Annotated in this window: 43 protein-coding genes, 1 tRNA gene and 2 pseudogenes (1 of these 46 only partly in view); 24 read left to right on the top strand and 22 right to left on the bottom strand. The window is 58.6% G+C overall.

From position 1 onward, the window contains the following. The 3 genes from G7Y51_RS02450 to G7Y51_RS02440 form a co-directional block, all read right to left on the bottom strand. A protein-coding gene (locus tag G7Y51_RS02450; RefSeq protein ID WP_165174825.1) for an APC family permease crosses the window boundary here: on the bottom strand, positions 1-827 show its 5' portion. Its footprint begins 694 nt before the window's first position; 827 of the gene's 1,521 nt are visible here — the first part of the coding sequence; the start codon lies at positions 825-827; the stop codon falls past the left edge of the window. A 334-nt stretch (positions 828-1,161) separates the two neighbouring features. Beyond that, entirely contained in the window at positions 1,162-2,259 is a 1,098-nt protein-coding gene (locus G7Y51_RS02445) for a DUF362 domain-containing protein (RefSeq protein WP_165174824.1), read from the bottom strand. A 131-nt stretch (positions 2,260-2,390) separates the two neighbouring features. Further along, on the bottom strand, positions 2,391-3,515 hold the full coding sequence (locus G7Y51_RS02440) for an alanine racemase (RefSeq protein WP_165174823.1): 1,125 nt from the start codon (positions 3,513-3,515) through the stop codon (positions 2,391-2,393). A 302-nt stretch (positions 3,516-3,817) separates the two neighbouring features. On the opposite strand from G7Y51_RS02440, the gene upp reads away from it, so the two are divergent. Together upp and G7Y51_RS02430 are read left to right on the top strand one after the other, a co-directional pair. Continuing rightward, positions 3,818-4,444, top strand: a complete 627-nt coding sequence (gene upp, locus G7Y51_RS02435) for a uracil phosphoribosyltransferase (protein WP_165174822.1) — start codon at positions 3,818-3,820, stop codon at positions 4,442-4,444. A 197-nt stretch (positions 4,445-4,641) separates the two neighbouring features. Next, the gene (locus G7Y51_RS02430) at positions 4,642-4,803 is read left to right on the top strand and encodes a chaperone protein (RefSeq protein ID WP_165174821.1); all 162 of its coding nucleotides are present in this window, start codon (positions 4,642-4,644) and stop codon (positions 4,801-4,803) included. On the opposite strand, the gene G7Y51_RS02425 is transcribed toward G7Y51_RS02430, so the two are convergent. Further along, a complete protein-coding gene (locus G7Y51_RS02425) occupies positions 4,800-5,201 on the bottom strand; it encodes a hypothetical protein (protein ID WP_165174820.1) in 402 nt (133 codons plus the stop codon). The two genes, G7Y51_RS02430 and G7Y51_RS02425, sit on opposite strands and share 4 nt — an antisense overlap. Before the next feature lie 13 nt (positions 5,202-5,214). Between G7Y51_RS02425 and G7Y51_RS02420 the strand changes: the two genes are divergently transcribed. The 4 genes from G7Y51_RS02420 to G7Y51_RS02405 all read left to right on the top strand — a co-directional run bounded on the left by G7Y51_RS02420 (position 5,215) and on the right by G7Y51_RS02405 (position 9,753). Next, positions 5,215-5,610 (top strand): TspO/MBR family protein, encoded by a 396-nt coding sequence (locus G7Y51_RS02420; RefSeq protein ID WP_206214232.1) that lies wholly within the window; start codon positions 5,215-5,217, stop codon positions 5,608-5,610. Positions 5,611-5,945: 335 nt separating this feature from the next. Further along, positions 5,946-7,763 carry a GNAT family N-acetyltransferase gene (locus G7Y51_RS02415; protein ID WP_241160100.1) on the top strand — a complete coding sequence of 606 codons (1,818 nt, stop codon included), beginning with the start codon at positions 5,946-5,948 and terminating at the stop codon, positions 7,761-7,763. Continuing rightward, the gene (locus G7Y51_RS02410; protein ID WP_206214231.1) at positions 7,760-8,665 is read left to right on the top strand and encodes a hypothetical protein; all 906 of its coding nucleotides are present in this window, start codon (positions 7,760-7,762) and stop codon (positions 8,663-8,665) included. Before G7Y51_RS02415 ends, G7Y51_RS02410 begins: the two co-directional genes overlap by 4 nt. Further along, positions 8,662-9,753, top strand: coding sequence for a radical SAM protein (locus G7Y51_RS02405; protein WP_165174818.1), 1,092 nt, complete (start codon positions 8,662-8,664; stop codon positions 9,751-9,753). Before G7Y51_RS02410 ends, G7Y51_RS02405 begins: the two co-directional genes overlap by 4 nt. A gap of 122 nt (positions 9,754-9,875) precedes the next feature. Here G7Y51_RS02405 and G7Y51_RS02400 read toward each other — a convergent pair whose 3' ends face one another. Next, complete coding sequence (locus G7Y51_RS02400; protein ID WP_165174817.1) at positions 9,876-11,450, bottom strand: dephospho-CoA kinase; 1,575 nt, start codon at positions 11,448-11,450, stop codon at positions 9,876-9,878. Then, positions 11,447-12,796 (bottom strand): NlpC/P60 family N-terminal domain-containing protein, encoded by a 1,350-nt coding sequence (locus tag G7Y51_RS02395; RefSeq protein WP_165174816.1) that lies wholly within the window; start codon positions 12,794-12,796, stop codon positions 11,447-11,449. Before G7Y51_RS02395 ends, G7Y51_RS02400 begins: the two co-directional genes overlap by 4 nt. Before the next feature lie 381 nt (positions 12,797-13,177). Here G7Y51_RS02395 and G7Y51_RS02390 point away from each other — a divergent pair. The 10 genes from G7Y51_RS02390 to G7Y51_RS02340 all read left to right on the top strand — a co-directional run bounded on the left by G7Y51_RS02390 (position 13,178) and on the right by G7Y51_RS02340 (position 25,581). After that, a tRNA-Glu gene (locus G7Y51_RS02390) sits at positions 13,178-13,253 on the top strand. A 238-nt stretch (positions 13,254-13,491) separates the two neighbouring features. Continuing rightward, on the top strand, positions 13,492-14,709 hold the full coding sequence (locus G7Y51_RS02385; RefSeq protein WP_165174815.1) for an integrase arm-type DNA-binding domain-containing protein: 1,218 nt from the start codon (positions 13,492-13,494) through the stop codon (positions 14,707-14,709). 334 nt (positions 14,710-15,043) lie between these two features. Next, on the top strand, positions 15,044-15,208 hold the full coding sequence (locus G7Y51_RS13675) for a hypothetical protein (RefSeq protein ID WP_241160099.1): 165 nt from the start codon (positions 15,044-15,046) through the stop codon (positions 15,206-15,208). A gap of 615 nt (positions 15,209-15,823) precedes the next feature. After that, positions 15,824-18,796, top strand: coding sequence for a type I restriction endonuclease subunit R (locus tag G7Y51_RS02375; RefSeq protein WP_165174814.1), 2,973 nt, complete (start codon positions 15,824-15,826; stop codon positions 18,794-18,796). A gap of 124 nt (positions 18,797-18,920) precedes the next feature. Continuing rightward, entirely contained in the window at positions 18,921-19,943 is a 1,023-nt protein-coding gene (locus tag G7Y51_RS02370; RefSeq protein ID WP_206214230.1) for an ImmA/IrrE family metallo-endopeptidase, read from the top strand. Next, the gene (locus tag G7Y51_RS02365; protein ID WP_165174812.1) at positions 19,940-20,437 is read left to right on the top strand and encodes a DUF4411 family protein; all 498 of its coding nucleotides are present in this window, start codon (positions 19,940-19,942) and stop codon (positions 20,435-20,437) included. Before G7Y51_RS02370 ends, G7Y51_RS02365 begins: the two co-directional genes overlap by 4 nt. A gap of 4 nt (positions 20,438-20,441) precedes the next feature. Continuing rightward, positions 20,442-21,710 (top strand): restriction endonuclease subunit S, encoded by a 1,269-nt coding sequence (locus tag G7Y51_RS02360; protein WP_165174811.1) that lies wholly within the window; start codon positions 20,442-20,444, stop codon positions 21,708-21,710. Positions 21,711-21,979: 269 nt separating this feature from the next. Beyond that, a complete protein-coding gene (locus G7Y51_RS02355; RefSeq protein WP_165174810.1) occupies positions 21,980-23,587 on the top strand; it encodes a type I restriction-modification system subunit M in 1,608 nt (535 codons plus the stop codon). 33 nt (positions 23,588-23,620) lie between these two features. Further along, positions 23,621-23,770, top strand: coding sequence for a hypothetical protein (locus tag G7Y51_RS02350; RefSeq protein ID WP_206214229.1), 150 nt, complete (start codon positions 23,621-23,623; stop codon positions 23,768-23,770). A 1,043-nt stretch (positions 23,771-24,813) separates the two neighbouring features. After that, positions 24,814-25,581, top strand: coding sequence for a class I SAM-dependent methyltransferase (locus G7Y51_RS02340; RefSeq protein WP_165174808.1), 768 nt, complete (start codon positions 24,814-24,816; stop codon positions 25,579-25,581). A 9-nt stretch (positions 25,582-25,590) separates the two neighbouring features. On the opposite strand, the pseudogene G7Y51_RS02335 reads toward G7Y51_RS02340, so the two are convergent. From G7Y51_RS02335 to G7Y51_RS02305, 7 genes and pseudogenes are all read right to left on the bottom strand, one after another. After that, positions 25,591-26,352, bottom strand: a pseudogene (locus G7Y51_RS02335) (IS5 family transposase). A gap of 75 nt (positions 26,353-26,427) precedes the next feature. Next, positions 26,428-27,184 (bottom strand): annotated as a pseudogene (locus tag G7Y51_RS02330) (IS5 family transposase). 103 nt (positions 27,185-27,287) lie between these two features. Then, positions 27,288-28,577 (bottom strand): Fic family protein, encoded by a 1,290-nt coding sequence (locus G7Y51_RS02325; RefSeq protein ID WP_206214228.1) that lies wholly within the window; start codon positions 28,575-28,577, stop codon positions 27,288-27,290. Between the two features lie 307 nt (positions 28,578-28,884). Continuing rightward, positions 28,885-29,586: a SprT family zinc-dependent metalloprotease gene (locus G7Y51_RS02320; RefSeq protein ID WP_165174806.1), complete on the bottom strand. Its 702-nt coding sequence runs from the start codon at positions 29,584-29,586 to the stop codon at positions 28,885-28,887. Further along, positions 29,579-32,650: a type I restriction endonuclease subunit R gene (locus tag G7Y51_RS02315; RefSeq protein ID WP_165174805.1), complete on the bottom strand. Its 3,072-nt coding sequence runs from the start codon at positions 32,648-32,650 to the stop codon at positions 29,579-29,581. Before G7Y51_RS02315 ends, G7Y51_RS02320 begins: the two co-directional genes overlap by 8 nt. Further along, positions 32,643-33,857: a restriction endonuclease subunit S gene (locus G7Y51_RS02310; RefSeq protein WP_165174804.1), complete on the bottom strand. Its 1,215-nt coding sequence runs from the start codon at positions 33,855-33,857 to the stop codon at positions 32,643-32,645. Before G7Y51_RS02310 ends, G7Y51_RS02315 begins: the two co-directional genes overlap by 8 nt. Continuing rightward, the gene (locus G7Y51_RS02305) at positions 33,848-36,259 is read right to left on the bottom strand and encodes a class I SAM-dependent DNA methyltransferase (RefSeq protein WP_165174803.1); all 2,412 of its coding nucleotides are present in this window, start codon (positions 36,257-36,259) and stop codon (positions 33,848-33,850) included. The genes G7Y51_RS02310 and G7Y51_RS02305 overlap by 10 nt, the downstream gene beginning before the upstream one ends. A 291-nt stretch (positions 36,260-36,550) precedes the next feature. Here G7Y51_RS02305 and G7Y51_RS02300 point away from each other — a divergent pair, with 291 nt between their 5' ends. The 4 genes from G7Y51_RS02300 (at position 36,551) to proC (ending at position 40,595) form a co-directional block, all read left to right on the top strand. Continuing rightward, complete coding sequence (locus tag G7Y51_RS02300) at positions 36,551-37,882, top strand: S41 family peptidase (protein ID WP_165174802.1); 1,332 nt, start codon at positions 36,551-36,553, stop codon at positions 37,880-37,882. Positions 37,883-37,935: 53 nt separating this feature from the next. Further along, positions 37,936-39,270, top strand: coding sequence for a divergent polysaccharide deacetylase family protein (locus G7Y51_RS02295; protein ID WP_165174801.1), 1,335 nt, complete (start codon positions 37,936-37,938; stop codon positions 39,268-39,270). Between the two features lie 96 nt (positions 39,271-39,366). Beyond that, positions 39,367-39,792, top strand: coding sequence for a nucleoside-diphosphate kinase (gene ndk / locus G7Y51_RS02290; protein WP_165174800.1), 426 nt, complete (start codon positions 39,367-39,369; stop codon positions 39,790-39,792). Next, positions 39,789-40,595: a pyrroline-5-carboxylate reductase gene (proC, locus tag G7Y51_RS02285; RefSeq protein ID WP_165174799.1), complete on the top strand. Its 807-nt coding sequence runs from the start codon at positions 39,789-39,791 to the stop codon at positions 40,593-40,595. The genes ndk and proC overlap by 4 nt, the downstream gene beginning before the upstream one ends. 36 nt (positions 40,596-40,631) lie before the next feature. On the opposite strand, the gene G7Y51_RS02280 is transcribed toward proC, so the two are convergent. Then, on the bottom strand, positions 40,632-42,026 hold the full coding sequence (locus G7Y51_RS02280; RefSeq protein ID WP_165174798.1) for a MiaB/RimO family radical SAM methylthiotransferase: 1,395 nt from the start codon (positions 42,024-42,026) through the stop codon (positions 40,632-40,634). Between the two features lie 59 nt (positions 42,027-42,085). Between G7Y51_RS02280 and G7Y51_RS02275 the strand changes: the two genes are divergently transcribed. Beyond that, entirely contained in the window at positions 42,086-43,036 is a 951-nt protein-coding gene (locus tag G7Y51_RS02275; protein ID WP_165174797.1) for a M15 family metallopeptidase, read from the top strand. 398 nt (positions 43,037-43,434) lie between these two features. Here the strand turns inward: G7Y51_RS02275 and pgl are convergent, their stop codons facing one another. The 6 genes from pgl to G7Y51_RS02245 all read right to left on the bottom strand — a co-directional run bounded on the left by pgl (position 43,435) and on the right by G7Y51_RS02245 (position 49,671). Beyond that, positions 43,435-44,181 (bottom strand): 6-phosphogluconolactonase, encoded by a 747-nt coding sequence (gene pgl / locus G7Y51_RS02270; RefSeq protein ID WP_165174796.1) that lies wholly within the window; start codon positions 44,179-44,181, stop codon positions 43,435-43,437. Positions 44,182-44,699: 518 nt separating this feature from the next. Continuing rightward, entirely contained in the window at positions 44,700-45,821 is a 1,122-nt protein-coding gene (locus tag G7Y51_RS02265) for a translation initiation factor IF-2 (RefSeq protein WP_165174795.1), read from the bottom strand. Continuing rightward, the gene (locus tag G7Y51_RS02260; RefSeq protein WP_165174794.1) at positions 45,818-46,588 is read right to left on the bottom strand and encodes a class I SAM-dependent methyltransferase; all 771 of its coding nucleotides are present in this window, start codon (positions 46,586-46,588) and stop codon (positions 45,818-45,820) included. The genes G7Y51_RS02265 and G7Y51_RS02260 overlap by 4 nt, the downstream gene beginning before the upstream one ends. Positions 46,589-46,820: 232 nt before the next feature. Next, positions 46,821-47,951, bottom strand: coding sequence for a metallophosphoesterase (locus G7Y51_RS02255; protein WP_165174793.1), 1,131 nt, complete (start codon positions 47,949-47,951; stop codon positions 46,821-46,823). A 95-nt stretch (positions 47,952-48,046) separates the two neighbouring features. Then, positions 48,047-48,427: a RidA family protein gene (locus G7Y51_RS02250; RefSeq protein WP_165174792.1), complete on the bottom strand. Its 381-nt coding sequence runs from the start codon at positions 48,425-48,427 to the stop codon at positions 48,047-48,049. Positions 48,428-48,441: 14 nt separating this feature from the next. Next, on the bottom strand, positions 48,442-49,671 hold the full coding sequence (locus tag G7Y51_RS02245; protein WP_165174791.1) for an aromatic amino acid transport family protein: 1,230 nt from the start codon (positions 49,669-49,671) through the stop codon (positions 48,442-48,444). 292 nt (positions 49,672-49,963) lie between these two features. Here G7Y51_RS02245 and ettA point away from each other — a divergent pair, with 292 nt between their 5' ends. Further along, positions 49,964-51,646, top strand: a complete 1,683-nt coding sequence (gene ettA, locus G7Y51_RS02240; RefSeq protein ID WP_165174790.1) for an energy-dependent translational throttle protein EttA — start codon at positions 49,964-49,966, stop codon at positions 51,644-51,646. A 58-nt stretch (positions 51,647-51,704) separates the two neighbouring features. Continuing rightward, positions 51,705-53,282 (top strand): DUF4139 domain-containing protein, encoded by a 1,578-nt coding sequence (locus tag G7Y51_RS02235; RefSeq protein ID WP_165174789.1) that lies wholly within the window; start codon positions 51,705-51,707, stop codon positions 53,280-53,282. A gap of 135 nt (positions 53,283-53,417) precedes the next feature. Here the strand turns inward: G7Y51_RS02235 and G7Y51_RS02230 are convergent, their stop codons facing one another. Continuing rightward, entirely contained in the window at positions 53,418-55,439 is a 2,022-nt protein-coding gene (locus tag G7Y51_RS02230; RefSeq protein ID WP_165174788.1) for a cation:proton antiporter, read from the bottom strand. A 146-nt stretch (positions 55,440-55,585) separates the two neighbouring features. Between G7Y51_RS02230 and G7Y51_RS02225 the strand changes: the two genes are divergently transcribed. Continuing rightward, positions 55,586-56,095 (top strand): nitroreductase family protein, encoded by a 510-nt coding sequence (locus tag G7Y51_RS02225; RefSeq protein ID WP_165174787.1) that lies wholly within the window; start codon positions 55,586-55,588, stop codon positions 56,093-56,095. A gap of 166 nt (positions 56,096-56,261) precedes the next feature. Here G7Y51_RS02225 and gdhA read toward each other — a convergent pair whose 3' ends face one another. Then, positions 56,262-57,614: an NADP-specific glutamate dehydrogenase gene (gene gdhA, locus G7Y51_RS02220; RefSeq protein WP_165174786.1), complete on the bottom strand. Its 1,353-nt coding sequence runs from the start codon at positions 57,612-57,614 to the stop codon at positions 56,262-56,264. Between the last annotated feature and the right edge of the window lie 57 nt (positions 57,615-57,671).

The raw sequence follows: 57,671 nt of genomic DNA, 5'->3' as shown, positions 1-57,671 counted from the left end.
CCGGCCACGCAGAGCGCCACCAGGGTGTAAATGATCGCGCCGCAGATGATTGAGAGCAGCATCAGATCGCGGGCTTTGTGCGGGGAAAAGGTAAATTCCTCGGCCGTCTGGGGAATGGTGTCGAAACCGACGTAAAGCCAGGGCGTCAGGGCCAGGACCACCAGAACGCTGGCCAGGGGCGAGCGGTCTTCCGAGAAGAGCGGCTGCAGATTGCTCCAGGCCGACGTGTCGGCCTGGAGCGTGCCGAACGTCAAAACCAGCACGCCCAGGGTAAGGGCAAAGGCGAGAAAGACCTGAATGGCGCTGGCCGCGCCCATGCCCCGGAAATTCATCCAGCCGAAAAGCACCAGCACAGCGGAAACAAAAGCCAGCTCCCCGGCATTGATGTCCCAACCGGCAATGGAATACAAATAGCCCACGTCAAAAACGCCGGGCAACAGATAGCGGGTCAGGAGAATCATGGCCATGGCATTGGCCGCGATAACGCAGATGTAGCTGAGCACCAGGGCCCAACCGCAGATAAAGGCGCCCCTGGGTCCGAAACCGGCATAGGCATAGGCAAACGCGCCGCCTGCCACCGGATAGGGCTTGATCAGAAAACTGTAGCTCAAAGCCACGATGCATTGAAACAGGGCGCCCACAAAGAACGCAATGACTGTTCCCAGCGGGCCGGCATCAGGCAGAAAGCGTATCCCCGGCAGTACAAAACACCCCCAGCCCACAATGGCGCCCAAGGCCAGGGCCAGCACCTCCAGAGGGCGAAGCGTTTTTTCCAGTTCTTCACGCACTTCGCCCGCATGACTGTGCTTTTCCGGTGTATCCCCCATGCGCGTCCTCCAGCTCATTGTCTGTTTATCGGGCCGGTACAGGCATCCGGGATAGACACCGGCCCCAACGTGCAGGCCGGATACTACCACCGGAAATGCTCAGCCGAACGGCTTGGCGCAACGGCGCAGCCCGGAATTCTGTGCTTCAACCGTAAAAAACGCTCCGTGTTATGGTTCTTGAGGTACCTGATCTGTGTCTTAGGGGGTAGAGACGCTGTTCGTCAAGGGCTTACGCACTATTCAGCAAGGCATTTTTTGGCGAGTTGCCGAATGCCTGTCCCTTGCGCTTTTCGTGGAGGTTGCCGCGGCGCAGAGCGCCGCGGCAGAGCAGGGATTATATTTTTTCCAGCACATACTGACGGCTGCCCAGGCCGATCTCCTGGCCGTAGCTCAGTTGGATGGCGCCGTGCGTCATGGGCCAGCGGGCCGTGAACTTGTCGAGGTCTTTGTTTTCAGCCGACTTGGGGTCCAGGCTGGGAGCCTGATTGACAAGATCGAAACAGGCCTGATCCAGCGCCACGGGATCGCGAGAAGCCAGGATGCCCAAGTCCGGCGCCAGGGGCGCGTCGCTCCAGGCCACGCAATCGCAATCCGGCGTGACGTTGAGCACGAAGTTGAGATAGCAGATCCGTTTCTGCCGTCCTTTGACCACGCCGTAGGCGTATTCGGTCATTCGCTCAATAAAGGGCGCCAGCTCCGTGGCCCAGTCAATGCTGATGGCCTTGACCGGGCAGACCGTGATGCATTCAAAGCAGCCGATGCAGCGGCTGATGTCCACCCGGCTTTTTCCCTCGTGCAGGCTCAGAGCCTGTTGCGGGCAGTGCCTGACGCATTTGCCGCAGCCGATGCAGGTCGCTTTGTCCACATTCACATGCGTGGCGTGCTGATCCCTTTTGCCGCGCACCGAGGCCCCGCCCATAGCCAGATTTTTGATGGCGCCCCCGAAACCGGCCATTTCATGACCTTTAAAGTGCGAGAGCACCACCATGCTGGGCGCGCGCCGGATTTCCGCGGCGATATGCACTTCCTGGAAGTGCTTGCAGTTGATGCGCACCGGCAGATCGTTCTCGCCGTAAAGGCCGTCGGCAATGATCACCGGAGCATGCACCACCGAAGGAGCGAAGCCCTGCAAATAGGCTGTATGAAGGTGATCCACCGCGTTGTGGCGGCTGCCGGAATACAGGGTGGTGCTGTCGGTTAAAAAGGGCTTGCCTCCCGCGGCAATGATCTTGTCCACCACCTGCCGCGCGAAAGAGGGGTTCAGATGCGTATCATTGCCGTACTCGCCGAAATGGAGCTTGACGGCCGTGAGATCGTTCTTTTTGACGATTTTTTTCAGGCCCACGGCGTCGCAGAGCCGGGCAATCTTGGCGATCTTGCTGTCCTCGTGCGAGCGGCTGTGCATGTCCGCGTAATAGACTGTGGCAGGCATGGCGTTTCCTCCCGGGTAATTATGTTTGCGCCATTTTGGCACTATTGAATTCTTCAGGCAAGGGCCGCGGAGCGGGCCGGATCAAGGCCGCGCAGACGAAAAAAGAGGCTGTGCGGCTGTTTTCGCGCCTGCTACCAGCCCCGGCAGCGGGGCCAGAGCGCAATGATCTCCGTGCCGCGGCAGAGGTGGTAGGCGTCGAAGGCTGCGGCCGTGGCGCAGGCATGCACCGGCAGAACGCGCAGCAGCGTTCCTGCGGGGAGGGCAGGGCAGCAGCCCGCCTCTGCCGCCACAATGCCGTGTTCCTGATTGGTTGCGACAACGCGCAGACCCGGCAGCAGGCGGCCCTGCGCGTCGCAGATCAGGCCGTAGCCGTGGCGCTGGAAGTTCCCGGCAAGGCCCGCGTCGCGGGAAAGGGCCATCCAGCCCGCGTCAGTCACCAGGCTGCCGCTGCCTTTCTGGCGGCCGATGACGGCGCAAAGCACGGAAAGGGCAATATCCTTCTTGCGGCAAACGCCCAGCCCGGCCATGACCAGATCCTGAAACATATAGACCCCGGCCCGCACTTCCGTGACGCCCGTGAAATCCTCGCCGAAAAAGGCCGTGGGCGTGGAGCCCACGCTGACCGTGGGGCAGGCGTGCCCGGCGGCGCGCAGATTTTCGGCCGCCCGCACGGCGGCGTGGCGCTCCTTCCCGGCCAGGGCCGCAAAAGCCGCCGGGCCCGGCGCGGGGAGATCATAGGCCGAGCCCGCGTGGGTCAGCACGCCGCGCAGATTCTGCCCGGCAGCGCGCAGCACGGCCGCCGTCTCCAGAAGTTCCGGGTCATCGGGCGCAAGGCCGGAACGGTGGCCGTCGCAATCGATTTCCAGCAGAATATCGAAAACGCAGTGGCGATCCCCGGCGAAACGGGCCAGAAGGCAGGCGCTTTCCACACTGTCCAGCACAAGAGACAAGGCGACGCCCTTTTCGCGCAGGGCCGCGGCGCGCCCCAGCTTGCCGGGCGCGATGCCCACCGCGTAACAGATGTCCGTGATGCCGCGGGCCGCAAAGTATTCGGCTTCGGCCAGGGTGGAAACCGCAATGGGGCCCTGCGGGCCGGACAGGCAGAGCCGGGCCGCGTCAATGCTTTTGCAGGTCTTGCAGTGCGGCCGCAGCGCCACGCCTTTCTTGTGCAAGCGGCCCTTCAGACGCCCGATGTTGGCGCGCAGGCGTTCTTCATCCAGCAGCAGGGCCGGAGTTTGCAGGTCGCGTATATCCATTGTTTTTCCCTTTCCACATGCCGGACCTGCCCGCGTGGCCGAAGCAATGTGTATCTTTCGGGAGTTCATGCGGCAGGCCCACGGGCAGCGCGAACCGCTTGTAATGAATGGGTTTGTGCCTACTCCAAAAGCGTCGCACTGTAAACCGGCGGCTTTTTGCATCCTCCTGCATTGCCTCCGGCAGTGCCAGGGCTTGACACTTTGTTTTCCGGAGCATAGGCTTTATATAATAAATACTGTTAAAACACATTGTTATATGTACTCTGGCTGCCTGAGAGCAGGGCTCCCGGAGAGGAGGGCGCATGGCCGTCTGTGTGGTTGATCATCCCCTTGTGCGGCATAAGCTGGGCATATTGCGCATGCAAGCCACCTCCACCCGCGAATTTCGCGTTGTGGCCAATGAAGTGGCGCGCCTGCTCATTTACGAGGCCACCAAGACCTTTCGCACGGAAAAGCGGATTGCGCAGGGTTGGGCCGGACCTGTGGAAATTGAGGCCATTTCAGGTAAAAACGTAACGGTGGTGCCCATTTTACGCGCCGGTATCGGGCTCATGGACGGCGTGCTGGACATGATCCCAGGCGCGAAAATCAGCGTGGTGGGCCTGTACCGGAATGAGGACACCTTGGAGCCGGTTGAGTATTACGTCAAACTGGCCAGGGATCTGGAACAGCGTCTGGCGATCATTCTGGACCCCATGCTGGCCACGGGCGGCTCCCTGGTCGCAACGATCGATCTGCTGAAAAAGCACGGCTGCCGCCGGATATGCAGCCTCAATCTGGTTTGCGCGCCCGAGGGCATTGCCAGGGTGCAAGCCCAGCACCCGGATGTGGATATTTACACCGCGGCCATTGACGATCATCTCAATGAAAACGGCTACATTATCCCCGGCCTCGGCGACGCCGGGGATCGTATCTTCGGCACCCAATAAAGGGAGCGGCGCATAACCTTGAGCAACAGGCACAGCGGCGGCGCGGCAACCGCCTGTGATCTGCGCCTGCGCGATTGCCTGCCCGGCGCAGGAAAGATGCCTGGGACGCGGCTTGCCGTCACAGCCGCGCTGTAACTTTTTCGCTTTGCATGCTATGGTCAATGCAGTTGAGATTATCGACAACGGAGGTATTGATCATGACCATAACATCTGATGACGGATATACCACCTGCCCGGCCTGTGGCGGCACAGGCCGGAATGAAGACGGCACGGCCTGCTTTGCGTGCAACGGCACAGGCCAGCGGCAGGAAGCCTGCGCCGTGCCGGAAGGCCCGGAACATACCGGCGTGTGCGATTAGCGCGTCCCTGAAAAAGCCACAAAAAAACGGCGGCCCAGGTCGCCGTTTTTTTGTGGCTTTTTCAGGGCGGGCGCGCGACCGTTGCCGCCCGGCATCAGGCGCAGGCAGCAAGGGCCTCGTGGCGCGGGCCGCGTACATTTGCCCTGTGTGACGGCCCGGCAATCAGGGGATTTCTGGTAAAGGCACGAAACGCGCTCTTGTATTTGCCGGAGTTTTGATGGAAACTTGCTTCCAGTGAGCTGTAAAGAGAGAATTCTTGCCTGATATTTTATGTAAATATCCGGCGCAAAGAAGCTTACTGCTCCGTATCCAACATCTTTCTTTGACGCAATCGAGGTTTCCCTGATGAAATATCTGAGATTTTTTTTCTGGCCAGTGCTTTGTCTTGCTGTGGGCATGAGTGCGTCGGCCTTGCAGAGTGATGCGCTGCGCCACTGGTATCCGTTCCTCCACAAATCGCTGCTGACCCCGCCGGGCTGGGTGTTTGCCCTGGTCTGGGTAGTGCTTTACATTCTCATGGGGCTTTCCATGTCCCTGGTGCAAAACAGCGGGCGGCCCGGCCGGGGCGTTGCCACCGGCATTTTTCTGTTGCAACTGGCAGTGAATTTCAGTTGGAGCACTGTCTTTTTTTACCTGCGCAGCCCCACCGCGGGCCTGGTCATCATATCCGCGCTTTTTGCGCTCCTGTTGCTCTACGTCTGGAAAAGCCTGCCCATCAGCCGCATGGGCGCATATCTGTTTCTGCCGTATCTGGCCTGGGTCGGCTTTGCCTGGTATCTCAATTTCTCTATTGTGCTGCACAACTGATCCCTTTGCGCCGCGCAAAGGTAGCACTGCAAGCCCTGGGGCAGCGGCAAACTGTTTGCCGCTGCCTGGCGCTTGTGAGCGCCCGGAGCTTTTTGTGCAGGCTCCCATCACAAATTTCTTTCTCAACCATGGAAAAATAAAATGAATTTTTTACGAAAATCATCGCAAAGGCGAATCCCTCGGCAAGCGGTTCGGGGGACGGGTGCGGATTGTCAGCACATAATCCTTCATTGGAACGCTGGCGCTCTTGTCAAGAAGCCTTCCGGAGGCTAGCGTAAAGGCGAACTATGCGGGAACGTCAGATCCCGTCCACCGTCCTCCCAGGAAGTCGCGCCATGACCGCCATGCCCACGGACTTTGTTACCATCCGGGCCACGGTGCCCGAACACTCGACGGCCTTCATGGCAGCCATGTCCGGCGGCACGCCCTTTGTGGAAGACGGTTTTCTGTTTTTCAGCGGTTCGGACGGCTCGGACAGACCGGACGCCGCCCCCTGGCTGACGGCCGTGGCCTATCCCCTGGCCGATGAACTCCCGGCCTGGGCTGTGCCGGATACGGCCGGGGACACTGAACCGAAAGCTCCGCTACGACAGACTATGGAGGCCTTTGAAGCGGCTCTGACCAAGGCTCTGCGCCGTACAGGCGCACGCCGATGCTGGCTGGTCGGACCGGTTGCGCCGGAGCGCCTGGAGCCCTTCGTCACCGAGCGGGATGAAGTATACATCCTGGATGTAAACGCGCCGACGCCCGCCCGCCTGCGCAATGTCCTCGCCCGCAGTCCCCTGCGTGTGCGGGAAGGCAAGGAGTTCACCCCGGCCCATCGTCGTCTGTGGACGGAATTCATGGGCCGGGCGGCCCTGCGCCCCAACGTGCGCGAATTGTACGCGCGCACCGCTTCGGTTCTGAACGCGCCGGGTACGGATCTGCGCCTGTTTGACGCCGTGGACGCGGAAGGCCGGGTGGCGGCCAGCCTGCTTCTGGATTTCGCGCCGCCGCGCTTCTGCACCTATCTCATCGGCGCGCATTCCCGCGCGCACTACGCGCCCCACGCCACGGATCTTTTATTCCGAGCCATGCTCGAAGCCGCCCGGCGTGAAGGCAAGGCTTTTATTCATCTGGGTGTGGGCGTCAACGAGGGTATCCGGCGCTTCAAGCGCAAATGGGGAGGTCGCCCGGTGCTGCCCTATGTGGCGGCCGCCTGGGAGGAACGCCCCGCCGTTTCTCCCCCGCCCGTCGCCCAGGGCGCCGATGTGGTGCGCGCACTGCTGACGGCCGGTCCGACCGACAAGTGGCGTTTCGTCCTCGATCAACCCGATCAGCGCCCCTTCGCCATGCTCTGGCGTGTGGACAAAAACGGCCATACCTCATGGCTGGGCGGCACGGCTCACTTTTTCTGTTGTTCGTTTGAACGATCCTTGCGTCGTCTGTTTGAAAAGGTGGATACCATCATCCTGGAAGGGCCGCTGGATCAGGACAGTCTGGCCGAAGTGGATGAGGCGGGCCGCGTCGCGCCGCCGCCGGGCGAAAGCGTGCTCGATCATCTGACGGAGGCCGACGTGATCCTTTTGGAACGCGTTTTGTGCCGCCGCCGTCTGCTGGCCGACGGACCGCCCCCCGCGCCGGACGTGCTGCGCGGGCTTTTGGGCCAAAGCCGGCCGTGGTACGCCTTTTTTTCGCTGTGGACGCTGTTTCTGGAACAACGCGGCTGGAAGCAGTCCGTAGACCTGGAAATATGGAACCTGGCCGGGGACATGGGCAAAACAGTATTCGGCATGGAAACCGTGGCGGAGCAGATCGCCGCGCTGGAAGCCGCGCCCATGGAGCGCATCGTGCGCTTTTTACGCGACTGCCGTCGCTGGGACGCCTATCGCAAACGCAACGCGGCATCCTATCTGGCCGGAAATCTGGAAGGCATGCTGGGCACCAGCACGGAGTTTCCCTCGCGCACCGAACACATCATAGACCACCGCGACCAGCGCTTCCGCGAGCGCATGCGGCCCTGGCTGGAACGGGGCGGCGCGGCGGTGTTCGTGGGCTCGGCCCATCTGCTCAATCTGCGGCGCATGCTGACCGAGGACGGCTTTACCCTGCGGCGGGTACTGCCCACCTGGAGACATCGTCTGTCCGCTTTATGGAACAAGGAGACGCTATGACGACGGCGTTGCCCCGGCCGGACGTGATGGCCCCGTCTGGAGTGGCGGGGCTGGCGGCCTCCGCCGTGGTGCCCGAACAGGCGCCCGCCTATGTGCAGGCCGTGTCCGGGCTTGTCCCCGGCGTATCACCTGCGGGCTTTCTGCAATACGCGGCGGGCGACGGCTTTATTCTGGTAGCCTACGACGGCTACGGCGCGGAGCGTTCCCCGCAGGCGTGGGAAGAAGCCGTGGCCGCTTCGGCGGCCGCCGTGGCTGCTTCCGCGCGCCGCATCACGGTTTTGGGCCCACGCCGCCCGGCCTGCGCCCCGCCCGGAGCCAAAACCGGTGCAGCGGATGCCTGGTGGGCCTTGGACCTGCCCCCCGCCCCGCCCTTCGTGCCCGCATCTGGCAAGGTGCGCAACATGGTACGCCGGGCCCGGCGAGAGGTCGAGGTGGCGGTGGAGAATTGGGGGCCGGAAGCCAAAGCCCTGGTGGACGACTACCTGCGTGTCCGCTGCCTGGCCGAGGGCACGCGCTACATTTATGGCCGCCTCGACCGCTATCTGGCCGCTGCGCCGGACGCCCTTCTGTTCGCGGCACGCGGACGGAAGGACGGCGCTTTGCGGGCCTTTGCCATAGGCGACTACAGCGCCCTCGGCGTGGCTTTCTACATGTTCGCCTTCCGGCGGCCGGACAGTCCCCCCGGCTGCTCCGACGCCCTGCTGAACGCCCTGCTGGACGAAGCGGCCAAACGGGGCCACACGCTGCTGAACCTGGGGTTGGGCATCAATCCCGGCGTAGCCTTTTTCAAGCGCAAGTGGAAGGCCCGGCCCTGGCTGCCCTATCTGGAAACAACCTGGGAATTTCCGGCGCGGGGATGCCTGGCCCGTCTGGCCGCCCTGTTCAAACGAGGCGCATCATGAGCGGGCGGCCCGATCCCTTGGACAACCCGGCCTTCCGGCCCGGCCTGTGGGGGGAACTGCGCGACCTCTTCTTGGCCCCGCCGCGCCCTCTGTCCTGCGTCCAAATGGAAGTGACCTCCGCCTGTTCGGGGCGCTGCATCTATTGCCCCCATACGACTCTGGCCGGGGTGTGGCGCTCGCGCGCCATGTCGGCCGAAGTGGTCGCAGCCCTGTGGCCCCTGCTGCGTCGCAGCCGCCGGGCCCATCTTCAAGGTTGGGGCGAACCGTTGCTGCACCCCCGCTTTTTCGACTTTGCGGCCTTTGCCCGGCGGGCCGGCTGTCAGGTATCCACCACCACCTGCGGCCTGCGTATGGACGAAGATACGGCCTCCAGACTGGTGGACGGAGGTCTGGACGTGGTGGCCTTTTCGCTGGCGGGCACGGATCCGGCGTCCAACGGCGTCCGCGCGGGCGTGCCCTTCGCGCGGACCGTGGAAGCCATACGCACGCTCCAGCGGGTGCGCAAGGCACGGGGCGGTGTACATTTGGAAATCCACATTGCTTATCTCCTGCTGGCCGACCGCATGGAAGCCGTGACCCGGCTGCCCGAACTCATGAGCGAACTGGACGTCCACGCCGCCGTGATCAGCACACTGGATTACATCGCCGCGCCGGGCCAGGAGGCGCTGGCCTTCGCCCCCCCGGTCACGCCCAGGGCCGAAGCCAGACTACGCGCCGCCCGCGCCCTGCTGGAAGACGCCGCAGCCCGTGCCCGATCCGCCGGACGCGGCTTTCACTATGCCCTGCCCGGCCCCCTTCCCCTGCCCGTCTGCCGCGAAAACGCTACCCACACCGTATATGTGGACGCCGACGGCACGCTGTCGCCCTGCGTGTACCTCAACGTGCCCGCCGCCGTGCCTCCGGGCCATCCCGGCGACCGACGGCAGACCTTCGGCTCCGTTCTCGACCGCGACGCCTGGGAATTGTGGAACGAGCCGGCCTACGCGGACTACCGCGCCCGCCTGTGCGCCGCCGAACCGCCCCTTGCCTGCCGAACCTGTCCCAAACGCTACGAAGAGGACGGCCGGGAACATATTAATCAAGGCTAGAGTGAAATTCCTTTCTCAACCATGTAAAATTACAATGAATTTTTTAAGAGAACCATCTCAAAGGCGAATCCCTCCTTTTTTCAACGGCCGAGCGCCACTGCCGCGCAAAGCGGGCGCAGGGATCAGCTCCAGAGACGCTGGAGCGTCTTCTCTTGTTTTTCCTCCTCCCTGCGGCGGCGTTCCTCCAGCGTTTCCAGCAGGCGGCGGGCGGCAGCTTCCAGGGCCGTTTGTGGACCGCTGTTGTCCACAAGCAGATCGCAGGCCGCCTGTTTGCGCGCTTCAGGCCATTGCCAGGCCTCCAGCGCGGCGGCTTTCTCCTCGCTCCAGCCACGGCCAGCCATGATCCGGCCAATGCGCAGCGGCAGGGGACAATGCACGCCTACGCTCAGCGGCCGGGGAGAAAAAATGTTTTGCCAGCCGCATTCGAAGTACAACGGCACTTCCGCCACAGCCAGCGGCGCGCCCAAGGCCTCCTGTTTTTTCCAGAAGGCTTCCAGGGCCTCGCGTACCAGGGCATGCACCATGTTTTCCACTTCGCGGCGCAGGTCGGCATTGCCGCGCATGGCAGAGAGCAGGGCGGTTTTGTCCACGCCGCCGTCCGCGGCCAGCAGGTCTGTGCCCCAGCGTCGTCCGATCCAGTCTGCGGCCTCGCCGCGAGGCGCGTAGAGGGCCGCCACAACCGCGTCGGCGCTGAGCACGGGCACGCCAAGAAGGCTCAACTCCTTTGTCAACGCGGACTTGCCGCTGCCCGGATTGCCTGTGATCACCACGCGCTGCGTGCGGCGGCAGGCGGCCAGGGCCGCGGCAGGCAGATCGCCGGGCGGCGGACAGTTGAAGCGCAGTTCCTCGCCTGTGCCGGGATGCCGGAAGGCCAGACGCCAGGCGTGCAGCATCTGGCGCGGGGCCTTGGCCTGTATTTCTTTGGGCGCATAGAGCCTGTCGCCCAGCAAGGGATAGCCCAAATGAGCGAGATGCACGCGGATCTGGTGCGTGCGGCCGGTGTGAATGCGCACGGCCAGCAGCGAGACAGCCTGATCGGGCGCGCTCCAGAGCCGCGTCCACTGGCTGTGCGCGGGCTTGCCGCCGCGCGCCTCTGGCAGCACGGCCATTTTGATTTTGGCGGTGGGGTGACGGCCCAGCGGTTCCCGGCATTCTCCGGTGGCAGGCGGCAGCCCGCTGACCAGAGCCAGATATTCCTTGCTCACCTCGCGACGCGCAAAAGACGCGCTCAACGCAAGCCGCGCGGGTTCGTCCAGAGCCACGAGCAAAAGCCCGCTGGTGTCTTTGTCCAGCCGGTGCACAATGCCGGGTCGCAGGCCTTCGAGCTTTGCCAGTTGCGGAAAGCGCCCGAGCAGGCGTTGCACCAGGGTGCGCTCCGGGCAGGAAGGGCAGGGGTGTACGGTCAGCCCGGCAGGCTTGTTGCAGACCACAAGATGCTCGTCCTGCCAGAGCAGTTCCAGCTCGCCATCCTCGGCCTGGAGCGTGCTTTTGGCCTCCGGCAGGCGCAGAACAAGGCGCTGCCCCAAGCGCGTCCTGGCGTCGGGCCTGAGCAGAGGCAGACCGTCAGCCAGGCAATGCCCGGCCAGCACGGCTTTTTGCAGAGCAGACCGGGAAAGCGCGGGCGCGGCGTCCCGCAGCACGCGATCCAGACGCTGCCCGGCGTTTTGTGCCGTAATCAGAATATCAATGTCGCTCAAGGCCGTGCACCCGAAAGCGTGGACAAGGTGCGCAGCCGATCCGCAAAGGTCGTGGCCCGGTACAGGTTTTTCAGCTCCGCGCCGGGAGTGATGGAGGTCACCACGGCCCTGCCGATGACAAAACGCGCGTCATCGTTGCCTTCCTCAATGGTGCGCACGCCCCAGACATTGTGAAAAATGGCCGGGCGATTCTTATATCTGCCCACATACAAGACAATATGGCCGCGCATGCCCACAAGGCTGAGAAACGGCACGCCGCTACGCAGAATGACACTTTCTTTTTCCTTGAAGCTCAGGCCTTCCAGGGACTGCACCACGCCCATGCGCGCTTGCGCGCCGGAATTGCGCGGCAGCCACAGCCCGAAGGGGGTAAAGAGCTCGCGGGTCAGGGCCGAGCAGTCCCGCTCGCCAAACATGCCGCCCCAGCCATAGCGCTGCCCCATCATCACATTGCCCACACGCGCCACATTACCGGGCGTGAGCGGCAGGGGCTTGGGCCGAGCATCGCCCGCGGCAAGATCGATCTCCGCGATTTGGGCCATGCCGCCCGAACTCCTGACCGGAACCAGCACCCGCAGGCCGCCGTCGGCATTTTCACCGGCCAGCGGCAGGATCGTGCCGATATTGGCCTGACTGTCGCCACGCTTGCGGCCCGTGCCGGGCAGACGCACCTTGTCGCGCAGCAGCGCCGCGTAGCGCCCCGTACGGTAGGCCTGCCTGAAGCTTTCATCCACGGGAGCGACGTCCTGGGCATCCACCCATCCGCCTGCCACCGGGCATTCCACAAAATGCCAACGGCCGTCCCGGCTGGTATGCGCGATGAGCAAAGGCGTGCCCGGCGGCAGAAGAGCATACTGAAAATAGTCAAAAGGATTGGCTTTGGGGTCCGGCGTGGGCTCGGCAAAGCGGCTTTCATGGGTGGGCATCTCGCGCAGATCCGTGTTGCGCAAGGTGATGGCCGCTTGCCCCCGCGAAGGAAACGCGCGCAGGTTGGCATTGCGGCCGAGGCGATCCCATTCTTCCTGCGTCCAGCGCACACTGCCGTGTCTGAAACCCCGGGCCTTGTGAAAAATGGCCGCCACATCACGCTTGCGCATGGAGGTCTTGCGCATCTCCCAGGGGCCGAAAAAGATCCGGTTGAAGCGCGCATCCTGGGCAGCCTGCTCCGAGGCGTCGAGCAGGGGCTTGTCCGGGCCGACGGCTGTGGCGTAGACGTTCAGATCCTGGGGGAACTGCCGTTGATCCGCCACCGTGCCCATCCATCGGGGCAGATCCCCTTCCCGCGTGGGCATCCGCTTGCCGCCGCAACCTGCCAGCCAAAGCAGGCTGAACAACAGCAGAGCCATTCCAAGGACTCTGGGGGCCCTGACGGCAAAAGGCCGCTGTGCTGCGGCGCGCGAGCTGCCGGCAGATGCAGGGCCGGAGGGGAGGAGAGGCAAAAACCGTTGCGAAAACGGGCCGCCGGACCGCATGCCACGGCAGGCCGGGCAAAATGTTTCAAATCTGGGGGACACGCAAGGGCGCAGGTTCATGGCAGATCTTTTTCCTTCATTTTCTTTCGATAAAAACAAGACGCTGCGGAAGTCCGGGAGAGGGCGACGAGAAAAACCTACCCGCCGTTCTTGATAACATCAGGAGCCCGCATCCGGCAATGTTTACGCGGGCGACAAGAAGGTTACATCCAAGGCTTGACAAAGCGAGCCGTTATCTTTACTACTGACTGCGCTGTCACCATCGTCTATCCGGTTAGGACGGCGGCCTCTCAAGCCGTTAAGACGGGTTCAAATCCCGTTGGTGACGCCAAATTGAGGTACAAAGAAGAATGCCAAGGTCTAAAAAGCCTTGGCATTCTTCATTTTTTCCCTCCAGTACGGTTTCCTGAAGTCCAGCCCCGTCCGTTTGCATCCAAACATTTTGTGGGTATATCCGTAGGTAGAAATGTGGTACGACAGTTCCGATATCTACATGCGTAACCTGACGGAATACAAATATTTTTGTCCATGTAGGCATCTCTTTGTCCACCAACAGCCAGGGAGTGCCCATGCCTCTTACCGATACCCACATCCGCAGTCTGAAACCCGACGTGAAGCCCCGCAAGTATTTCGATGGCGGCGGTCTGTTTCTCTATGTGCCCACCAGCGGCAGCAAATTGTGGCGCATGGCCTACCGCTTTGACGGCAAGAGCAAGCTGCTCAGCTTTGGGGAATACCCCGCCGTCTCGCTCCGCGATGCCAGAGAGCGGCGCGAGGAGGCCAGGCGTCTGCTGGCCAAAGGCGTTGATCCTTCCGAGCAGAAGCGGGAGGCCAGGCTGGCCAGAATCACAGCCGAGCGCGAGAGTTTCCAGAACATTGCCAAAGAGTGGCATGAAGCCCGCATGGCCGAGTTTTCCGAAAAACATCAGGGAACCGTCATGTACAGGCTGGAGACGTACATCTTTCCGGCCATCGGCAAAACGCACATAGCCAAACTGGAAACACGGGATGTCATGACTGTGGTCAAACCGCTGGAGCAGCGGGGAAACCATGAGACGGCCCGACGTGTCCTGCAAATCATCAGCCAGGTTTTCCGCTATGCGGTCATCACGGGCCGGGCGAAGCACAACGTCGCGGCCGATCTGCGGGGAGCCTTGCGGCCGAGAAAAACCGTCCACCGGGCGGCGGTGCTGGAGCCGGAGAAAGTCGGCCAGCTTTTGCGGGACATCGACGCCTACGAAGGTTATTTCCCTCTGGTCTGTGCCCTGAAACTGGCTCCGCTGGTCTTCACCCGTCCCACGGAGTTGCGGGCCGCCCAGTGGAAGGAGTTTGACCTTGAGGCAAAGGAATGGCGCATCCCTGCCGAACGCATGAAAATGCGGCGACAGCATCTTGTGCCCTTGTCCGAACAGGCACTGTCCATTCTTCGAGAACTTCAGAAATACTCCGGCGAGGGAAAATACCTTTTCCCCTCCATCCGCACGGAGGTACGGCCCATTTCCGATGCGACCATGCTCAACGCCCTCCGGCGTATGGGCTATCAGAAACAGGAAATGAGCGTGCACGGCTTCCGCTCCATTGCGTCAACCCTCTTGAATGAACTCGGCTACAATCGGGACTGGATAGAAAGGCAGCTTGCCCACGGTGAACAAAATGAAGTGCGGGCGGCGTACAATTATGCGGAGTATCTGCCTGAACGCCGGAAAATGATGCAAGAGTGGGCCGACTTTTTAACAAAATTGAAGGGCTGTCCCTCAGAAGAAACCACCCCCGAGGCGGAAGCATGAACGAGAACCCCATAAGCGATCGGCAGTGGCATCTCGACTTCGTGGAGTGCAAACGGGCCGAGCAGTTCCGACGCTAACGCCAGAGCGAGCGTCAGGAAGCGGAGGCCCGGCAAGCGGAGGTTGAGCGTGAACGGCTCATTCCCCAGAGCAGGAAGCCGTGCCGCAACACCATCGCTTAAGGATGCGCTGACCATCCGCCGGGAATCTCGGCTCAGATGTGAGCCATAGCACATTATGCTTTCTGCGAAAGCAAATGTGCAAGCGTGCCGCTTGACCGCCAAAGGCAAAAGACAAAACCGGGGTCACGCCCCGCCAATCCCAAGAGATAAGGATCATGAGCATCACCACAGCCCAACTGAAAGAAATCCGACAGGAGTTCGCCACACTCAAGCCCGCCACCGTCACGCTGGACGGAAACCGTACCATGACCGTGAAGCAGGCCATCTTCGCCCTTGCCCCGACGCTGGAACGGATGAAAAAGCGCGGTTTTGACACCTAGGAGCTCGTCGAGAAGCTGCATGAAAAAGGCATTGAAGTGAAGGCCCAAATCCTGCCCAAATATCTGACCGAGGCCCGACGGCAACGGGAAGGACAGAAAGCCCAAAAGAGAGACACGCCCCGGCCCGCCTGCGCACCACGAACAACGAACTTCATTGTTGCTGATAGAGCGGATGATGAGCTGTGAAGGCAACGCCAATTTTGTCTGGCAAGGTGTACTTTAAAGTAAGGCGAGGCAGAAGACAGAAATATCTTCCAATGGAGATTGACGAAGGACTTTTTATTACTCCAAAAGGTAAAAATTGATTTCATCAAAAGATACAGTAAGGTAAATAGATCGTTGATCAAGTTGAACGCGCTATTGCCCGGCAGGCAGACAGGTTACGGGAGCGGCAACGCTACCCCCATAGTCCGGGCATGGGGAGAGAAGAGAGCCTTTGGCCTCGGTTCGGCCCAAGAGGTCACATTGTGCGAACAAGCCTTTTCGGATAGTATCCGGACACGTCAATTTTCTTCTTGGTGAAGACTCGTACTCCCACCCCCCACCGGGCACCCAGTGAACGGAAAAGTCGGATTACACGACACAGTCTAATCTTCCAATCGGGGCAGCAAGCTCATGACAGAGCGACAAATCGAGCAAGAGCTGATAAAGCACCTGACTGATCTTAAATATATTTATCGGCAGGATATTCACGATCGCGCTTCGTTGGAGGCCAACTTCCGGGAGAAATTTGAAGCTCTGAACCGGGTGCGCCTGACAGACGGCGAATTTTCACGCCTGCTGGAACAAATTGTTACCCCGGACGTGTTCAGCGCCTCTCGGCTTTTGCGCGAACGCAACAGCTTTGAACGCGACGACGGCACACCGCTCTTCTACACACTGGTCAATATCAAGGACTGGTGCAAAAACAGCTTTGAAGTTGTCAACCAACTCCGCATAAATACAGAGTACAGCCACCACCGCTATGATGTCATATTGCTCATCAATGGCGTCCCTGTAGTGCAGATTGAGTTAAAAACGCTGTCCATCAGTCCACGCCGGGCAATGCAGCAAATTGTCGACTACAAAAATGATCCAGGCAACGGCTACGGCAAAACACTGCTCTGTTTTTTGCAATTATTCATTGTCAGCAACATGAGCGACACATGGTATTTTGCCAACAATAACAACCGCCATTTCAGTTTTGATGCGGATGAACGCTTTTTACCGCTCTATCAGTTTGCCGGAGACGACAACAAAAAAATCACTCAGCTTGACCGTTTTGCAGAGCGATTTCTGGCCAAATGCACGCTGGCAGAAATGATCAGCCGCTATATGGTGCTGGTGGCCAGCGAACAAAAGCTCATGGTGATGCGCCCGTATCAAATATATGCCGTCCAGGCCATTGTGGACTGCATTCACCAAAACTGTGGCAACGGCTATATCTGGCACACCACAGGCAGCGGCAAAACCCTGACCTCTTTCAAGGCGTCCATACTGCTCAAAGACAACCCGGACATAGAAAAGTGTCTGTTTGTGGTTGACCGCAAAGACCTTGACCGTCAGACGCGGGAAGAGTTCAATCGCTTTCAGGAGGGCTGTGTCGAGGCCAACACCAACACGGCTGCGCTGGTGCAGCGGCTGCTTTCCGATGATTACGCCGACAAGGTCATCGTCACCACCATTCAGAAACTGGGGCTTGCCCTCGATGCCGGCCATCCCGGCAACTACAAGGAGCGCCTGAAACCGCTGCGCAACAAGCGCATGGTCTTCATTTTTGACGAGTGCCACCGTTCTCAGTTTGGCGATAACCACAAGGCCATCAAAGACTTCTTCCCAAACGCCCAATTATTCGGCTTCACTGGAACCCCCATCTTTGAAGAAAACGCTTCCTATACGCAAATCACAGGGGAGCAGGGGTACTATAAAACCACAGCGGATATTTTTCAGCGTGAGCTGCACGCCTACACTATTACCCATGCCATTGAAGATCGCAACGTGCTGCGTTTTCTTGTTGAATATTACAAGCCGGAGGGCAAAAGCATCCCCAGGCCCGGCGAGCCGCTTCTCAAGCGCGCTGTTGTGGAAGCTATACTGGACAAACACAATGCCTCCACTGCCCGGCGCAAATTCAATGCGCTGTTTGCCACTTCGGGCATCACTCATGCGATAGAGTATTACCGGCTTTTCAAAGAGGTTCAGGCGGAGCGCGCGGCGGCGGACAGTCAGTATGAGCCGTTGAACATCGCCTGCGTGTTTTCCCCACCCGCAGAAGGCAACAGGGATGTGCAGCAAATTCAGGAAGACCTGCCTCAGGAAAAGCTGGATAACACCGTAGCCCCCGAAGAGAAAAAGGCCGCGCTCAAGAGTATCATTGCCGATTATAATGCCAGATACGGCACAAATCACAGCCTCAATGAATTTGACCTGTACTATCAGGACATACAAAAGCGCATCAAGGATCAGCAATATCCCAATGAGGACGTGCCGCACGCGCAAAAGATCGACGTCACCATTGTGGTGGATATGCTGCTCACCGGTTTTGACTCCAAATTTCTCAACACTTTGTATGTGGACAAAAACCTTAAGCATCATGGGTTGATTCAGGCTTTTTCGCGCACCAATCGCGTGCTGAACGATACCAAGCCCTATGGCAAGATTCTGGACTTCCGCCAGCAGGAAAATGCCGTTAATGATGCCATAGCCCTGTTCTCCGGCGAAAAATCCGACACAGCGAAAGAGATTTGGCTTGTCGATCCCGCCCCTGCCGTCATTGCCAAACTGGAAAGCGCAGTCACGCAGCTGGATGCCTTCATGCACACCCAGGGGCTGACGTGCGCCCCGGAGGACGTGAGCAATCTGAAGGGTGATGAAGCCCGCTGCCAGTTCATCAATCTGTTCAAAGAGGTCAAGCGCCTGAAAACCCAGCTTGACCAATATACTGACCTCACCCCGGAAAATGCCGAAGCCATAGAAAAGATTATCTCCCCCGATCAGTTGCAGGGCTTGCAGGGAGTGTATCTGGAAACCGCCCAGCGCCTGAAAGCCCGGCAGGAAAGGAAGGATGGCAAGGCCGACCCCGCCGCTGCTGCGGTGCGGCAACTGGAATTTGAGTTTGTGCTTTTTTCCTCCGCGGTGATCGACTATGATTATATCATGAAGCTCATTGCCGGATATACCCAGGCGGTTCCCGGCAAGCAGTCCATGACCCGCGACGAGCTCATCGGCCTCATCCAGGCTGACGCCAAATTTGTGGACGAGCGCGACGACATTGCCGCCTACATCAGGACCTTGAGCACTGACAAGGGGATGAGCGAGGCCGCCATCCGTGAAGGCTACGAGCAGTTTAAAACCGGGAAAACCGCGCAAGAGCTGGCTGCCATTGCCGCCGGGCACGGCCTTGAGGCGGCCTCTCTGCAAGCTTTTGTGGACAGCGTCATGCAGCGCATGATCTTTGACGGGGATCAGCTCAGCGACCTGCTGGCCCCTCTGGGCCTGGGCTGGAAGGCCCGCACGCAAAAGGAACTGGCCCTGATGGAAGACCTTGTCCCCCTGCTGCATAAGCTCGCCAAAGGGCGCGACATTTCGGGGCTGGGAGCCTATGAGTAACGCTGTTGCCATAAATCCGGCATTGCTGACCTGGGCGCGAGAACGCGCCGGTGTGGAAGCATCTATGCTGGAAGATCGCTTCCCCAGGCTTACCGCATGGGAGGCGGGCGAAGCGCAACCCACCTTGGCGCAACTGGAAAAATTTGCCCATGCCGTGCATGTGCCCATTGGGTATTTGTTTTTACCTGCCCCCGTGCAAGAAACATTGCCCATCGCCGATTTTCGTACCGTGCCTGGCCATGCTTCTTTGCGCCCAAGCCCTGACCTGTTGGATGCGCTGTACCTCTGTCAGCAAAGGCAGGATTGGTATCGCGACTATGCCCGTATAAACGCTTTTGCACAGTTGGACTTCATAGGCAGTGCCACCATGGCAGGGGAGCCCGTGGCTGTGGCAGAATCCATGCGCCATATCCTGGGGCTTATCCTGGCGGAGCGCCAGCAACTGCCTGGCTGGGAAGATGCCTTGCGCCAACTTGTCGCGAAGGTCGAAGACGCAGGCGTGCTGGTTATGGCGAGCGGCATTGTGGGAAGCGATACCCACCGGACGCTGCGCGTGGAAGAATTTCGCGGCTTTGCGCTGGCCGACGAGCTGGCCCCCCTGATCTTTATCAATGGAGCGGACAGCAAGGCGGCACAAATGTTTACGCTGGCGCACGAACTCGCCCATCTGTGGCTGGGGAAAAGTGGTATTTCCAATACCGAAGCAGGCCGCCTGCCCGAGCAACGCACAGAGCGCTGGTGCAATGCCGTTGCCGCTGAATTTCTGATGCCCCTTCAGGCGACATGTGAAGCCTACAGGCCCGGCCTGCCGCTGACGGATGAAATGACCCGGCTGGCGCGTCTGTTCAAAGTCAGCACGCTGGTAGCCTTGCGCCGCCTGTTTGACGCCGGGTTCATTGACAAAGACCAGCTTTGGCAACTTTATCGTACTGAACTGGCACATGCCCAGGCACGCGATCAGCGCTCCGGCGGTGGTGGTGACTTTTATCTCTCTCTGGGCGCACGCGCCAGCAGGCGCTTTACGCGGGCCTTGTTGGCCAGCACATTGGAGGGGCAGACTCTGTTCCGCGACGCTTTCCGTCTGCTGGGAGTAAAAAAGAGCGAGACACTTTTCAGAGCGGCGCGTGCGCTGGAGGTGACGCCATGACCTACCTGCTTGACGCCAACGTGTTTATCCAAGCCAAAAACCTGCATTACGGACTGGATTTTTGTCCGGCATTCTGGGACTGGCTGGCGGAAAAAAACACGGCAGGTATGGTCTTCAGCATCGACAAGGTGGCTGATGAACTGGAAGCCGGATCGGATGAACTGACCAGCTGGATGCGCCGGCAAAACCCGAACATGTTCCGCAAAACCGACGCGCACGTCATGCCCCATTTTGCCGCAGTCAGCACCTGGGTTATGGGGCAGAACTACGAGCAAACAGCCATCAACACCTTTTTGCAGGTGGCGGACTACTACCTGATTGCCCATGCTCTGGCCGACAACCTTGTGGTTGTGACCCACGAGGTGGCCGCCAGCTCAACCAAAAAAATTAAAATCCCCAACGTCTGCGCCGGGCTCGGCCTGCGCTTTATGACCCCCTACCAGTGCGCATTGAAAGAGCGCGTTTCGTACTTGGGTCCGTATGAACAAGGCTGAAATAATGACCAAAAAGCATGACAAGAAATGTCCCTTGGTGCAGCGCCTGCGCTTTCCTGAATTTCACGATGCGGGGGAGTGGGAAGAAGTAACAGTCACTGATCTTTTAACGGAAAGCTGTCAAATTGGCAGCAAAGGCAACAAGGCAAAAAAACTCACCGTCAAGCTGTGGGGGAAAGGTGTTTTTGAAAAAGAAGAAACATTCCAAGGTAGTGTAAACACTCAATATTATCGCAGGCGAGCTGGGCAGTTTATCTACAGCAAGCTTGACTTTCTTAACCAGGCATTTGGCATTATACCACACTATCTTGATGGATTTGAATCAACAGCAGACCTTCCTTGCTTTGATTTCCGTTCAGATGTAAATCCTGTTTTTTTCCTGGAATACGTTAAGCGTGAAGCTTTTTATAAAAAATTGGGCGAGATTGCAGACGGTGGGCGAAAAGCAAAGCGCATACAAGTTGATGTGTTCCTGTCATTTCCTGTATTGCTACCTCCGCAGACGAAAGAACAGCAAAAAATCGCCGACTGTCTTTCCTCCCTCGATGAGCGCATCGACGCCGAAACCAGCAAGCTCGAGAGGCTCAAAGAGCATAAAAAGGGGCTGCTCGGGCGGCTTTTCCCGGCAGAGGGCGAAAGGCTGCCGCGTTTGCGCTTTCCTGAGTTTCGGGATGCGGGGGAGTGGAAAAAAAATTTTTTAGACGAATACTCGGAAGTTGTTCGCGGAGGTTCACCACGCCCCATTGACAACTTTTTAACTACAAAAAAGGATGGCTTGAATTGGCTGAAAATTGGCGACATCAACAAAGAAGCAAAATATGTTGTCGCCACAACTGAGAAAGTTCGAGCCGAGGCTCTTAGTAAAACAAGGGAAATCAGCCCTGGAGATTTGATACTTTCAAACTCTATGAGTTTTGGCAGACCATACATATCTAAAATAAAAACATGTATTCATGATGGATGGATTGCTATAACGAAAATCAGCAAGAAACTGCATGTTGAGTATCTTTATTATTTAATTTCCTCACCATTTTCCCAGCAGTATTTCACGAATAATGCGGCCGGGAGTGGCGTACAAAACTTAAATGCGGACATAATAAAGTCACTTCCAATTTTTTTCCCAAACATTTTGGAACAACAACGCATTGCCGACTGCCTGTCATCTCTTGACGAGCTTATCACTGCCCAGACCCAAAAAATCGTTCTGCTCAAAGAGCACAAAAAAGGGCTTATGCAGCAGCTTTTCCCACGCATTGACGAGGTTCTGGCATGAGACAACAAAAAACAGAATCTTTGAGAGCGTTTTGCGCATGAAAGGAGTTCAATGCTCTGGCAGGGCGACGCCATGTCCGCGCGCGTCAGCCGTTGGCGGCTGTGCCGCCTTGCGGATGGTGGCAGCAGCGAGAGGCGCAGGCGGAATGTACTTGCGTCGTGAAGCGCCGGAGCGGGCGTTTCACAAGCAATATGCTCTAATGATTTTTTGAAGCGCTACTCATTCAACCCTGAGTTGTTCACTGAAAATTCCGAGGAAGACGACGCATCATGACCGAACAAAATCAAAAACAACTGGGCGCTGTCCTTTGGAGCATTGCCGATACCCTGCGCGGCGCCATGGACGCGGACGACTTCCGCGACTATATGCTTGCCTTTCTCTTTTTGCGCTATCTGTCCGACAATTATGAGGCCGCAGCCAAAAAGGAATTGGGAGACGAGTACCCCGATGCCAGCGCACAGCCCGGCGTGACGCCCCTGCGCATCTGGTATGCCGCCAATCAGGACGACGTGCCGACGTTTGAAAAGCTTATGCGCCGCCGTGTGCATTATGTCATCAAGCCGGAGTATCTCTGGGGCAGTATTGCCGAAATGGCGCGCACGCAGGACGGGGAATTGCTGAACACCCTTCAGGACGGCTTCAAATATATTGAAAATGAATCCTTCGACAGCACCTTTCAGGGGCTGTTTTCAGAAATCAATCTCACTTCTGAAAAGCTTGGCAAACGCTATGCCGAGCGCAATGAGAAACTTTGCGAGATTATTAAAAAAATTGCCGAAGGCTTGTCCAGCTTTTCCAGTGAGGGCGATACGCTGGGCGATGCCTATGAATATCTGATCGACAAATTCGCGGCCGGCTCCGGCAAAAAAGCTGGCGAATTCTACACACCACATGAAATATCCAGCATTTTATCGGGGATAGTGACACTGGACAGCCAGGATCCCGGCACCGGCTCCAAAAAGCATCTTGCCAGCGTGCTTGATTTCGCCTGCGGCTCCGGCTCGCTGTTGCTCAATGTGCGGCGGCGCATGGGAGCGCAAGGCATCGGCAAAATCTACGGTCAGGAAAAGAACATCACCACCTATAACCTGGCGCGCATGAACATGTTGCTGCATGGTGTGAAAGACTCGGAATTTGAGATATTCCACGGCGACACTCTGACCAATGACTGGGATATGCTGCGCGAAACCAATCCCGCGAAAAAGCCCTGTTTCGATGCCGTGGTGGCCAATCCGCCTTTCAGCTACCGCTGGAGTCCCAGTGAGGCGCTGGGCGAAGACGTGCGCTTCAAAAATTATGGGCTGGCCCCGAAATCCGCCGCGGACTTCGCCTTTTTGCTGCACGGCTTCCACTACCTGAAGCGGGAAGGCACTATGGCCATTATCCTGCCGCATGGCGTGCTGTTCCGTGGCGGCGCGGAGGAACGCATCCGCCGCAAACTGCTTGAAGACGGCAACATAGACACCATTATCGGCCTGCCCGCCAATCTTTTTTATTCCACGGGTATTCCCGTATGCGTCCTTGTGCTCAAAAAGTGTAAAAAGTCTGATGACGTGCTCTTCATCAATGCCTCTGAGCATTTTGAAAAGGGTAAACGGCAAAACAGACTGTCCACGGAACACATAAAAAAAATTGTAGATACCTATCAGTTCCGCACAGAAGAAGAGCGCTATTCCAGATGTGTCGATATGGAAGAAATTTCTGAAAACGACTGCAATCTGAATATCTCCAGATACATCAGCACTGCAATGCCGGAAAAGGAAATTGACCTTGCCGATGTTCATAACAAAATGATGGCGGTGGACGCGCAAATCAAAGCCGCCACGGAAAAACACAATGCGTTTTTGCAAGAGCTGGGTCTGCCTCTCTTGCCATAGGGCAAGCACACTATCTTTTACAAGGAATAGCTCATGGCTCAAATCACCAATAAGCGCTTTGGGGAACTGATACAGGCTCTTTTCCGTATTCTTGAAAAGCATCCTGACGGCATGAAGGCGAAAGAGGCCCTGGCGGCCTTGGCTGATTCCGTCACGCTCACAGAGTATGAAGCGGGCAGCTAGAGCGGTTTGCTGTTGAAAACGGCAACCGCTCTGGCGGCCGCGGGAGCGGATGCCCGCGCCGAATGAGCCTGAAAACCACGCTTTTCAGGCACTTGTCCCGCTTGCGGGAAAATGACGGCAGCGCCGCTTTTGAAATTGAATAATTTCAAAACAAAATGCTCTCATTGCTGTCTTCATCCGGAGCTTCCTTCGTCGCAACGGCTGAAGCCTGGACGCGAAATGATGGCAGCGAAGTGATTGAAAATGGATATTTTCAATCAAAAAATACTCTAAGATTCCATAATGGCTTGAAATTCTTGGTTTTTTTGCAGAATTTGAGCCTGCGGCCTTCGGGTTATGAGGAAAGGGACAACTCCGTCCAAAAACGTCTTTTGACATATTTCAAAAATTGAGGTATTTTTGTAGGGATCAGCGACGATGTATCCATAAAAAATCAATAAATTCACTCTATTGCCCTTGAAATTTTATCCCGTTGGTGACGCCACGTTTTCGAGGATTGTAATTGTGCATGCGCCAATTACATCTTTAAGAGAGGCTCAAAGGGCAGCACCTTTGAGCCTCTCCGTTGTGTGAAATACGATCCGGTTTTTTCTGGCTGGCTGCCGAGACTTTTGACATAGTGTGACGTGGTGTCGGGGCTATGGTGGCTGAGGAGACTCTGGATCACAGGAATAGACATGCCTTCATTAGCCCGGATCGTTGCCGACACATGGCGTATTGCGTGAAAGTTGATGGAACATCAGCTCGGCTGCATAATTGCTTCATTATCCGCTGGAGGGCTGTGTATGGATTTTTTATCCGCGGCTGCATGAATTCGGAAACAAAAAACGGCAGGCACAGCCCGACCCGGTAAGGGCGATGAGTACCGGATACGCGCACCCTGGCGCGGCAAGGCGTTGCTGAGCAGGAAGAATCCCGCAACAAGGCCGGAGAACGGCTACCCCTTCCTGATCCACGCTCGGCACGGCGCAAACTCTCACAAAAGGGGTATTATATGAGACCGCTCGGTGCAGAAGCACGCTCAAGAAAAATGAGGTTCGGCTATGCAGTTTGAACAATTTGCAGGTACTCGTTCGCGATCAAGGCTTCTCCGCTTTGTTGACCATAGAGAAACATACGGGCCGCAGGTGATCAAAAAATATTTGAAGCACCTCAACTCCGTTGAATCTGCTGTTGACATAGGAGCGGGAACAGGGCGCGATTTAGGATTCGTTAAAAACAGTTTTCCTGAATCATCCTTGCATGCGATTGAATGTATGTCTTTCAATATCTCAAGTTTGGAAAAACAAAATATAAAAACATATCCAATCAATATCGAAACTGAGCCTCTCCCATTTCACGATAAAAGCATAGATCTGGTTATTTGTAATCAAATATTAGAACATACAAAGGAGTTGTTTTGGATATTTCATGAAATTACCAGAATTCTCAAAATTGGCGGATATCTCATAGTTGGCGTCCCTAATATAGCATCTTTGCATAATCGTATCGGATTATTGCTGGGGCACCACCCCACCCAAGCCAAAGCTTGCTCTGCGCATATCCGCTGTTTTTCCAAAAATGACTTTTTACTGTTTCTGAAGGAGTGTTTCGGAGAAGGTTATATTCTGAAAAGTTTTGATGGGAGCCAGTTTTACCCCTTCCCCTCTTTTCTTGCTCGGCCTCTGGCCCGGTTTTTCCCCGGCATGGCTTTCTCTATCTTTTTTTTGCTACAAAAAGCAGCGGAATACAAAGATTCCTTTCTGGAATACCCTGCCAAGGCTAAGCTGGCGACAAATTTCAAGATAAGCTTGGAGAGCGGGGGATCCTAGGGTGTGTCGTCATTTGATTTTAGCCCAGATAGCTATGCAGCGAATATGAACTGCAGCAAGGAAGGAGGCGGTATTTTTTGCATATCTGGTAGCCACACCTCGCCACTGCTTCAAAACCTGAAATGCATTTTCAACAAGATGTCTCAATTTATACAAGTAGTTGTCATAATCACGTTGTTTTTCCCGATTTTTGCGTGGCGGGATGACCGCTGTCGATCCATTTGCTTCCACCTTTTCCACGAAAGCATCACTGTCATAACCTTTATCCCCAAGCAGGTATTCAGCGTCAATCCCCTCTATGAGACTGCAAGCCTTCGTACAATCAGCGACGGTACCTGACGTGACAGCCATTCGGACCGGCATACCATGCGCATCCACGGCCAAATGTATCTTTGAGTTAATCCCCCTTTTGTGCGCCCCATATCCTGGCTGCCGCCTTTTGCCCCATTCCATCATGATGAACCTTTATATATGAGGCATCAATCATAAGCCATTCAAAATCTGGTTCATCGATCAATATTTCGAGAAGTTTTTCCCATACGCCCTTGTCCCGCCAGCGACAAAATCTGCGATGGGTATTTTTCCAGTCACCAAAATCAGGAGGCAAATCCCGCCATGGCGCGCCAGTACGCATAATCCAGAAGACTGCGTTTATGAAGAGACGATTATCCTTTGCAGTTACTCCCCTGACGCCCTCTCTGCCCGGCAAGTGTGGTTTCAAAATTTCCCAAAGGCCATCGATATATCGTGGCGACGGTGAGCTGGTATCATTCATCCTCCCAGGTTGGTAGAGAGGAAGTAATTATTATTCAGCAACTGTCAATTGACGACGCACCCTAGGGCCTGTTAACACTTTTTAAGTCCTTCAACGATGAGGGCAAACAGGATGAAGCCAAGAAACAATGCGTCAAGCTTGTCATAGCGGGTTGCTATGCGCCTGTAGCCCTTCGAGCGTCGAAACAATCTCTCAACTTCATTGCGTTTTTTGTATAACTCCTTGTCATAATTCCAAGGCTTACGCCGCAAGGGATGGGGAGGGACTACTGGCGCATAGCCCAGACGACGACTCAATTGTTGTGTTTCATTGCCTTCACAGGCTCTGTCCATAAGGAGACTGCAAGGCGCAGGCGTGGGGCCGAGGGCTTCCAGAAGTTTTCTGCCTTGAGGCGCATCTCCCGCATTGCCGGGGGAAAGACTGAATATCAGGGCACATTCAGGGGACGCGGCAACCAAATGAAGTTTGGTTGTCCAGCCGCCTCTGGATTTGCCGATGGATTGGGGGCCTGTTTTTTTTAAGCCCCTGTTCCATCGGGGTGAACCTTGATGATAGTGCTGTCAAGAGAAAGAGCTTTGATTTTGACGGCAATGAGCCGTTCGCGCTGAAGCCGCTCAAAAATTTTGGCGAGGACGCCATTTTTACTCCACCGATTCATTCGGGTATAAATGGTAGCCAGTTGCCGAATTTTTTTGGGAGACGCCGCCACTTGCAGCCATTTTCCGCGACATAGAGGATAGCATTGAGAACCTGGCGATTATCCAGGGAAACATTTCCCCGCTGTCGGGGGAAGCAATCGGCAATGCGTTCATATTGTTCTTTGGTTATGTTCGTGGGGGCAAGTATACCCCATGAATATAATTCGTCAAATAGCGTGAACAGGCCCTAAAAGAAAGCAGCCCCGCTGGAAGATTTCAGCGGGGCTGCGCCTTTACTGTTCTCTGCGCAAAGAACGTCCTCGGCCCGGCCTCTTCCGGGTTATGTCCAGGGGCGTGCTCTGCGTTTTTTCCTTGAAGAGGCGCTCGCGCTCTTCAAGCAATTGGGCATCACGCCTGACCGTCAAACCTTTCTGCTCCCGTCGCAACCTGGTTTCAGCCATCCGTTCAAGCCGACGCGCGGATGCTTGCAGCATTTTGACGCGAGACAGGCGAGCTTCCAGTTCATGCAAGCGGTGCTGTTCTTGGCTATATTGTTCCCGCCACTGATTGCCGCGCCAGAGAGCGCTGATGGCATTGGGCTTAGCCCTGAGCACATTCTGGAGCTTTTGACTTTGGGCGGCAATTTTGTTTTCCAGGTTGACCACAAGCCGGTCAGCCTGCTCGGATTTAGCCTGCATGAAATCTTTAAGTTGGGCATCATAGATATTTTTAGCGTCTGCCAGATGTTGCTGTTCGGACTGGCTTTCTTGGGCTCGTGGTTCAATCTCAGCGCCATCTATCCGATACTGACGTATGGCGATCTTAGTAATTTCCTTGATCACCTCTGTGGCATCTGCCGTTTCATAAAAAACGGCCATTTTTTCAAGGAACTGCTCGCCTTGGATAGTAAGCGGATAAAAACCCGCTTGCATGAGCAGACCATTCATAACAAGATTTGCCGTTCTCTTGTTGCAATCGCTAAAAAACTGCGAACGCGCAAGAAATAAGAAGCTGCATAGCGCTTTTTCCTGTGCGTTGCCCATACTGTTCAGAAATGCCGAGCCCTCTGCAAAAATTTTTTCGAGGTAGTCCGACTTTGGGGGAATATAGCTAGATTGCTCAATAAAAACCTGGTGTCCCCGAAACTTTCCACAATGTCTGGCCTCATCTCTGCCGACAAGTGCATGCAATGTACATATGGTTTCTTTATTCAAGGAAAAATTATTCTGCTCAATCAGATCAATCAGGCAATCGCAGGCTCGCCCATAATTTTCTATTGCACGCAACTGGCGTGTTGAGAGGCCTGATGTGGCTTGTCCGTCCAGAATGCTCCGCGTTTGGGCAATCGTGCAGTTAATATGTTCCAGGGTTTGCAGGGTAGAGCAGACATGCTCAACACGGTATTTATGAAAAGTGAACAAAGCCTCCTGTGGATCCTCAGCCTTAAGCATCCGCAAGCCCTGCTCTGGCAGTCTCCATGTGAAGCCCAAAGAACGCTTTGCTTCGTAGGCATCCAACATTTCAAATTTCATATAAAACTCGCTACCAGCCTTAGCCTTGTCCATAAAGACAGGCTGAACCATTCAAGAGCCTGCCGTGCTGTAGATGCATGCGCTAGGGCGTGTTCACGCTTATCAGAAAAAGTCTTGTTTTTTCGGAACACTGCCTCGTAATTCTGCCGGGAAAGGATTTTCGTTGAACTCTTTAAAATAGTTGAGAATGCGCAGGATAGTGCTAACACGCCCTAGAGCAGATTACCTTTGACTTTTTATGAAAGTCAAAGCTGGCATTCAGGCGAAAGACGCGGTTTTCGCCTGAATGTACGCCGCGTTGCGGCGGCTGCCGCTTTCGCGTCGGCAGAGCATTTTCAAAGAGAGAATGCTCTGCCTGTCACACTGGCAGCTCATTCAAATCCGCCCTGGCTTCCTTCCAGTGCGAATAATACCGCTCCAGAAGTTCATAAAAGCGTTTGCTGTGTCTGGGTTCCAGCAGGTGGCACAGCTCATGCACGACCACATATTCCAGTAAATCTTTCGGCTTTTTTACCAGCTCCAGATTGAAGCGCACATAGCCCTTGTGCGGGGTGCAGCTTCCCCATTTGGTTTTGAGCCTTTGCACGAAAAACGCCTTCACCGTGACCCCAAGTTCCGCCTCCCATTTTCGGATGAGCGGCCCCAGTTCCGCGCGGAGCAGGCTCCTGTGCCATGTGCAGATAGCGCGTTCTCTCTCCTTTTTTGTGGCCCTTGGGCGCACCGTCAGCACAAGCTCTTTGGGGAAAAGCTCGATGCCGGGCCGCGCGCCCTCCCTGACCACGAGCAGATAGCGGCGTCCCCACAGGTAATGGCTTTCGCGGGTGATGAAGTTGAGTTCCGGCGCCCTGAGCTGGGCGGAAAATTCCGCCTGCCGGGCCTTGATCCACGCAAGCCGGGTGAGGACAAAGGCCCGGATGATTTCGGTTCGCCGCCCCACTGGCGCGGAAATGGTCACGGCGCCGTCAGGGGGATATACGGCGATGTGGACGTGCTTTATAGCCTTGCGGCTCACGGGAATGCGCAAACCGCCGACCTCAAGGATCTCCTGCGGCTCACACATAGAAGGGCCCGGCCTTGATGATTTCAAAAAGCGCCCGCGTGGCCTTTTCATCCTTATGCAGGAGCGGGTAAAGCTCGCCGAGGATAATATTTTCCCGGCTTGCCACGCCGCGCCATTTGTCCGGGGCCTTTTTGTCCATGACTTCCGTAATTTGCAACGCCAGTGCCGCCTTTTCTTCCGGGTCAACAGGGCAGATGAAGCTCTCAGCCGGCAAGGAAGCCAGATTGTTGAACACGGTAACGGTAAAGGGCGATTTTTTCACCGCTTCGGGCGTATCCCCCTCGCTGGTATCCCCGCTTGCCACCCTGGCGGCCAGTTCCTCCATCTTTTTCAGGAACTCCTCATAGGCCAGCGCCCCGCGCTTCCGCGCCTCCAGAAGGTCGGTCAGCAGTTTTGAGATCTTTTCGTAAAATTTGGGATCCGTCTCCTTTTTGTCGTTCACGGCCTTGCGGATATTGTTGACAATGCCCTCGGCCACGGACGCGCGCGAGGTCTTTTCGTTCCACTTGCGGGCGATGGCGTCGTGGATGCCCGTCTTGACGATGAGGTCGAGGAGCGAATACTCCTCCAGCGAACCCTGGGGCCGTGGCTCATCGGCGCGGATGTACATGTCGATGAGGTGCCGCATGTCCCGCTCATAGGGCTTGAGGTCAAGTTCCTCGCCCGCATACTTTTTGACGGCATCCCGCAGCTCAGTGAAATAGCGGATCTCGCCCTCAATGGCCCGCACGTCCTCCGGCGAATAGCCGGCGGGAAGCAGTTGCTGCGCTATATCCGAATACGCCCGCAAGAGCCGGGCCGTGAGCTTGTAGAGCGTATCGCGCGAGGCGGCCTTTGCTTCCAGGTCTTCCGGCTGCGAAGCATCGCCGCAGAAGAAGGCATAGAAATTTTCCATCTCGCGCGGCCGGGGCACAGGATCGCAAAGCTGCTTCAAGGCCTCGCGGGCCTCCTCCAGCTTTTCGCGGCCGGCCTTCAAAAGATCCTGCAGAAAGACATTATCCTCCGCGGCGTCCCCGCCGGACGGCTCCAGTTCGTCCGAGCTGTACACGGCGATGGAATCCTGCACTGATTTGAATTGCTCCTTGTAATCCACCACATGCCCGTAATCCTTGTCTTCTCCGTTCAGGCGGTTGGTGCGGCAAATGGCCTGAAACAGGCTGTGATCCCGCAATTTTTTGTCCAGATAGATATAGCTGCATGTCGGCGCATCAAAACCCACCAGCAGCTTGCCCACCACGATGAGCAGCCTGCAATTGGCGGGCTCCTCCCTGAAGCGCCGCTTCATCTCTTCTTCATATCTCGCGGTGGTGGGCAGGGCCGGGCTCAGCACATGCTGCCTGTAGGTTGTGAATTTGTAATGCTCCTCGCCCTGTTCCGGCTCGCGGGAGATGTCCGCCGCCGCGGGCTCATAGGAGGTGATGATGCCGCATTTGCCGCTGAGGGGCGTCCCGTTCTGGAATTCGCGGAAATACTGGCAGGCATCATAGATGCTGTCGGCCACCAGCATGGCCGTGCCCCGCTCGCTGGCGAGGCGCGGCTTGAGGTCGAAATCCATGCAGATGTCCCTGACGATCCGGCCCTTGCGCTCGCGGGAACTCAATATGCGCTCCATCGTGCCCCAGCGCCGGCGCAGGAGCGCCTTCTGGTAGTCCGACAGGCCCGTGGTCTTGAGGGTGAACCATGCATCCACCTTTTCCGGCGAGGCCAGCTCCTGCGGCACGGTGCGGGCCTCGTATTTCAGGTCCAGCACCACGCGGTCGGCAACGGCTTCGGGAAATTTGTAGGTGTGGATATTTGTACCGAACACCGCACGGGTGGATCTGGCATCGGCCCGCAGCAGGGGCGTGCCCGTGAAGCCGATGAAGATGGCGTTGGGCAGCCATTCTTTCATTTGCTTGTGCAGGTCGCCGCTCTGCGTGCGGTGACATTCGTCCACCAGAACGTAAAAATCGCCATGCACGTCCGGCGGGGCTTCGCGCCCCAGGTCGAACTTGTGGATAAGCGCGCAGAGCAGGCGCGGGCCCGGCGCCTCAAGTTTGGCCCTGAAATCCTGCCGCGAGATCACGGCGGACTGATTTTTCACATAGCCAGAGACGCGGGCGCCCTGCATGACGCCCGCGATCTGCGCATCCAGCTCGGTGCGGTCCGTCACGATAAGGACGCGGGCGTCGGGCTTGTGCTCAAGCAGCCATCGGGCCAGCATGACCATGAGGATGCTCTTGCCCGATCCCTGGGTGTGCCAGATGACGCCGCCCTCGCGTCTGGCGATGCGTTCCTGCGCGGCTTTCAGGCCAAAATACTGATGCGGGCGGGGCACCTTCTTGATGCCGTTGTCGAAGATGACGCAGTCATGGATCCAGTCGAGCAGGCGCTCTTTTCCGCACATCCGGGCCAGGGGCGCATCCAGATGACAGCCCGGCGCAATGGCCGTCCGCTCCGTCTTTTCCTTCCACTTCAGATAGAACTGTTCTTCGGCGCCCGTTGTGCCGTAGTGGAGGCCCTCGGTATCGCTGCCGGCAAAGAGGAGTTGCGAGGCTACGAAAAAGTCGGGATTGCTCCGCTGGTTGCTGATGAGCTGCCGGATGCCGTCGCCCACCGTGACCGAGGCGCGCTTCAGCTCAATGATGCCCACGGCGAAGCCGTTGAGGTACAGCACCAGATCGGGGCGGCGCACATCGGCGCCGCCCGTGAGGGTCACTTCTTCGGCAAGGGCGAAATCGTTGTTTTCCGGATGATCCCAATCGATCAGATGCACTGTTTCGTGCGGCTGGCCGGGCCCGGTCAGCACCTGCACCCCGTAGCGGAGCAGGCCATAGACATTGCGGTTGGCCTCGTAGAGCGTATGCCCCACAACGGCCACGGCCTGCGAAATTTTCAGCCACGCGGCATCGATCTGCTGCGGGGAAACGCCCTGACGCAGGAGGAAGGCCTGCAACAGATCGTACTCAACGGCCCGGTTTTTCTCCCGCGTTTTCCAGTTGCCGAGGTAGGCGTAGCCGAGCCTTTGGAACAGATCAATGACGCGGTTCTGGGTCACACGCTCGGAGCGGAGTTTTTCAGCCATGCTGGTCTCCTGTGGGTGCGAGTCTGGTCTTGCCGGTAAGGAGTTCCTGCATCATGCCCTGCTTGAGGGCCTGCACCTTGGCGCGGCGCGCCTCCAGGGCCGCGATTTCCGCGTCCATGTCGGAGAGCACGGCGGCGATGGCGGTCTGTTCTTTAAGAGATGTTGGGATATAGACAAGAAAATTTTTTACCACATTCCAATCGGTGCGCGGCATATGCGTCCCATATGCCACGCTTGCCGCTGTGATAAAGCTCTCTGTTTGAACTATCTGATATAAATAAGGAGGAATGATATTTTTTTCTACTGCACGCAATACCCATATTTCGGGAGAGCAAGCTCCCGAAAATTCAGCATAATAAAATTTACGAAGATAAGCCCGTAATCTTCCAAATAAAATGTCATTGGCCTGAAATTTTAACTTAAGAGATGAAGATGAAGCAGTATTCAAGCTTGCCAATTTGCCGACAAGGTTTCCTGAATTTGGGCCAATATTTTCTAATTCGATACAAAGACCAGCGGCATTTTTGGATGAAACAAATTCTCGAATGTTTAAAGCGCATTGTTCAAAAGGCAGAGTGCACCAGGCGTTTGTAAATCCCGGCAGCCTTCTCCGCCCTGTCAACAATTCCTGCATGGCGGCCGTTTTTATATCGCGCTTTTTGGCAATGAGCGCCTCAAGGCTGGACAACAGGGCGTCAACGTCGGAGAGGACGGCGGCGATGGCGTGTTGTTCGGCAAGAGAACAAGGAATACATAATGAGATTTCGCCCAATTTTTTGGGGCTGATTTCTAAAAACGTTGAGCCTGAAGCATTCTTAATAAGTTCGGGTTGGCGTAGCCCCAACAGGTAATAGATAAATTGGTTATCAATATCACCATTAACTACAAGGGATTGGAATCCTTGATTCGTTGCGGCGGGAACTTTCAAAATAGCTCTCAGTCCAATGGAAGCCCGCGTTGTCAATAAAATTGTGCCAACGGGTAATAGCTTTGCACCGCTATTCTCCAGAGCTTTTTCAGTAATCGTTCTTTTACTTTTCGAGACATATTTACAGGTATCTTGAATTTCGGTGGGCGTAAACCAAGGGATAGAACCATTCCAATACGCTGGGTTTGCTGTTGACGGGGTGCCCCCGCCTATGATTGTAGCGATAGCGTGGATTGGTTTTACTGTCCAATCTTCGCAATGCGTTTCCTTCAGTTCCACGCCAGCCCCATCCTCTTGAGATGCCCGGCAACCCTGGCGGAAAGCTCCTCCACCTCCTGCGATAATTCCGCCAGCGGCGTGGCATAGCGGTCAGCCAGCACAAGCAGGCGATCTTCCATGCCGTTGATGGCCCGGCTCAGCTCCCCGGCAAGCCCGGCCCGCAGCGCGGGAAGCCATTTGTCATTGATGAGGATGTCCTTCACTTCCTCCTCGGACAGCGCGGCATATTGGGCTATGGCCCTGGCATCCAATCCGGCCTCGGCGTTCTTGAGCTGCTTCTTCAGCTTGCCGGCGCGATCCTCAAGCGTGAGCCATTGCTTCAGCACAGCGGCATCGTCAGCCCGTTCTTTCTCCCCCTTGATTTCCTTGAACAGTGCTTTCACGGGAGCTTTTTTCACGGCTTCCAGTTCATTGAAAATACCGTCTTCCCCGCTGTTTTCTTCAAGCAGGCTGTCCATTTCCTGTTGCGCGGCAGTGTATTTTTCATCAAGAGCGCGTATTTCCGCCTCTTCCCGCGAGAAATAGCGCGCCATGATCAACTGTTTTGGCAGGAGGTCGCAATCCCAGACCTTCTTTTTATTTTTCTTTCCCCGCTCTTTCCATACAAGCTCAGCTTTCCAGCCGTCGGCGGCGATCTGGTAAAAATCATCCTGCATGGTGTCCGCCCAGAAGTTCATCAGGTTCTGATAGACCGCATAGGCATCCACCAGCGCGACATTTTGAAAAGCCGCAAGCATGGATTCGGAGAGGGCAACAATGAGCGCCCTGGGGCGGCCTTCCCGCGCGAAGCCGCGCAGCAGGGGGACATTCGTTTTCTGCCACTCCCGCATTGCGCCATCCGCCGCACTGACCAGCCGCTTGTATTCCGCATCCTCCTGAATGGCGTCTTTCAGCTCTTCCCTGCCCACGGCAAGGCGCGATCTGTCCGTATGGGGGAGGGGCGTAAAGAGCCTGGCGCGCAGATTGGGCAGAGCGTTCCAGACTTCTCCCAGAGCATCAAGATCCCGGTTGGGAATACCGCCGTTGAGGTGCGCGTCAAGGCTGTGGATGTCTTCGGATTCGGCGCCGGCGATATAGCGCGGCAGGTTCAGGTTATAGCTGTTCTTTGGGGAGGCGATCTCCTCCAGGGGAACCATGCGGGCATAGCCCGGCACGTCCCGCATGGCGGAAAAGACCGAGACGATCCTGTGGATGTCACGCTCGCGCAGGCGGTTTTTGTTGCCGTCCTTCATGAAATCGCGGGAGGCGTCCAGCATGAAGACGCCCCTGCGCGCGGCGGCGTTCTCCTTGTCCAGCACAAGGATGCAGGCCGGGATGCCCGTGCCGTAGAACAGATTGGGCGGCAGCCCGATAATGCCCTTCAGATAGCCGGATTTCACCAGCTGCTCGCGTATGACGGCCTCGGCATTGCCCCGGAACAGAACGCCGTGCGGCAGGATGCACGCGCCCTTGCCCGTGCTCTTCAGCGAGCGGATGATGTGAAGCAGGTAGGCATAATCACCCTGCTTGTTGGGCGGCGCGCCCCAGGTGAAACGGTGGTACGGGTCTGTCAGCACGCTCACGCCAAGAGTCCATTTTTTATCGGAGAACGGCGGATTGGCCACCACGAAGTCATAGGCGCGGAGGCATCCGTTATCAATAAATTTGGGTTGGGAGAGCGTGTTGCCCGTTTCGATGACAGCATCGGAAACGCCATGCAGGAGCATGTTCATGCGGGCAAGGCCCGCCGTCATTACGTCCTTTTCCTGACCTTCCAGCGTGATGGGTTGCCCGGCTTCCGCGGCCACCTTGAGCAGCAGGGAGCCTGAGCCGCAAGTGGGGTCATAGGCCGAGGTCGACTTGGTCACTTTGGCGGGGTCAATGCCAATGACCCTGGCAATGACCCGGCTCACCTCGGCGGGGGTGTAGAACTGCCCCTTGCTCTTGCCGCTCTCCGTGGCAAAGTGCCGCATGAGAAATTCATAGGCATCGCCGAGAAGGTCATCATTATCGGCCCGGTTGCGGGAAAAATCGAGGTCCTTGTTTTCAAAAATCGTGATGAGGTCGGTGATCCTGTCCACCATTTCCTTGCCGGCGCCGAGCCTGGTGGCGTCGTTGAAATCCGGAAAGTCGGTTCGCGCCAGCGTGCCGCTGTTGGCGTCCACCAGGGGCTGGATGATCGTCTTGTTGATCTGATCGCCAATGTCGGATTTGCCCTTGAGCCGGCGCATGTCGTCGAAGCCGGAACCCGCCGGCACCTTGAAGACCGAGAACGGCCCGGCATTGGCGAACTTGTCGGAAACGTATCTGATGAACAGCATGAACAGGACATAATCCTTGTACAGGCTGGCATCCATGCCGCCACGCAGGTTGTTGCAGCTTTCCCAGATTGCCGAATATATTTCAGATTTTTTGACGGCCATGACAAGAACCCGGCAGGCTTAACATGAATGGGACTGGCGGCAGCATAGGGGGATTAGCGAAAAAAGTCGATAGAAGCCGGGCAAGGGGAAGCGCCCTTGCGCCATGCGTTCGCTTTTTGCTTTGCTTTTTGGGGTGAAAAGAGTAAATATCCGCCTTGGCGGCTTTATGCTGTCGCCTTTTTGCAATGGCATGCAGACCTGACCGGCAGCGCCCGTTTGTGACGGCTGCAACGCGTTCCGCGGTGTCTTCCGGCAGGCCTTTTCTGTTCAGATCGCCGTGGAGGCTTTCGTATGCGCGTCTTTGTCGGTTCATGTCTTCTTGGCTTTCTCCTGGTTTTCAGCGGGCTGCCCGCGGCCCAGGCAGCCTCTGCGCCTGCCGAAAAAAAAGAGCCGGCCAAGGAAGCCCCCAGCAAATTTGAAGCCCTGAAGCGTTTCAGTCAGGTGCTTAATCTGGTTGAGCGTTATTATGTGCGCGAAGTAACGCAGAATGACCTGATCAACGGGGCGGTCAAAGGTCTTTTGCAGGGCCTTGATCCGCATTCCACCTTCATGAACGCCGAAGAATACAAGGAAATGCAGGAAACCACTTCCGGAGAATTTTACGGGGTGGGCATTGAAATTTCCATGGAAAACGGCCAGGTCACCGTGGTGACGCCCATTGAGGACACCCCGGCATACCGCGCGGGCCTGCAATCCGGCGACGTGATCCTTTCCATCAACGGCCAGGCCACCCAGGAACTCTCGCTGCAGGAAGTTGTTTCGCGCATCCGGGGCGCCAAGGGCAGCGAGGTGGAGCTGGCCATTTTGCGCACCGATGCCAAAACGCCGCAGACCGTCCGCATTGTGCGCGACGCCATCCCTTTGATCAGCATCAAGTCCAAAAAGCTTGAGGATGGGTATTACTGGCTGCGTCTGACCCGTTTTTCCGAACGCACCACCGAGGAACTCAAAGACGCTCTCAAGGAAGCGGAAAAGGAAAGCAAGGCGAGCGGCGGCCTCAAAGGCATTGTGCTTGATTTGCGCAACAACCCCGGAGGTCTGCTGGATCAGGCCGTCAGCGTCTCGGATGTTTTCCTGCAGAAGGGCGTGATTGTTTCCATTAAAGGACGCGGCGAAACCACGGATCGCGTCTATGAAGCCAGAAAACAGCGTGACGACGTGCGCGTGCCCGTGGTGGCGCTGATCAACGCGGGTTCGGCCTCAGCCTCCGAAATCGTGGCGGGCGCGCTGCGCGATCAAAAACGCGCCCTGATCATTGGCGAGCGTTCCTTCGGCAAGGGCTCCGTGCAGAATATCATCCCGCTTTCCGACGGATCGGGCCTCAAGCTTACCGTGGCGCTGTACTATACGCCCAATGGCAGTTCCATTCAGGCCGAGGGCATTGTGCCTGATTTGGAAATCCCCTTTGAGTCGCCTCGCGCCGAGGATAAGGAGAATCCGCGTTTTCTGCTGCGGGAGCAGGATTTGAACCGGCATCTGGAAAACAGCAAGGACAAGAAGGGCGGCAATGCCGCCAAAAGCAAGAAAGATGAGGGCAAGGAACAACTGGCCCGCGACAACCAGCTGCGCATGGCTCTCCAGATAGTGAAGACATTGCCCAAGATGCAGGAGATTAAAAACTAGACCCTTTCCCGGCGCGCCTGTTGTGCGCGCGTCGGGGCGGGAAGCATTTCGGCGTGCGCACAAAGAAAACAGATGCCGGCCCCCTGACGGATCCCCTTGGGAGCGGCGGGGGGCCGCGCGCGTCCACGCGTCTTGGCCTGGGCGGGCTGCTGTGGCTTTTGGCGTGTTTTGCTTTTTCCCTTTGGCTGGCCCCGCAGGCAGGTGCGCCGCTTGAGCCGCGAACTGCCGCGCCTGATCCCTCAAGAGCCGGTCAGGTTTTGCACGATCAAGGGGACACGGCGGCCGCGCAGGCACGGATCCGGCTGGACGCCGTGGTGGCGCAGGCCTTGCCTCTGGCCCTGCCCGCGGCGCAGTGGCGTCTTGAGCTTACTGACGCGCAGGCCGGCCCGGCTGTTCCAAAGCCTGCGGGCAACGCACTGCCCCAAGACCCGTTGCCGCGTCGCTATCTGATTACCGGCCCTTGCGCGCCGCTGCGTCTGGGCGTGGCTCTGCTGCAACGCTTCTCTGCCGGGCAAGCCGTTTCATGGGCTGGCACAGCAGCCCGCAATCCGCGGCCGCAAGTGCTTTGGACAGAGCAGGGCGCATTGGAAATCCGCCTGGGTGGCCGCCTGAGCCATGTCTTCCGTTTTCCCGGCCGGGAAGCGGCATTGGCCGATCTGGCCCGGCCTCTGCCCAGGCCTGCCCTGGTTCTGGTCATTGATGATTTGGGGCAAAGCCTGGAAGCTGCTGAAGCCCTGGCGGCTCTGCCTTTTCCCGTGACGTTCGCCATTTGGCCGCGTTCGCCCGCGGCAGCTCAAACCGCTGCCCTGGCCGGGCAACGGAGGCTGGACAGCCTGCTTCATCTCCCCATGGAAGCTTTGCCCCGCGCCGACGGCTTCCGTCCCCGGCCCGGCCCGGACGCGCTTCGGGTGGATATGCGCCTGCCGGCACTGCGAGCGGTGCTGGAGGAGGATCTGAAGGCGCTGCCCACGGCGGTGGGCCTGAATAATCACATGGGCTCCCGCTTTACGGGCAATGCCGCGGCCTGTAGCCGGCTCTGCTCCCTGCTGCCCGATCGGGGCCTGTTTGTTCTGGACAGCCTAACCCAGGCCGGTTCCGCTCTGGAGCGGGAAGCCCGCGCCGCGGGTTTGATCAGTGCTTCCCGCGCCCTTTTTCTGGATACCCGCCGGGATGTTGCGGCCATTTCAGCCGCGCTGGACGCAGCGGCGCGCACGGCGCGGGAAAAGGGCTTTGCGGTGGCTGTCGGGCATCCGTACCCGGAGACGCTGCGCGCCTTGCGTTGCTGGCAGGATACGGCGGGCGTGGCTGTCGTGCCCCTGCGTCGCCTGATCTGGCATCTGGCGCAACAAGCCTGCCTGAGCCCGGCCGGAGCGGGCAGCGGCCTGTGATCGCCCAGGGTCATGCTGGTTTCCCGCTCAGTGTGCCGGCGTGGGCTTGCAGCGCGCTCAATGGCGACGGATCAAAATACTCTAAAGGGAGAAATAATGCTGCAATCCACACTTGCAATCATCAAGCCTGATGCCGTGGCTCGTGGCCTGACCGGCGAAATTCTGGCCACTTGCCAGGCTGCCGGGCTGGCTGTGGCGGGCCTGAAAATGGTGCGCCTTTGTAAAGGGCAGGCCTCTGCCTTTTATGCCGTGCACAAGGAGCGCCCGTTTTTTGAAAGCCTTACGGAATACATGGCCTCAGGGCCGGTGGTCTGCGCCGTGCTGCGGGGCGAGGACGCCGTGGCCCGCTATCGCGCGTTGATGGGCGCCACAGACCCGGCCAGGGCCGAACCCGGCACATTGCGCCATGCCTACGGCCAAAGCCTGCAGGCCAATGCCGTGCACGGCTCCGACGCGCCGGAAACCGCGGCCGTTGAAATAGCTTTTTTCTTTAATGCGCTTGAAATAATGGAGTCGATATGAGCAAAACCATCGGCTGCATAGGCTGCGGCAACATGGGCGGGGCGATCATGGCCGGTTTGGCGGACAAACTGGCGGGCAGGGGCTACGGTTTCTGCGGCTATAACCGCACGTCCGCGCGCATGCGCCCCCTGGCGGAAAAAGGCGTGCAGCCCGAAGCCAGCGCCCTGGATGCGGCTCACAACGCCGATGTGCTGATCCTGGCGGTCAAACCCTATCAGGTGGCCGCTGTTCTGGAAGAAATACGCCCGGCGCTCTCGTCCGACAAAATTCTGGTGTCCGTGGCCGCGGGCGTGAGCCTGCAACGCCTGCGCGAGTACGCCGGCCGGGAATGCCCTGTGGCGCGCTGCATGCCCAATACGCCCGCCCTGGTGGGCGAGGGCGTGTTTGCGCTGTGCTTCGAGGATCAAAGCCTGCGCCCGGAAAGCAAGGCCGAGCTGCTGGAAATTTTCGGCGTTCTCGGGCTTTGCCTTGTCCTGCCCGAAGCCCGCTTTACCGCTTTTTCAGCCTTGATCGGCGCGGGCCCGGCCTATGTTTTTCAGATCATGCAGGCTTTGGTCCAGGCCGGGGTAACCCTTGGCTTTCCGCATGCGGAGGCCCGGCGCATGGTGACGGCGCTTTTCGCCGGTTCGGCGCGCATGGCGGCAGAGAGCGCCGCGCCGCTCATGCAGTTGCGGGATGATGTCTGCTCGCCCGGCGGCCTGACCATTGCCGGCGTCAACCAGTTGGATCGCGCGGGCCTCACGGCGGCTTTGGTGGACGCGGTCATGGCTGCGGACGCGCGCGGCCGGGAAATGGAGCAGTAGCCTCTGCGCCGCAGGCGCAAGAGCTTTTGCCGGGTTCTACGGCAGCGGCTCGGTCAGAAGGCCCTTGCCGGTCAGGGCCGTGGGCCGCACAGGCAGCAGTGCGGATGCACTTCCGTTCGGGGGCCGGAAAAAACAGGGAACATAATACTCATTGATTCCCTTGCACAGCGCATGCGCTTGCCCGCTGCCGGCATCCACTGTGGCTCGCCTGATGCTGTCGGGGACCACGAGCATGCGCGGCAGAGTCAATTGCGCCGCCCAAAAGGCGCGTCGCCGTCGCTCTATCGCTTCACGCACGCGCGCGGCGCGTTCCAGCTTAAGGGGTTGCGGCACCTGCCCGGCAAAGTTGCAGGCCGCGGTGCCCGGTCTGCGTGAATAGGGAAAGACATGGGCGTAGCTCAGAGGCAGGCGCTCAATGAGCTCCAGCAACAGGCGCAGATCGGCGTCGCTCTCGCCGGGAAAACCCGTGAGAATATCCGCGCCCAGACCCATAACCGGCCAGTGAGCCGCCAGACTTGCCACGGCTTTTTCAAGCATCAGGATAGAGTAGTGCCCCCGTCCCATGCGCCGCAGCACTGCCGGGCTGGCATGCTGCAAGGAAATATGCAGATGCGGACAGAGCATGCGGCAGGCTGTCAGAGTTTCAATGCCGCGGGCATCCAGTTGCGAGGGCTCAAGCGAGCTGATCCTGAAACGCGCCCGTCCGGCAAACTCCGGAGCCAGGGCCTTGTCCAGGCTGCGCAGCAGATCCCAGAAATCGCCGCAGGCAGGATCATCTCGCCCGTATTGCCGCAGATTTATGCCGGAGAGCATAATTTCAGCGTGCCCGGCTTCCAGGAGACGGCGCGCCTCGGCCAGTATTTCTCCTGCCGGGCGGCTGCGGGGCTTGCCGCGGGTTAACGGCACGATGCAGTAAGTGCAGCGGTGGCCGCAGCCATCCTGAATCTTGAGCACAGGTCGAGCCCGTTTGAAAGAGGCAATGCGGAAGGGCGGAAAGGCCGTACTTGTTGCGCCGGCAGTTTGGGCCGCAGGCAGCGGCGTATGCGGGGCGTCCGCTTGGGCGCAATCGGGTTCTGCCATGGCCCAGGGGCCGGCCAGCAGGCGGCTTTTTTCTTCCTGCGGGATCAGCAGATCGGGAGCGGCCCATTTTGCGCCGGGTCTTGGCCGGTAGTCGGCAAAAAGTCTGGCGGCGCAGCCGGTCAAAATCAATGTTGCGTCGGGCGCCTGGCGGCGCAGGCGAAAAATTGCGTTTCGCGCGTCGCGCTCCCCTTTGGCAGTGACCGCGCAACTGTTGACGCAGAGCACGTCGGCTTCAGCCGGGGCCGCGCATTCCAAGCCGCCGAGCCGCTGCCAGGCTTCACGCAGGGACTGGCTTTCGTATTGATTGACCTTGCAGCCAAAGGTCAGAATGAAGAATTTCCAGGCAGGCATGGCGCTGATCTACGCAAAAGCGCTTGCCTTGACAAGCCGGGGCCGCGTAGGTTTTGGACATGCGTCTGTTTTCGATTTTCTGCCTGTTCTGGATGTTCTGCGCGCCGCGCGCAACGTCAGCGCAATTCCGGCCACTGGAACCGGCTGGGCTTGATGCTGTCAATATGTACTGCCTGCGCTCGTCCTACCCGCAAATTCGCGCGCTTGTCGCGGACGATCAGGGGCGACAATGGCTGCTTCTTGCCAACGGGAGCCGCGTACTCTACAGCGCCGCGCCAAAACCTGCCGGGGACGGCAAGAGCGCAGGCACGCCGCGGGCGCATTCCGAAGCCTTTTCCGGATTGCCGCGTTTTTCCGGGGAGCAGGGGGAGGCGAACGTGCGCGAGAGCATGGAGCAACCCTACCCGCTGGAACCGCAGCGGCCTGCCACGCCCCCTGGCGTTGCGCCGGGCCGCAGGCGTTCCTCTGCGCTGTTGAAAGCGCTTTACGGCGCAAGCGAGGCTGAGGTGCGCAAGAACCTGCGCGTTGCAACGCTGCTGGGCCGGCCCCTGCGCCTTGTTTGTCCGGCGGCCCTGGGCCTGCAAAGGGCGGGGAACACCCTGGCCGCGGCCGTGCGCGGGCAACCTGCCCTGGCGGCCCTGCTCACGCCTGCCGGGGGCTTTTTGTGGCGGCGTATTGCCGGGGAACAGCGTTTGAGCCCGCATGCTTTCGGCATTGCGCTGGATGTAAGCCCGGAGCGCGCGCCCTATTGGCGCTGGACCAGGCAATGGCCGCATCCCATGCAGCAAAGCTATCCCACGGCCATTGTGGCTGCTTTTGAGGATCAGGGCTTCATCTGGGGCGGCAAATGGCATGAGTATGATCTCATGCACTTTGAATACCGGCCGGAAATTATCTGCAGGGCGCGTTTACTGCGAGCCATTGAGAGAGCGGGGGAGCGGCTTGAGGCGGGCGGAGCAGTGCCGGAACGCAAAACAGGCCCTGAAGAAATGGACGCGGATGCGCACTGAAGTTTTCATCACGCATCCGGCGGCTTGCCGCCCCGGCTTCGTGGCGCGGATGCGGAAGGCTCACGCGGGGCAGGGATCGCATTCAGGATTCCTGCCCCGGGAAGGAGCGCGCTACGCTGCAGTGAAGCCTTAGAGCATTTTTTGATTGAAAATATTCATTTTCAATCACTTCGCTGCCATCATTTCGCGTCCAGGCTTCAGCCGTTGCGACGAAGGAAGCTACGGATGAAGACAGCAACTGGTTACTGCGGCAGCCAGCCAACGCAACCGCTGTCGCTATCCGTAAGCAAGCAAAGCTTGCTAACGGCTACCGCAACGCGGTCTGGACGCTCATTCGGCGCGGGCGCCAGCTAACGCTGTCGCCAGAGCGGTTTAGCTAATTTCATTAGCAAACCGCTCTACTCGCCGTTGGCGGCGGCTTCATCCACCACCCAGATCAAATCGCCGATGCCGGGGCGCACCATCTGCGCGGGCAGCGTGGGTTCGGTCAACAGATTGAGGGCGCGCGAAAGTACATTGTGCTTTTCCGCGCCGGTCACCAGAAACATGCAGCAGCGGGCGTTATTGATCACAGGCAGGGTGAGCGTCAGCCGGTCGGCTTTGCGTTCGGGCACATACTGATCAATGACCAGACGTTTTTTTTCGGCCAGGGCCGGAGAATTGGGAAAAATGGAACCCGTATGCCCATCTTCGCCCATGCCCAAAAGCATGAAGTCGAAACGCGGCAGCTCCTGCGGCCCCAGGCCGAAGTCGCTGCGAAGCTGCTGCTCATATTTGACGGCCGCCTCTACCGGATCCTCTTCTCCGCGCATGCGGAAAAAGTGCATGGCCGGAACGCGGCTCAACAGTTCCCGCCGGGCCAGGCCATAGTTGCTCTCCGGGTGTTCGGGCCCCACGCAGCGCTCGTCCACCCAAAAAAAGGTCATTTTGTCCCAGGGCAGGCGCTCAGCCCAGTCATCGGCGGTCAGAAGACGAAAGAGCGGGATCGGCGTCTGGCCGCCGGACAAGGCGATTTTGAATACGCCGCGCTCGGCCACGGCTTCTTCGCAGGCCCCGGCCAGAATATGCGCTGCGCGCTCGGCCATGGCCGCGGGGTCTTTATGGATATGCACGGAAAGATGAATGGAACGGCTGCGCCCAAACATAAAAGGCTCCTTGCGAAGTTGACGCCGACAGGTCGTGCCGGCGGGTGCTGTCTTGCTGCACTGGCGGACGGAAACGAAAGCTGCCTTTGTTTTTGCGGGTTTGCGGCAGGCTCATGCCTGCCCTTGCAAGCCATGGCGTCGCGGCCTTCACAGCGCGACCACGCTGCGGGCGGCGGCAGAAGGGCAGTCGCGGCAGTCAAGGGGCATACCCGCGACGCCTCTGCACCGGCCCGAATCGCGCTCCTGGGGCAAGGGGCCCCATCACTTGCCCAGGCGGCACAATGCGTTGCCTTGCAAACAGCGTAAGTATGGCACACTTGCTCTGTGGAGAAAAGCCAAATTTTTGCAGCCGACGCGCGGGCAAAGTCCGCCCTGGCCTCAGAGCATTTTGCTTTTGAAATTATTCAATTTCAAAAGCGGCGCTGCCATCATTTCGCGTCCAGAACGCGGTCTGGACGCTCATTCGGCGCGGGCGTCCGCTCCCGCGGCCGCCAGAGCAATTTCAAAGTGAAATTGCTCTAGCGTCGGAAGATGGGCATAAGGCACAGAGCCGCGGGATGCTTATGGCCGGACTTGTCGCATTCTTTCATGGCGGTCGGGATGTCGGCAATATGCAGGACTTCTCCGCTGTTCAGGGTCATGGTCTTCCACTTCGCCGCGCAGGATATTTCTTTGGCAGCCAGCACGCTTTGGCCCAGCGGGCTTTGGCCGTCCAGCTCAATGGTCCAGCGCCAGTCAAGATCCTCGCCCGGGGCCACGGGCACGGCTGCATTAAGAAAGCGTTGCAGCAGCATTTTGCCGTCCGGCCCGGTAAACAACGCTTCCAGGTTGATATTTTTGATTGTAACGGCACTGGTATTGCGGGCCAGCACATGCGCCACAAGCAGGAGGGTTTTGCCGTCGGAAAGCAGGCCCGCGCTTGCGCTGCAGGATTGCAGGGGCAGGGTTGCATCCATGCGCCGCCGGGTGTTGTCATTTTTGCTCCTGAATAAATCCCGGCGCGCGGCAATGCGCGCCAGGAGCGCCTCGCGAAATTGCCTGACCAGATCATCGGCATTGAGCAGATTCCGAATCACCCAGCCTTCCGAACCGTTCTCCATGCGCAGGATTACAGGAAACGTCCGGTTCAGCAAAGGGTGACGGATGCTGGTTGAAATCAGCGCCGTGTCGCCCTGGGTGCGCTGCATGCCAAGCCCGCTCAGGAACTGGTGTAAAAAATCAGCCGGAAACAGGCTGAACGGCTGTTGTAAAAGTTTTTGGGGGTCAGTTTCAACCTCGCCGTTTGCTTTGGGCTCTTCCTTGCTCAAGAGTTTTTTGAGCAAGCCCGCTTGAATCGTGATTTTGAGATCGTGGATCTGATCCGGGCCCTTTTTAAAAAAGGGGAAGGTCCTGGCCAAAGCTTGAGCCAGTTCCCCGGAAAGCGTGTTGAAATCCACCAGCAGGGCCAGCTTTTCGGGACTGGGCGGACGCAGGGCCTCTTGAAAACGCGCGTAGGCAAAGTCGGGGCTCTGGCGATATTGGTAGTATCGCCAGCCGTACCAGCCGCCCACGGCGAGGGCTGCCGCCAGCAGAGCCACGGCCAGCGCACGGACGTGCTTACGGACAAGAGCGCGTAAAAAAGGGAACAGAGGCAGCTTCATGCTGTTTTCCGGTTGGTATGGCTGGAATGGCCGAGCGCGTTTTTATGCCCGAATTCCAGGGCCGGTTCGGGTTGGCGGAGGCGTCGGCGGCCCAGCCGCAGAGGCAGAGGCGTTACCGGCTTGCGCGGCGCAAGATCCAGGCGGATGACACTCCAGGCTCCCAGGGGGAGCGTTTGCAGAGACGCATTGCACGCAGCGGCCGCGCATTGTCTGCGCCAGGTGCAAAGCGGACCGGCCAGGGTGCTTTGGCTTGTCAGACGGCCGGCTTTGAGTCTTTTGAGCATGCGCCAGACGCGCCACCAGTTGTGCGCCGGCCCCGGCCACGGCATTTTGCCGCGCCCCATGCGGTGCAGGATATGCGGCAGGGATGCGGAATTCCAGAACGTGACCGCCAGGCCTCCGGCCGCCACGCGCAGCGCCTCGCGCGCGCTGGCAGCCAGGCCTTCGGGAGTGGCGGCCTGGACGTGCAAAACGACCCAGTCAAAAGCATTGTCGTCAAAGGGCAGGTGATCGTCCGCCGCGGCCTCAACGTGGGCTCGTGGCCCGGCATTTTCCAAAGCCTGCGCGCGCAGGCCGGGCACGAGCTCGGTGCCGGTCACATCAAAACCGCATTCCCAGAGCAAGGGCAAAAACAGGCCGTTGCCGCAATTGATTTCCAAAAGGCTTTTGCCTCGGCGCGGCCAGGCCGCAAGGCTGGTCTGCAAAAGATTTGTTTGCAGACCGAGGGCAAAACGGCCGGGGGGGCTCGCGTACCATGTTTTTTCCATGTGCCGTGCCTTTCTTTGTATTTTCTGCCGCCGGCAACAATACTCTACTATTATTTTGCAAAGTGGAGAAAATGGCAAGTGGAAAAAGACATCCCCGGCGGTTCAGCGTCTTTTGCTTTCGGCTCACGTCACGTTTCAAGCCTGCCTTGCTGCAATGCAGTGTAACGCCTGTTGCGGCGTGGTATCGGCAGAGCCGTGCCCAAAAAGATCCCAAGGCGGTCTCAATTTCGGATCAGCCCTGGCGCAGCGTGATTTCGGTTATTTCAGCCGGTACGAAAAGCCGCAGTGGAAAGCCTTCCCAAAGGCCGGTGCCCGGACTCACATAGAGCGCAGTGCGGCCCACATGATACAGGCCGGACAAAAAACCGTCGTTAAAACGCTCCACGAGCCGGTTTGCGCCGATCAATTGCCCGCCGTGAGTATGGCCGGAAAGCTGCAGATCCACGTTTTCTTCGGCGCTTTTGCCGACCAGGCGCGGCCGGTGGGCCAGCATGATCCGCACGGCGTCGGCGGGCGCGCCGTGCAATGCCCGGCCGGGGTCCGGGCCGGGAAAGCCCAGGGACGGAGCGGTCTGATCCGTGACGCCGGCCAGAACCAGTTCTTGCCCGCGGGCTTGCACGATGACATGCGCATTGTTCAGGGGAGTAATGCCCACGCGGCGGGAGGCATCCATCCAACCGTTGAAGCCCCAGTAATACTCATGATTGCCGGTGCAGGAAAATACGCCCAGGGGCGCGCGCAAGCCGGTAAGAGGAGCCAGATCCGCCATGCGCCGATCCGGCGGGCCGTCCCCCAGATCGCCCGTAATAACAATAAGCTCCGGCTTGAGGGCATTGACCTTTTGCACCACGGCCCGCACCCATGCGGCGGGAAAGGCGGGGCTGACGTGCAGATCCGAAAGCTGCACAATGCGCAGGCCGTTCAGTGCCGCGGGCAGGCGTGGCAGGGAAATGACCATGTGATGCACGTCCGGCACGCGCAGAGCCTGCCAGACTCCAAACGCGCTCAGGAGCAGCGAGAGCGAGAGCAGACCAAAGGCCCACTGCCCGGGGGAAAAGCAAAGCGCCGGCAGGGAAGGAAAGAGCCTGCGGACCAGCCAAAGCGCCAGAAAAAGCGCGTCGCGCAAAGCGCACAATATGATCAGTAGGATCACAAGGCTGTGCAGCACGCCTGCGCCGAGCAACGCCCATCGGGGTATATCCGGCATCATGGTGCCGAAAGCAAGGCGGAACAGAGAGAGTTTGAGCGCGCTCAACAGCACGAGCAGGCTGAGCAGCAACTTGAGCCAAAGCGGCAGGCGCAACGGCAGAATCAGACGCGCAATGACGTAGAGGGAAAGGATTGTTGCGAGCAAGTGGAGCATATTCGGCGAAGGGGGAGAGTATGGTGCGAGGAAAGCGGGGCAGAGGGGACAAAAAGCGGGCGGAGAAGCCGTGGGCGCTCCGCCCCGCAAAAACGTCAGTTGGCGGCAATGGCTTCAATTTCCACCTGCGCGCCCAGCGGCAGGGCGCTGACTTCCACGCAGGATCGAGCCGGGCAGGGGGCCATGAAATATTGTTTGTACACCTCGTTCACCAGCGGGAACTTGCTCATGTCGGTGATGAATACCGTGGTTTTGAGCACATTGTCCGCGGTAAGCCCCTGGGATTCCAGGACAGCCAGAAGATTTTTGCAGGCTTGCGCGGCCTGGGCGGCTATGTCGCCCTCCACCAGCTTGCCCGTGGCCGGATCCAGGGGCACCTGGCCTGAAAGAAAAAGCAGATTGCCCGCGCGCACGGCCTGGCTGTACGGGCCCACGGCAGCAGGAGCATTTTTGGTGCTGATGACTTCCTTTTTCATTGCTGACTCCTTTTTTAACGATACATCGGTAAAAGATTCAATACAAAAAGCGTATGGCACAAGGCAACCAGAACGCCGTAGAGCAGCAGCATGGGCGTGAGCGTCCGCCCGCCGGGCGCGCGGTACCCCCGCCTGCCGAAGCGGCGGCGACCTGCGCGGAGCAGGAGAGCAGGCACAAACACCGACCAGACGGAAGCCGCAAGACCGGCCCAGCCGATGGCGGGCAAAAAGCCGTCGGGCCAGATCAGACCGCAGAACATGGGGGGAGCGAAGGTGATCAGCAGGGTTTTGGTGCGGCCCAGGCGGCTGTCGTCAAAATTGCACAGATCGGCCATGTAGTCAAAAAGACCCAGCCCGGCGCCCAGAAACGACGTGGCGACGGCCAGCAGCGAAAAGGCCTCCAGCAGTCGCAGGGTGAGCCCGCTGCCCAGATTGTTTCCCGCGGCGGCAACCAGATCCCCCACATTGCCTCCCGCGGCGATGACGGCTTTGAACTGCTCCCGGGGAATAGTGCCGTCAGCGGCCAGAATCCATAAAAGATAGCAGCTCAGGGCGATCAGCGTGCCGTAACGCAGGCAGGCGTTGATGGTGCGCGGCTCCTTGCCCAGGTATTTGACCAGGCTCGGTACTGAGGAGTGAAAGCAGAATGAGGTCAAATAGGTGGAAACGGCTCCCCAGACAAAGATCATTTGGCCGCCGCTGCCGTGGAGATCCAGAAGCGTTGCCGGGCGAATCCGGGTGATCATCTCACTGACGGAGAGCAAAAAGGAAAGGGCCATGCCGCCCATGAGCAGCACGGAGAGGCGATCCACCACCCTGGAACTCCACCAGACGCAGGCCGCGAGCAGCAGGGCGAAGATCAGGCTGGCCAGCAGGCGGGGCGGCTCGCTGCCCAAAACAGGCGCAAGACCCTGGCGCAGCACTGAACCGCCGCCGCTCACATAGGCATAGACAAGCGTATAGAGCACAAAAGCCACAGCCAGGCCGTTCAACGCGCTCCAAAAAGGGCCCAGAAGTTCACGCACCAGGGTATGAAAGCTGTTTCCGGGTTCAAAGTGCAGATTGATTTCCAAAAGAGCCTGGCTGGAACGCAGCATGCAAAACCAGGAAACCAGCAGCAGCGCCACGGACCAGAAAAACCACATGCCCGCTGAAATCATGGGCAAGGCCAACATTCCCGCGCCGATGGCAGTGCCCGCCACCAGCATGGTGCCGCCCAGAACGGCGGGAAAACGGCTGTTCATGCCTGCTCCTCCTCTGAAATGCGGCACAGAGGGCGCATGCGCGCCTGGCGCGCGGCTGTGGGGGGGGCAGCGCAGAGGCGGCAAGCTCTCCGCCCCTTGCGCTGTCGCTGTGGATACTGGCAGAGAGGGCTGCGGGAATCAAGGGCCTGGCGCGGGAAAAGGCGAAATGCGCGCGCCTTGAAAAAGGAGGCCGTCCCGGCTAGTATACCACATTGCGTGCACGTTGCCCGGCGTGGCCGAATATTTTGGCTCTTGTTTTGTGTCGGGAAGATCAACCGCTTTTGAGGAGCTTATGAGTAACGAACCGGACAAGATTATCTATTCCATGATCCGCGTCTCCAAGCGCCACGGGCAAAAGGAAGTGCTGAAGGATATTTCGCTTTCCTACTTTTATGGAGCCAAAATCGGCGTGCTGGGCCTGAACGGCGCGGGCAAATCCAGCCTTCTGAAAATACTTGCCGGCGTGGACCAGTCCTTTGAGGGCAAAACCGTGCTGGCCCCAGGCTATAGCATCGGCTATCTGGAGCAGGAGCCCCTGGCCCATGAAACGCGCACCGTGCGCGAGGTGGTCGAGGAAGGCGTCAGCGATCTTACGGCTATTGCCAAGGAATTTGAGGAAATCAACGCCAGATTCGCCGAGCCTCTGGAGCCGGAGGAGATGGACGCGCTGATCGCCAGACAGGCCGAGGTGCAGGAGCAGATGGACGCCAAAAATGTCTGGGATCTGGACTCCCGCCTGGAAATGGCTATGGACGCCTTGCGCTGCCCGCCGGGCGACATGCCGGTTTCGCTGGTTTCCGGCGGCGAGCGCCGCCGCGTGGCCCTTTGCCGCCTCCTGCTCCAAAATCCGGACATCCTGCTTCTGGACGAACCCACCAACCATCTGGATGCGGAATCCGTGGCCTGGCTGGAGCGCTATCTTTCCACCTTTCCGGGCACGGTCATCGCCGTGACGCACGACCGCTATTTTCTGGATAATGTGGCCGGTTGGATTCTGGAGCTGGATCGCGGCCGCGGCATCCCGTGGAAGGGCAATTATTCATCCTGGCTGGAGCAGAAACAGAAGCGGCTGGCCGGCGAAGAAAAAAGCGAGGCCGAGCGCCAGAAAACGCTGGCCCGCGAGCTGGAGTGGATCCGCATGTCGCCCAGGGGGCGCCATGCCAAGGGCAAGGCCAGAATCAACGCCTATGAGGCCATGCTCTCGCATGAAAGCGAAAAACGCGCCCCGGATCTGGAAATCTACATCCCGCCGGGACCGCGCCTGGGCAAAAACGTCATTGAGCTCAAGGACGTGAGCAAGAGCATGGGCGATCGCCTGCTTATGGACAAGGCCAGCGCCCTGATCCCCGCCGGAGCCATTGTGGGCATCATCGGTCCCAACGGCGCGGGCAAGACGACGCTCTTCAAGATGCTGGCAGGCCAGGAAAAGCCTGACTCCGGCAGTCTTGCGGTGGGCGAGACCGTGCGCTTCGCCTATGTGGATCAGGGCCGCGAGTCCCTGACTCCGGGCAAGACGGTCTACGAGCTGATCAGCGACGGGCGCGAGACCATCAGGCTCGGCAACCGCGAGGTCAACGCGCGGGCCTATTGCACGCGCTTCAATTTTCACGGCGCGGATCAGCAAAAAAAGGTGGATGTGCTTTCCGGCGGGGAGCGCAACCGCCTGCATCTGGCCCGCATGCTCAAGTCCGGAGCCAATGTGCTGCTTCTGGACGAACCCACCAATGATATTGACGTGAATACCATGCGCGCCTTGGAGGACGCCCTGGACAATTTCGCCGGCTGCGTGCTGGTGATCAGCCATGACCGCTGGTTTCTGGATCGCGTGGCCACGCATATCATGGCCTTTGAAGGCGATTCGGAAGTGGCGTTTTTTGAAGGCAATTACTCGGAATACGAGGAAGATCGCAAAAAGCGGCTGGGCAAGGACGCCGAGTCGCCGCATCGGCCGAAATTCCGCAAACTGACACGATAACGGCTCGCGGGCGCTGACCGGCCGGGCCGGAAACGCCCGTGCGGGCCGTGGAGGCTGGATGAATATTCTCAAGAAAATGAAACCGTTGCGGCAGTGGCGCTCTGTTGTGCTGCTGAGCCTGCTGGCAGGCCCGTTATCCGTCATGATGCCGGGCGCGACGGCCTGGGCGGCTGATGCGGCGTTGGCCAATCCGGCTTCGGCCGTGCTTTCGCCGAGCGGCGGCCGCCTTGAAGTGGAGGAAACGGCCCCGGTCAGCACCAAAGACGGGGTGAGCATCGTGACGTTCGTCATTCCCGGCGACGCCCGGAATCTGCAATTGTCGGTTCCGGGGCAGACTGTGGCCCGCTGGTCGATGACGCCGCAGGTTCTTGAGGCCAGCGGCGAGCTCTCCCATCTGCGCGACGAGCTGATCAATGAACGCGCGCGCCTGAGCGGCCAGTTGGACGCGGTGAAGGCCCGGCTTGCGCTCTGGAAAGGCCTGCCGGACAGCATCACCTTGCAGGATCTGGAGCAGCGCGAAAAGCGGATGGAGACCGTGATACCCGGCCTGGGCATGGAACAGGCGGATTTGGAGCGCCGCGCAAACATCGTGCAGCAGGAGCTGCAACGCCTGCCTGTGAGCCCCGACCTGGGCCAGCTTGTGAGCGTGACGCTGCAAAAGTCCGTTTCCGGCATGTCCAGGCTGCCTGTGCGGTACAGCTATACGCTGCAAAGCTGCGGCTGGCAGCCCATCTACAGCTTTGACGCCCAGCCGGATCAGGGCGAAGGCCACGAGATCGGCGTGCGCCTTATGGCCGAGGTCTGGCAGTTCACCGGCATGGATTGGCGCAACACCAGGCTGACCCTGGCTTCGCGCGGCAATGGGCCGCGGGAGCCCGCCCCTCTTGCGCGCTGGGTGGTGGATTCCACGTCCAGGCCGCAGCAGCCCAGGCCCGCGCCACATGCCTTGATGATGGCGCGCAAGGCCGCTCCGGCCGAGGCGGACGGGGAGTTCGCCGCGGCCAATGCGCCGGTGGAGCCGGACAACAGCGGCGTATATGCCACCTGGACCCTGGCCGTGCGCGGTCTTCCCGAAGGCCGCTCCCGTCTGTTGATCGCCGCGGATGCTTGGAAAGCGCCCCTGCAATGGCTGGCCCGGCCCACCGCCAGCGACAGCCGGGTCTGGCTGTTGGCAAAATATATCATGCCCCCGGAACAGACCTGGCCTGAAGGCAGCGCGGAATTTACAGTGAACGGCCAGAACGTGGGCCAGGGTTTTTTCAGACCGCGTAACGGCGAAGCCACGCTCTTCTTCGGCCCTGACCCGCGCGTCAATGTGACCACAGCGGAGAACAGCAGGCGGCGGGGCGAAAGCGGCTTTATTGATAAAAGCCGCAACTGGACCTGGGCCTGGACCTATACGCTGACCAACGGCCACAGCAAGCCCGTGACCGTGCGCCTGGAGCGCCCGGCCCCCATGATTGTGGACCAGGGCGTTACCGTGTCCAGTGACGACGCGCCGCCGTCCCAAAAGAACGAAAAAGAGCATATGCTGTTCTGGGATGTCAAAGTGCCTGCGGGCGGCAAAGCCGAGGTGCATCACAAGCTGACCATCTCATCTCCCAAGGAGTTGCCGCTGGTGCCTGACGCGCCCTAGAGCAGATTACCTTTGACTTTTTCTGAAAGTCAAAGGTGGCATTCAGGCGAAAAACGCGGTTTTCGCCTGAATGTACGCCGCGTTGCGGCGGCTGCCGCTTTCGCGTCAGCAGAGCAATTTCAAAGAGAAATTGCTCTACGCCGTGGCGGGCTTGCTTTCGGCTGCCGCGGCATGCTCTTTGCGCGGGCCGGAAAACAGGGGTTTGATCGCGTAGAGTTTGTCCGTTTTTCCGAAAAGATACACAATATCCTCCGGCTCAAAGCGGGTCTCCGGTCCCGGCGAGGCCTGGACTTCTCCGTGGCGGTGAATGGCCACGACAGTTACGCCGTATTTCTGGCGCAACCGGCTCTGGAGCAAGGTCTGCGAGCAGAGCGGCGATTCAGCGGCCAGGCGCATGGCCTGCACGCCCATGTCCGGCAGGCGGCTGACCAGCTCGTCAAGAGGATCAACCGCATTGCTCAGACGGCGGATCATCCTGTAGTTTTCCTGCCGGATGCGCGCCGCAAATGTGTCGATATCCTGCCGCGGCACAAGGTACTGGGTAAGGACGCGGCTGAAAACCTCAATGGAGGTTTCAAATTCCTCGGCGATCACATCGTTGGCTCCCAGACGGCGCAGCGGGGCCACTTCCGTCACAAAGCGCGTGCGGGCCACGATGTACAGATTGGGGTTGAAGCGCCGCGCTTCAATGGTGATGGCCCGCACCGCGGCAGGATCTGAAATGATAATCGCCAGCACGCGGGCATTTTCCACGCCGAGATGTTCCAGCACCACGGGCTGTGAGGCGTCGCCGTGGGCAATGGGTTCCTTGTCTTTATAGCGGCTTACGGTTTCCGGGTTCATTTCCAGAACAGTGTACGGAATGCGCGACTCGCGCGCCACATGGGCCAGATGTTTGCCGCTGATGCCGAAGCCGATGATGATCAGATGATCCTCCAGCGTGCAGGCCTGAGCTTCTGCCTTTTCCTCTTCCCGCTCCAATTGCTTTTCGTTGCGCCAGCCCGCCACCAGGTCGGCCAGGCGCGGGGCCGCGGCTATCAGGCCCGGCGTGAGCATCATGGTCAGCACGCTCATGGCCAGAAAATTCTGATAGGCCTCCATGTCGAAAAGTCCGGCAGCCAGGCCCGAAGCGGCCAGCACAAAGGAAAACTCGCCCACCTGCGCCAGGGAAAGCGAGGTGAGAATGCCCGTGCGCAACGGATAGCCCTGGACCAGCACGGCCGGCAGGGTCAAGAGACTCTTAATGACAATAAAAAGAAGCGTATTGAAAATGATTTGAAGGAAATGCTGCCCGAAAAAATTCACGTCCAGCATCATGCCCACAGAGATGAAAAAAAGACTCATAAATACGTCGCGATAGGGCAGAATGCCGGAAATGACGCTCATGCTGTATTGGGAACGGGCCAGCAGCAGCCCGGCCAGAAAGGCTCCCAGGGAGAGCGAAAGACCCAGGGCGCTGGTGAGCAGAGCCATGCCCATGCATAAGCCCAGAGTGGTCAGCAGAAGGATCTCCCGGGTGCGGGTGCGCACCACGGCTTCCATGAGTTTGTTGAGGCCGAGGCGGGCAAAGAGCAGCACGCCGCCCAGCACCAGCGCCACCCAGAGTATGGAAAAGAACATGTTTGTCAGTGAAAGCTCCAGCTTGCCAGCCAGCAGAGGCACGCACAGCAGCATGGGAGCCACCATGATGTCCTGAAAAACCAGAATGGCCAGGGAAAGGTGACCGTTGGGGGTGTTGGTGGTGCCACGCTCCTGCATGATACGCAGCACAATGGCCGAAGAAGAAAGCGCCACCAGACAGCCCCAGAATACGCCCGTCTGCCACGCGCCGCCTTGCAGCAGAGTGAGGCTTGTGACCGCCAGCACGGTCAGACCGATTTGCAGGCTGCCGCCCAGAAAGACCGGGCGTTTGAGACGGTTCAGCGCTTCGCCTGAAAGTTCCATGCCGATGGTGAACAGCAGCATGGCCACGCCGATTTCCGCCACATGATCAATGGCCTCCCGGTTGCTGACAATGCCCAGAAGGGAAGGCCCGCAAAGCACGCCGGTAAGCAGAAATCCCACTGTTGCGGGAAGCTTGAGCCTGTTGCAGATAATAGTGACCACAATGGAGAGCAGAAAAATGATCACTATTTCATAAAGCAAGGGAACTTCCATGCAGCCTCCGTAACTTGTAAAACTAGCACTGACGGAAGCGCTTCGCAAGGTTGCAGGGGCCTGGGCGCGAGCGCCGCCCTGTTGTTTTTTTCTGCCTCCGAGCCTACAGTTGTGGCATCAAGGACTTTTGGCAACAGGAGAATGTTATGGATATTTTTGAAGCCCTGTTCACGCGGCGCAGCATACGCAAATATACGCAGGAGCCTGTGGCTGACGAGGATGTGAAGCTTTTGCTCAAGGCAGCCATGCTGGCCCCCAGCGCCAGCAACCGCCAGCCCTGGCATTTTGTGGTGGTGCGGGACGCAAAGGTGCGCTCGGCCATAGCCGAGCGCCATCCCTATGCCAAAATGGCTGCGGACGCGCCCGTGCTCATCGTCGTCTGCGCGGATTTGAACGAGGAAAAGACGCCGGGCTTTTGGGTGCAGGATTGTTCCGCGGCTACGCAAAACATTATGCTGGCCGCGCGCGGCAAGAATCTGGGCAGCGTCTGGTGCGGCCTGCATCCGGTGGAGGATCGCATGCGCATCGTGCGCGAGATCCTGAATCTGCCCGATAATGTCATGCCCCTGGGCCTTATCTGCCTCGGCCATCCGGCCCAGCCCTTCAGCCAGGCGGATCGTTTCAGGGAGGACAGAATCCATTACGACTGCTGGTAGGCAACAGGCCACGCAGCAAACTGCAAAGAGCTGCACGGCGTATGTGTGCGCCGTGCAGCTCTTTGCAATTTGTCAGGTTCTGGGCGGTTCAAGACCCGCGGCCCTTGTCGGTACACGGACAGCGCGGCGCGGATACGGGGCAGAGCCGCGTTCTGCTCAAAAAAGCCTAGCCGATGCCCTGGGCGAGCATGGCCTCGGCCACTTTGCGGAAGCCCGCAATATTGGCGCCCATCACAAGGTTGCCGGGCTCGTTGTATTCCTTGGCCGTGGCCGCGGCATTTTTGTAGATATTGTGCATGATTTGCTTGAGCCGGGCGTCCACTGTTTCAAAATCCCAGCTCTGCATGCTGGCGTTCTGGGCCATTTCAAGCTGGCTTGTGGCCACGCCCCCGGCATTGGACGCCTTGGCCGGGGCATAGGCGATGCCCGCCTTGAGGAAGGCATGCACAGCGTCAAGGGTTGAAGGCATATTGGCCCCCTCGGTCACGCATTGGCAGCCGTTGGCAAGCAGCGTTTCAGCATCCGCCAGATTGAGCTCGTTCTGGGTGGCGCAGGGGAAGGCCGCAAAGCAGGGCACGGACCATACGTCATTGCGACCTTGGGGATAGTCGCTCGCCGGCGTGTACTTGGCCGAAGGCACGAGCTCGGCATAGCGGGTCAGAGAGGCGCGCTCCACTTCCTTGACCTGTTTAAGCACATCCAGCCTGATCCCGTGGGGATCATGGATCATGCCGCGTGAATCCGACACCGTCACGGGCTTTGCGCCCACTTGCAGCAGCTTTTCGCAACAATAGATGGCCACATTGCCCGCGCCGGACACCACGCAGGTTTTGCCTTCCAGGCTTTCCTTGCGGTCTTCAAGCATGCTCTGGGCGAAATAGACAGCGCCGTAGCCCGTGGCTTCCGTGCGGGCCAGAGAACCGCCGAAGAGAAGGTTTTTGCCGGTAAGCACGCCCTCGTAACGATGGGTCAGGCGTTTGTATTGCCCGAAAAGATAGCCGACTTCACGGCCGCCCACGCCGATGTCGCCCGCAGGCACGTCCATCGTGGGGCCGATGTGCCGATAGAGCTCATTCATGAACGCCTGGCAGAAGCGCATCACTTCCATTTCGGATTTTCCCTTGGGATCAAAGTCCGAACCGCCTTTGCCGCCGCCAATGGCAAGGCCGGTGAGCGCATTTTTGAAAATCTGCTCAAATCCGAGGAACTTGAGGATGCCCTGATTTACGCTGGGGTGCAGGCGCAGGCCGCCCTTGTACGGACCGATGGCGGAGTTGTACTGGACGCGGTAGCCGCGATTGACCTGAACCTGCCCCTTGTCGTCCACCCATTCCACACGAAAGGAAATAATCCGCTCAGGCTCTGTGATGCGCTCAAGAATTTTGTATTCTTCGTAGCGGGGGGTTTTGTCCAGCAGCGGCTGCAATGTTTGCAGCACTTCCTGCACAGCCTGCAGAAAGACAGGCTCATACGCATATTTTTCCTTCAGACTGTCCATGACCCGCTGCACGTACGACATTTTTCGCTCCTTGTAGGGGGGTAAGCAATTCACTGTGTCAGGGAATTAACGGCATTT

The sequence above is a fragment of the Desulfovibrio sp. ZJ369 genome (assembly GCF_011039085.1).
Taxonomy (GTDB): domain Bacteria; phylum Desulfobacterota; class Desulfovibrionia; order Desulfovibrionales; family Desulfovibrionaceae; genus Desulfovibrio.
This window is presented reverse-complemented; position numbering and strand designations above follow the sequence as displayed.

What these genes read in the sequence shown, in the direction of transcription:
- G7Y51_RS02445 (WP_165174824.1), bottom strand. Translation starts at nt 2,259, where the DNA reads ATGCCTGCCACAGTCTATTACGCGGACATGCACAGCCGCTCGCACGAG.
- G7Y51_RS02440 (WP_165174823.1), bottom strand. Translation starts at nt 3,515, where the DNA reads ATGGATATACGCGACCTGCAAACTCCGGCCCTGCTGCTGGATGAAGAA.
- upp (WP_165174822.1), top strand. Translation starts at nt 3,818, where the DNA reads ATGGCCGTCTGTGTGGTTGATCATCCCCTTGTGCGGCATAAGCTGGGC.
- G7Y51_RS02430 (WP_165174821.1), top strand. Translation starts at nt 4,642, where the DNA reads ATGACCATAACATCTGATGACGGATATACCACCTGCCCGGCCTGTGGC.
- G7Y51_RS02425 (WP_165174820.1), bottom strand. Translation starts at nt 5,201, where the DNA reads ATGCCCACAGCAAGACAAAGCACTGGCCAGAAAAAAAATCTCAGATAT.
- G7Y51_RS02415 (WP_241160100.1), top strand. Translation starts at nt 5,946, where the DNA reads ATGACCGCCATGCCCACGGACTTTGTTACCATCCGGGCCACGGTGCCC.
- G7Y51_RS02410 (WP_206214231.1), top strand. Translation starts at nt 7,760, where the DNA reads ATGACGACGGCGTTGCCCCGGCCGGACGTGATGGCCCCGTCTGGAGTG.
- G7Y51_RS02405 (WP_165174818.1), top strand. Translation starts at nt 8,662, where the DNA reads ATGAGCGGGCGGCCCGATCCCTTGGACAACCCGGCCTTCCGGCCCGGC.
- G7Y51_RS02395 (WP_165174816.1), bottom strand. Translation starts at nt 12,796, where the DNA reads ATGGCTCTGCTGTTGTTCAGCCTGCTTTGGCTGGCAGGTTGCGGCGGC.
- G7Y51_RS02385 (WP_165174815.1), top strand. Translation starts at nt 13,492, where the DNA reads ATGCCTCTTACCGATACCCACATCCGCAGTCTGAAACCCGACGTGAAG.
- G7Y51_RS13675 (WP_241160099.1), top strand. Translation starts at nt 15,044, where the DNA reads ATGAGCATCACCACAGCCCAACTGAAAGAAATCCGACAGGAGTTCGCC.
- G7Y51_RS02375 (WP_165174814.1), top strand. Translation starts at nt 15,824, where the DNA reads ATGACAGAGCGACAAATCGAGCAAGAGCTGATAAAGCACCTGACTGAT.
- G7Y51_RS02365 (WP_165174812.1), top strand. Translation starts at nt 19,940, where the DNA reads ATGACCTACCTGCTTGACGCCAACGTGTTTATCCAAGCCAAAAACCTG.
- G7Y51_RS02360 (WP_165174811.1), top strand. Translation starts at nt 20,442, where the DNA reads ATGACCAAAAAGCATGACAAGAAATGTCCCTTGGTGCAGCGCCTGCGC.
- G7Y51_RS02355 (WP_165174810.1), top strand. Translation starts at nt 21,980, where the DNA reads ATGACCGAACAAAATCAAAAACAACTGGGCGCTGTCCTTTGGAGCATT.
- G7Y51_RS02350 (WP_206214229.1), top strand. Translation starts at nt 23,621, where the DNA reads ATGGCTCAAATCACCAATAAGCGCTTTGGGGAACTGATACAGGCTCTT.
- G7Y51_RS02340 (WP_165174808.1), top strand. Translation starts at nt 24,814, where the DNA reads ATGCAGTTTGAACAATTTGCAGGTACTCGTTCGCGATCAAGGCTTCTC.
- G7Y51_RS02325 (WP_206214228.1), bottom strand. Translation starts at nt 28,577, where the DNA reads ATGGTTCAGCCTGTCTTTATGGACAAGGCTAAGGCTGGTAGCGAGTTT.
- G7Y51_RS02320 (WP_165174806.1), bottom strand. Translation starts at nt 29,586, where the DNA reads ATGTGTGAGCCGCAGGAGATCCTTGAGGTCGGCGGTTTGCGCATTCCC.
- G7Y51_RS02315 (WP_165174805.1), bottom strand. Translation starts at nt 32,650, where the DNA reads ATGGCTGAAAAACTCCGCTCCGAGCGTGTGACCCAGAACCGCGTCATT.
- G7Y51_RS02305 (WP_165174803.1), bottom strand. Translation starts at nt 36,259, where the DNA reads ATGGCCGTCAAAAAATCTGAAATATATTCGGCAATCTGGGAAAGCTGC.
- G7Y51_RS02300 (WP_165174802.1), top strand. Translation starts at nt 36,551, where the DNA reads ATGCGCGTCTTTGTCGGTTCATGTCTTCTTGGCTTTCTCCTGGTTTTC.
- ndk (WP_165174800.1), top strand. Translation starts at nt 39,367, where the DNA reads ATGCTGCAATCCACACTTGCAATCATCAAGCCTGATGCCGTGGCTCGT.
- proC (WP_165174799.1), top strand. Translation starts at nt 39,789, where the DNA reads ATGAGCAAAACCATCGGCTGCATAGGCTGCGGCAACATGGGCGGGGCG.
- G7Y51_RS02280 (WP_165174798.1), bottom strand. Translation starts at nt 42,026, where the DNA reads ATGCCTGCCTGGAAATTCTTCATTCTGACCTTTGGCTGCAAGGTCAAT.
- G7Y51_RS02275 (WP_165174797.1), top strand. Translation starts at nt 42,086, where the DNA reads ATGCGTCTGTTTTCGATTTTCTGCCTGTTCTGGATGTTCTGCGCGCCG.
- pgl (WP_165174796.1), bottom strand. Translation starts at nt 44,181, where the DNA reads ATGTTTGGGCGCAGCCGTTCCATTCATCTTTCCGTGCATATCCATAAA.
- G7Y51_RS02265 (WP_165174795.1), bottom strand. Translation starts at nt 45,821, where the DNA reads ATGAAGCTGCCTCTGTTCCCTTTTTTACGCGCTCTTGTCCGTAAGCAC.
- G7Y51_RS02260 (WP_165174794.1), bottom strand. Translation starts at nt 46,588, where the DNA reads ATGGAAAAAACATGGTACGCGAGCCCCCCCGGCCGTTTTGCCCTCGGT.
- G7Y51_RS02255 (WP_165174793.1), bottom strand. Translation starts at nt 47,951, where the DNA reads ATGCTCCACTTGCTCGCAACAATCCTTTCCCTCTACGTCATTGCGCGT.
- G7Y51_RS02250 (WP_165174792.1), bottom strand. Translation starts at nt 48,427, where the DNA reads ATGAAAAAGGAAGTCATCAGCACCAAAAATGCTCCTGCTGCCGTGGGC.
- G7Y51_RS02245 (WP_165174791.1), bottom strand. Translation starts at nt 49,671, where the DNA reads ATGAACAGCCGTTTTCCCGCCGTTCTGGGCGGCACCATGCTGGTGGCG.
- ettA (WP_165174790.1), top strand. Translation starts at nt 49,964, where the DNA reads ATGAGTAACGAACCGGACAAGATTATCTATTCCATGATCCGCGTCTCC.
- G7Y51_RS02235 (WP_165174789.1), top strand. Translation starts at nt 51,705, where the DNA reads ATGAATATTCTCAAGAAAATGAAACCGTTGCGGCAGTGGCGCTCTGTT.
- G7Y51_RS02230 (WP_165174788.1), bottom strand. Translation starts at nt 55,439, where the DNA reads ATGGAAGTTCCCTTGCTTTATGAAATAGTGATCATTTTTCTGCTCTCC.
- G7Y51_RS02225 (WP_165174787.1), top strand. Translation starts at nt 55,586, where the DNA reads ATGGATATTTTTGAAGCCCTGTTCACGCGGCGCAGCATACGCAAATAT.
- gdhA (WP_165174786.1), bottom strand. Translation starts at nt 57,614, where the DNA reads ATGTCGTACGTGCAGCGGGTCATGGACAGTCTGAAGGAAAAATATGCG.